This window comes from Saccharopolyspora elongata, from assembly GCF_004348985.1.
GTDB lineage: Bacteria > Actinomycetota > Actinomycetes > Mycobacteriales > Pseudonocardiaceae > Saccharopolyspora > Saccharopolyspora elongata.
Genome location: NZ_SMKW01000008.1, coordinates 1 through 56,844, shown reverse-complemented (window position 1 = coordinate 56,844; position 56,844 = coordinate 1). Strand labels below are relative to the sequence as shown.

Sequence of the window (56,844 nt, the reverse complement as noted above, 5' to 3'; positions counted from 1 at the left end):
CGCGGATTCGGCGACCGCCTCGGCCAGCGTCGGGACGGGGCTGAGCCGCAGGTCACCGCCGGCGTCGCGGAACCGGGCCACCAGGTGGTCGAGGTAGCGCGGCATGTCGATCAGCGGCACGGTCGCGCGGTAGCCGCTGACGAACCCGTCCGGCAGTTCCTCGGGTGTGCAGGGGCGCAGGTCGGGGATCAGCCTCGCCTCGGGCGGGACCGAGTCGCCGAGGTCGAACCGCGCCGCCATCCGCCCCGCGGCCAGGTGCACGCCGGAGTCCTCGTCGCGGGCGAGCGCGGTGAACTCGGCGTGGGACCTGGTCACCCAGTACAGCACCCGGTCGGCGGGCCGCAGCATCGCCGGGCCCCACATCGCGCCCGCGACCGCGGAAGTGGTGTCCTGCGGCCGGTCGGCGGTGCGGATGCGCACGCGCCGGCCCGCCTCGGCGAGGACGACCCCGGTGGTCAGGCCCTGCACGCCCGCGCCGATCACCAGCACCGGATCTGCGGTCATCTTCAACACGCTAGCAGTCCACCGGCGAACTCGACGGCCTCGAACGCGCCGCTCGGCTCAGGCGTCAGCGGCCGGAACTCGACCGAACTGCATTGCGAACCGGAAGTGGGGCTCGCCGATCGAACCGGCACGGCGCCGCCTCGCTCCACAGAGGACCACCTGGGACCGAGGGGAGCGTCGAGCCACCGGTTCGCGCTGGTCAACGGGGTTGTTCAGCGGCTGTCGTAGGCGGCGCGGGCCCTGTGGATCTCGTCGATGTGGGATTCGCCCAGGCCTTGGCCACCTGCACCACCGGCAGCGGGCTCTCCCCCAGCCCGGTGAGCGCGTAGTCGACGCGAACCGGGGCCGAGGGAGTCACGGCGCGGGTCACGAGTCCGTCCCGTTCGAGGTTCCGCAAGGTCTGGGTGAGCATCTTCTGGCTGAAGCCGGCGATATGGAGATCGCGGAGGTGGCCGGGCCCGAGGCCGGGCCGCGGCAGGTCCTGATCCGGGTGGCGGCGGCCACGGTCAACCCGGTCGACCTGGCCACCCGGACCGGTGCGCTCACCGATGCGGGCCTGCTCCCCGCGCGAGGTCATCGGGATCGGCGGGGATGCCGCCGGAGTCGTCGAGGCCACCGGCGACGAGGTCAGAGTGGTGCCAAGGTGACGACGTTCTGTGGCGCTTCTTCCGCGAAGGCGCAACCGCTCTGAGCATCCGAGAAACACACCTCATTGCGGAGTTCGAGTCCGAGGAGCTGCCCGGAGAAGTGGACGTCAGGGTCACCCGAGGATCGCGATCAAAGATTCCTTGCTCCGCAGTTGAAAGGGAGTCCCCTGGCCATCCGACTCTGCCCCTTCGTCTCTTGGTGGCTCCGGCGGCGCGCAAGAGAATACCTGGCGGTACCACGCACGAGGCCAGGAAACGAGGTCACATGCCAACGCCCGGATTTCCGCCGGACACGCTCGACGGAGAGGGAATACCCATCTGGATCACCCAGTTGGCCAGCGACGACCCGAACCACGCCGTGCACGTGGTCCGCGACCTCGAACCTGCGGACGCGCTGGAAGCGCTAGGCGCCAAACCCCGGTTGTTCCGGCCGTGCGAGCTGCCCGGAAGCAAGCCGGACGAGTGGACCTCCCTCCCGGCCGCGGCCCTCGGCGCCGAACCCGGCGCCGGTGCGACGCTGCTGGCAGGACGTATCGGTGCGTGGACATTCGTGTACGACGACGCGGGGTACACCGTCGGCGACGATGACACAACCGCCCTGTCCGCCAACGGTCGCGTAGCGGCCACGAGCATGTTCTCCATCAACGCCGACGCCAGCCTCACCTACGCCGTCGACGGGAAGGAGCTTGCCTGGATCAACGTCGACGACCTCGACCTGGAGAAGGATCTGCCCGGCATGCCGGCCGAACTGCGCGCAGCGTTCGAAGCGGCCGGCACCGTCGAACACGACTACCTCGATCCTGGTGAACCCGACTACGACATCTGCATGCGCGCTATCTGCGCTCTCGCCGGCCTGCGATGCACGGTCGAAGACCTGCGCCGAATCCCGCTACTGGCCACACCGTTCGGCTGACCCCGCGCGGGTGGCCGGGGCGCCGAACTGCGGTCAGCGCGAAGCTCAGCCCAGGAAGTCCTGGATCGCCGCGAGCCACGGCTTCGGGTTCTCCGCGCCGATGAGGTGCCCGGAGTCGACCTCGACCAGCCGCGCGCCGGGGATCTTCGCGGCGAGCTCGCCTGAGTTGTGCGGCGACACCAGGGTGTCCCGGGTGGTCGCGACGACCAGCGTCGGCACGGAGATCTTCGGCAGGTCGGCGCGGACGTCGACGGTGCGCAGCAGGTCGAGGTGATCGCCGGTGCCGACCGGCACGCCGTCGGCGGTGCCTCGGAACACCTCGTCCCAGTCGTCTATGGAGTTCAGCGCCGCCGGGCTGAAGCAGTTCAGCAGCACGAATCGCGCGAGCGCTTCCCGGTCCGGGCCGTCGAGCAGCTGCTGCCAGAGGTCCAGGTTGAGCCGGAAGTGCCGGTCGGCGGCGGCGAATCCGGCAGTGAGCACCAGCGACGTGACGCGCTCCGGGTATCGCACGGCGGCCCGGACGGCGACCGTCGTGCCCATCGAATAGCCCAGCACGCCAAAGGTTTCCACGCCCGCGTCGACCGCCGACGCGACGACCTCGTCGACGAGCCGGTCCAGTTCGAGCGGCTGCTCGGCCTTCGGCGTCCCACCCGAGCCCGGGTAGTCCGGCGCGACGACCGTGCGCTTCCCGGCGAGCTCGTCGATGAACGGGAAGTTCGCCGCAGCCGACCCACCAGCGCCGTGGGCCAGCAACAGCCCGGGCCCGGAACCACGCACCTCAACGGACAGAGACATCGATCTTTCCTTTCACATCAACCGTTCGCCGAACACCGGTGGCCGCCAACGCGGCCAGCGCGGCGAAAATTCCGATCCCGATGAGCCAGTACGGCCCAGCACCGCCGTCGAGCACCCGGCCACCGATCCACGCACCGCCGGCGTTGCCGAGGTTGAAAGCCGAGGTGTTCACGGCGACCGTCAGGGTCGGCGCGCCCGCTGCCGCAGCGAACGCCCGGGCCTGCAACGCCGGGATCAGCGCGCAGCTCACCGCCCCGAGCACGAAGACCCCCACCGCCGCAGCCACCGGATCCCGCACGACCAGGCCGAAAACCCCGAGCACGACGGCCATTCCGGCGAGGAGCCCGCGAACCGAACCCCACGGCCGCAGGTCTGCCAACCGGCCGCCCACCAGGTTCCCCAGCAGCCCGCCCACGCCGAACGCCATCAGCAACCAGGCCACCGCCCCGGCCCCGAAACCGGAGACGCCGGTGAGGATCGTGGCGATGTAGGTGTACGGCGTGAAGAGGGCGATCTGCGTGAGCACGGTGACCACGACGACCACGAGCACCTCGCGACTGCCCAGCGCCCTGATCTCCGCCCGCACCGAAGAGGTCCCGGCCGCCCGCGACGACGGCACGGCGACCGCGACGACCACCGTGGCCACCAGGCTCAACGCGGCGATCGCCCAGAACGTGGCGCGCCAACCGAGCTCGTGGCCGATGAACGTGCCCAGCGGCGCGCCGAGCACGGTCGCCAGGTTGAGCCCGGCGCTCACCACCGCAATCGCCCAACCGCGACGCTCCTCCCCCACCACCGACACGGCCTGCACCAGGCCGACGGCGAAGAAGGTCGAGTGCACGAGCGCCGCGAGCACCCGAGCGATCATCACCAGTCCGAAGGCGCCGGCGACCGCAGCCAGCACGTTGCCCGCGGTGAACACGACGATCAGGCCGACGAGCAGCGCTTTCCGCGGCAGCCGCGTGGTCGCGGCGGTGACCACCGGCCCGGCCAGCGCGACCGTCAGCGCGTAGCCGGTGACGAGCAGGCCAGTCGTACCGACCGACACGCGCAGGTCCGCCGCGATGTCCGGCAGGACGCCGATCACCGCGTACTCGGCGGATCCCACGGCGAACACGCAGGCCATCAGCGCCACCAGTGCCCAACCACTTCGCTGACTTCGCATGCCACCGACGCTAGAGTTTGACAGTGATGTCAGAGTCAACGACGCGTGAGCCGGATCTCATGAAGATCGGCGAGCTGTCCCGCCGGAGCGGCGTCAGCCAGCGCCGGCTGCGCTACTACGAACAACAGGGCCTGCTCACCTCGGAGCGAGCGCCGAGCGGCTACCGCTACTACCGCGAGGAAGCGGTGACGGTCGTCGCGCAGATCCGGAACCTGCTGGCGGCGGGCCTGAACACGGAGATGATCCGCACGGTCCTGCCCTGCGCGAGGGGCGAGCTACCGGTCCTCGAACCGTGCCCGAACCTCGTGGCCACCCTCCGAACCCAACTGGCGGCGATAGACGACCGCCTGGCGTGCCTCCAACAAACCAGAACGGCCCTCGCCACCTACCTCGTAGCCACCGACCGGTAGCCAAGCTCCTGCCGTAGCTCGGGGCCCGGACCGCGCCGACTCGCTACCGTTGACCCATGACCACGCTTCCCGACCGGATGCGCCCGCCGCGCGCTGAAGGCTGGTTCGCGGAGGATCTGGACCGCCTCCCCGAGGCACCTCGGCACACCGAGCTGATCGACGGAGCCCTCGTCTTCAGGACGATCCCGCAGCGGTCCTGGCACGGCCGTCTCGTCACCGGCCTGACCGTAGAGCTCTCCCGCCAGGCCCCCGTCGGCATCGAGGTCGAGCGGGAGATGACGATCCGGCTCGACGCGCGCAACAGGCCCGAGCCCGACCTGCTGGTCACCACGGCCCCGTTCGACCCGGACCGGACCTGGTACGAGCCGCAGGACGTGCTGCTCGTGGTGGAGGTCGTCTCGCCCGAGTCGGCACATCGCGACCGAACGGTCAAGCTGCGCAAGTACGCCGACGCGGGCATCCGGCACTACTGGTACGTCGAGGACGAGGACGCATCAGCGGCAGTGCACGTCTACGAACTCGACGGGCCGACCGGCATCTACGCCCCGGCAGGCATTTTCCGCAGCGCCCTCCAGCGGCCAGTACCGTTCGAGATCAGCATCGACTTGGACCGGCTCACCCCACGCCGCCCCCGCTAGCAGCCGGGTCGGCGTTGTGCGTCGGGCGTCAGGTCAGGCCGTCGGTCGGCGTTCGTTGCCGCGCTTGTAGTTGCCGGTCACCTTCGCGAGGAGCAGCTGGTCGGACTCCTCGCTGACGCCGAGCGACGCGATCAAGCGTTGCGCGCGGGCGCCGGAGACCGTCGCCACGACGCGGCCTCCCCGGCTCACCCGCACGCTTCCGGACTTCGTCACCGCGTACGCGAAGGGGTCGTCTTCCAGGCCCACTTCCCGCCCCCGAGGTCAGACGTTGAAGCGGAACTCCACGACGTCGCCGTCGGTCATGACGTAGTCCTTGCCCTCCATGCGGACCTTGCCCGCCGACTTGGCCTCCGCCATCGTGCCCGCCGCGATCAGGTCGGCGAAGGAGACGATCTCCGCCTTGATGAAGCCGCGCTCGAAGTCGGTGTGGATCACCCCGGCCGCCTGCGGCGCCGTCCAGCCCTGGCGGATCGTCCAGGCCCGCGCCTCCTTCGGCCCGGCCGTCAGGTAGGTCTGCAGGCCCAGCGTGTGGAAGCCCGCGCGGGCCAGCGCGTTCAGGCCCGGCTCCGCCTGGCCGATCGATTCCAGCAGCTCGCGCTGGGACTCCTCGTCCAGCTCCTTGAGCTCCGCCTCGACCTTGGCGTCCAGGAACACCGCGTCGCCGGGCGCGACCAGGTCGCGCAGTTCCTTCTGCTTCGCTTCGTCGGCCAGCACGCCCTCGTCCGCGTTGAACACGTAGAGGAACGGCTTGGTGGTCAGCAGGTTGAGCTCGCGCAGGTCCGGCGTGTCCTTGCCCAGGCCCACGGCGAACAGGGTCTGGCCGGAGTCGAGGATCTCCTTGGCCTGCTGGGCGATCTCCAGGGCCGGCCGCTTGTCCTTGTGGGTGCGGGCTTCCTTCTCCAGCCGCGGCAGCGCCTTGTCCAGGGTCTGCAGGTCGGCCAGGATCAGCTCGGTGTTGATCGTCTCGATGTCGCTGGACGGGTCGACCCGGCCGTCGACGTGCACCACGTCGGGGTCGTCGAAGACCCGGATGACCTGGCAGATCGCGTCGGCCTCGCGGATGTTGGCGAGGAACTTGTTGCCCAGCCCCTGCCCCTCGGAGGCCCCCTTGACCAGGCCTGCGATGTCGACGAACGACACCGTGGCGGGCACCGTCTTCGCCGAGCTGAAGACCTCGGCGAGCTTGTCCAGCCGCTCGTCCGGCAGCGGCACCACGCCGACGTTCGGCTCGATGGTGGCGAACGGGTAGTTCGCCGCGAGAGCGTCGTTGCTGGTCAACGCGTTGAACAGGGTGGACTTGCCGACGTTGGGCAGCCCGACGATTCCGAGGGTGAGACTCACACCCCGAAGTCTAGGTGCTCGCTCGCGGCGGCATCGGGGCCGGTCGCGCGGGGGTGCGCGGATGCACAGCCGGGGTGCACCCGCGCCCCGCGTCGTCAGTCGTCGTCCTGCTCGCCGCCCTGCTGGTCGCCGCCGTCCTGCTGGTCGCCCTGCTGCTGGTCGTCGCCGTCCTGCTGCTGCTCCTGCTGCTGTTCCGGGGCGGGCGCCGGGTCGTTGCACCCGGCCGTGACCACTAGGGCGAGCGCGGCGCCCGTAGCGGCACCGAGGACCTTGAAGCCACGCCTGGTGCTGATCTTCGTTTGAGCCATGCCGCGACGATAGGGATGAAACGCGCAAAATGCACCCTCCTCGATCGAAATCCCCCGCGCGAGGGAGGCCGCCCCAGCCCGGGCGGGAGGTTCACGGGCCGCGAGATCCCGAGCATTGCCGGTGAGTTCAACCGAGCCACCAGGAGCGCAGATGCTCAAGCCGAGCCGGGCGGCGCTGATCGCGTCGGCCCTGACCTTCCTCGACTTCGAATCACGGCACTTCCTGCCGCGCAGCCGCGTCCTCTTCGAGCTGCCGAGCTGGGCGACCCCGCTGGCCGCAGCTGCCGGCGTGCTCGGCGCAGCGCTGCTGATGTCGCCGCTGCGAGCCCGCCGCGCGATCGTCGCGATCAACGGCGGGGCCGTGATGCTGCTGCTCTGGGCATCCGGCGGCATCCTGTTCGACCTGTTGCGGCTGTTCGGGCTGATGGGCTTCGGGCCGGACTGGCCGATGTTCGCCACCCGCGCCTTCGCCTTGACGAGCGCGATCCTGCTGTTCCGCGCGACGGTCCTGCGGGTCCGGGCGCTCGCCGGGGCTTGCGGCCGCTGCGGCGGCCCGGCCGCACCACCGCCGCGCTGGCTCGGATACCTCGGGGTCCTGTTCGCACTGCCCTATCCGGTGATCAAGACCGCCTGGGCGCTGGGCGGCACGATCGGGCTGGACTACCCGGACCCGGCCAGGGACGGGTTCACCAGCGGGTGGCTGGTCGTGCCCGCCGCGCTGGTCGGCATCGTGCTCTCGCTGGCCCTCGTGCACCGGTGGGGGCGGATCTGGCCGGGCTGGGTCCCCGGCCTGGCGGGTCGCCCGACTCCGCGCGGCCTGCTGCTCTTCGGCGGCTGGTTCGGCGCCGGGCTGCTCTTCACGATGGGCCCGACCGGCTTCGCCGACGTGATCGCCGACCTGATCTCCGGCACGTCGTCGGCGAACCCGATCCCCGGGATGCACTACTGGCCCGGGGCGCTGTTCTACGTGAGCTGGATGTGCTGGGCGCTGGTGCTCGGGCCGTCCGTCTACCTGTACCAGCGGGCGACGCGCCGCAAGCCGTGCGGAACCTGCGCTCGCGTGCCGGTCGCGCAGGGATGATGTGGCCATGCCGTCCCGCCTGATCAGACCGTTCACCGGGCGAGCCACGTACCGCCGGTGGGTGCATCTGATCCTCGGCGCCGTCCTGGCCGTCCCGTACCTGGCGGTGGCCGGGTTGGTGCTCGGGCCGCTGCTGGGCCCCGAAATCGGACCTGGCCTGCCGCCTGTCGTGGTCGGCATCGCGCAGGGCGCGTTCGTCGTGCTCGCCGTGGTGGCCACCGGGTTGCTGCCGGCGACGAGGTCGCTGTCGGGGGCCGCCGCGAAGGCGCTGCTCGGGCTGCCGGAAACGAGCACCGCCGTCACCTGGCCGGACCGGTGGCGGACCGTCTGCTGGCTCGTCGTCCACCTGGTGCTCGGCTCCGGCGTCGGCCTGCTGACGCTGATCGTGCCGCCGTTCATCCTGGTCCTGCTCGCCGATCCCCTGGTGCACCTGCCGCCCGAGCTCACCGGCATCCCGCTGTACCGGGCGTTCGGCATCGGGCAGTGGTGGGCACCGCTGGGCGGCGCGGGCCTGATCGTCGCGGGCTTCTACCTGGTCGCGGCGGTCGCCGCAGCGCTGGCCCGGCTCGCCCCGGCATTGCTGGGCCCGTCCGAGCACGAGCGGTTGCGGCGGCAGGTCGAGGAGCTGTCCGATCGGAACCGGATCGCCTCCGAGCTGCACGACTCGGTCGGACACGTGCTGAACGTCGTTGCGCTGCAAGCGAGTGCGGCGAACCGGGTGCTGGACAGCGACCCCGCCTTCGCCCGGGAGGCGCTCGCGGTGATCGCGGATTCGACGCGAACCGCCCTCGCCGACCTGGATCGCGCGCTGGGCAGCCTGCGATCCTCCACTTCGGACGACCCGGGCCTGGCCGACCTCGACGGCCTGGTCCGCGCCACCGAGCTGGCCGGTCTGGCGGTGCGCCTCGAAGTCCGGGGCGACCCGAGCCAGGTCCCGCCGCAGGTGGGCCGCGAGACCTACCGCGCGGTGCGCGAGGGCCTCTCCAACGCCTTGCGCCACGCGGGCCGGGCGGAGGCCGCGGTGCGGATCACCATCGACTCCGGTGCACTGGAGCTGGAGATCACCAACCCCCTGGGCTCGACGTCGACGCCCGGCCACGGCTTGGGCCTGAGCGGCATCAAGTGCCGAGCGAAGGCGCTCGGCGGCCACGCCGAAGGCGCCGCGCACGGCGACGACTGGCGGCTCCACGTGCGTCTCCCCTGGTAAACCGCTGTCCGCACTGGTACGTGCCCGGGGCGGGGCGAGGCGCAATACGCTCGGCGGCGTGAGCGAAGCCACGACCGTGCTGGTCGTCGACGACGAGCCGCTGATCCGTTCCGGGCTGCGGGCCCTCATCGATGCCGAGCCCGACCTGACCGTCGTCGGGGAGGCCGCCGACGGCGCCGAGGTCGTCCCGCTGGTGCGGCGGCTGCGGCCGGACGTCGTGCTGATGGACGTCCGGATGCCCGGCATCGACGGGATCCAGGCCACCACCGCGATCCTGGATTCGGTGCCGGAACCGCCGAGCATCGTCGTGATCACCACCTTCGAGCACGACGACCACGTCTACGGCGCGCTACGCGCCGGCGCGACCGGGTTCCTGCTCAAGCGCTGCCAGCCCGAGGAGCTCGCGCAGGCAATCCGGATCGCCGCGCGCGGCGAATCGCTGCTGTTCCCGGCCGCGATCCGCCGGCTGGCCGCGCCGCACCGCGCGAGCCGCCCGCAGGTCGAGCTCACCGAGCGGGAAGCCGAGATCCTCCGCCTGGTGGCGCGCGGGATGTCCAACGGCGAGATCGCCGCCGAGCTGTTCATCGGCGTGCAGACCGTCAAGACCCACGTCGGCAACGTGCTGGCCAAACTCGGCGCCCGGGACCGCACGCAAGCGGTCGTGTTCGCCTACGAATCGGGCTTCATCAGCGTGTCCGATTCCCGCTAGTACCGGCTCCGGTCCGCTGGCACCATCGGAGACATGCTGGTGGGAACAGAGGAAGCACTCCGGGCCGTGGCCTCGCGCGATGCACGTTTCGACGGCTGCTTCATCCATGCCGTGCGCACCACGCGCATCTACTGCCGCCCGTCGTGCCCGGCACGCACGCCCAAGCCCGACAACAGCCTGTTCTTCCCGACGGCCGCCGCCGCGCAGGCCGCCGGCTTCCGGGCCTGCCGCCGATGCCTGCCGGACGCCGTGCCGGGGTCGCCGGAGTGGAACCTGCGCGCCGATCTCGCCGGCCGCGCCATGCGGCTGATCAGCGACGGCGTCGTGGACCGCTGCGGCGTGCGCGGGCTCGCCGACCAGCTCGGCTACTCGGAACGCCACCTGACCAGGGTGCTCACCGCCGAACTCGGCGCCGGGCCGCTCGGGCTGGCGCGGGCGCACCGCGCGCATTCGGCGCGGATCCTGATCGAGACCACCACGATCCCGTTCGGCGACGTGGCGTTCGCGGCCGGATTCTCGAGCCTGCGCCAGTTCAACGACACGCTGCGCGAGGTCTTCGGCGTGACCCCGACGGAGATGCGCGGCCGCGCGCAGCGGCGCAGCGCGGTCCGCGGCAGCGCCGGTGCCGTCCAGCTGCGCCTGCCGTTCCGGGCTCCCTGCGATGTGGCCGGCGTGCTGCGGTTCCTCGGCGAACGAGCGCTGTCCGGCCTGGAAGATGCCGGGCCGGACCACTACACGCGTGCGCTGCGCCTGCCGTACGGCACCGGGATCGCCACGCTCCGACCGCACGAGAAGTACGTCGCCTGCACGCTGAGACTCACGGACCTGCGCGATCTCGGCAGCGCGGTGTCCCGGCTGCGGCGCCTGCTCGACCTCGACGCCGATCCGGCCGCGATCGGCGAAGCGCTCGGCGCCGACCCGGCGCTGCGGCCGGCCGTCGCGCAGACGCCCGGGGTTCGGGTGCCGGGCAGCGTCGACGGGCTGGAGGTCCTGGTCCGCGCCGTGATCGGCCAGCAGATCTCGGTGGCGGCGGCGCGCAAGACGACGGAGCGCCTCGTCACCGCGCTGGGCGAGCCGCTGGCCCACCCGGAAGGTGCGGTGACGACGCTCTTCCCGACGCCGGAGGTCCTCGCGGAGCGAGCGCTGGAGGTCCTGCCCGGGCCGCGGCGGCGGGCGGAAACCGTCCGCGCTGTCGCGGCGGCCGTCGCCGACGGAAGCCTCGCGCTGCACACCGGACGAGACGAAGCCGAGCTGCGGGAAGATCTGGAGAGCATCTGCGGCATCGGCCCGTGGACGTCGAGCTACGTCGCCATGCGCGTGCTGGGTTCGCCGGATGTGCTGCTGACCGGTGATCTCGCGCTGCGACGGGGCGCGGGGGCCCTCGGGCTGTCCGAAGACCCGGCGGCGATCGAAGCGCATGCGCGGCACTGGAGCCCGTGGCGCTCCTACGCCGGAGTGCTCCTGTGGGAGGCGGCGGCCAGCGGCACGCCGCAGCTGCAGCTCGCTTCGTGACCCGGCCGCCGCAGGAACATTGGAGCGAAGCATGATCACATGGTCCACTGAGGACACTCCGGCTGGTCCGTTCACCGCCGTGGTCGACGCCGACGGTGCCGTCCTCGCCTCCGGCTGGACGGCCCGCCTGGACGAGCTCGTGCCGCTGGTGTCCCGCGAGCTCCTGCCCGAAGGACCGCGCGAAGCAACGGATCTCGGCGCGGTCACCCGCGCGATCCGCGACTACCACGCCGGCGACCTGCGCGCGGTCGACGCGATTCCGGTGCGGCAGCGCTCCGGGGAGTTCCTCGAACACGCCTGGCAGGTGCTGCGGAAGGTCCCGGCCGGTGAACCCGTGAGCTACGCGGAACTAGCCGCGCTGGCGGGCCGCCCCCAAGCGTTCCGAGCAGCGGCAGCAGCCTGCGCCCGCAACGCGGCGGCGCTGTTCGTGCCGTGCCACCGGGTGCTGCGCAGCGACGGCTCGCTGGGCGGCTTCCGCTGGGGTCTCCCGGCCAAGCGCTGGCTCCTCGACCACGAGACCACCGCCTGACCGGCCCGACTGGTGCTCGATCCTGCCTGAACTCGGGAACCCACTTCCGGAGGGCGCCGGGAGAAACGAGGCTCCAATTTCGCCTGAATCGAAGCCTCACCCGCGGAGCACGGCGGGCGCACGGTCCCAACCCTGCCCAAGGGCCGTTCCGGATGGTGCGCGGGCACGCGTAGGACGCAGGGCGCCGATTTCGCGCGAAATCGCCGCTCCACGTGGGTCGGGGTGGCGATTTCGCGCGAAATCGGCGCAGGTGCCAGGCACCTTCGGGATCAGCCGGGGGAGCCGTTCTGAAACGGCTTCTGAAACCGGGCGGGGGCGCGGTGCCCGGGACGGTCAGGTCTGGAGTTCCAGGGTGGAGCCGTCGCGGGACTTGCGGACGCGGAGGCGCACCGAGATCCGTTGGCGCATCTCCTCGACGTGGGACACGAGGCCGACGACCCGGCCGCCGGCCCGCAGGTCGTCGAGGGTGTCCATCACCAGGTCGAGGGTGTCGGCGTCGAGCGTTCCGAACCCCTCGTCGATGAACAACGTGTCCAGCAGCGCACCGCCGGTCTCGGCGGCGACGACATCGGCCAGCCCGAGCGCCAGCGAAAGCGAGGCGAGGAACGACTCGCCGCCGGAGAGCGTCTTCGCGGGCCGGACCTTCCCGGAGTAGTCGTCGAGCACGTCCAGTCCGAGCCCGCCACGGGTGCCCCGCGCCCCGGCCGCATCGGAATGCACGAACGAGTACCGGCCGCCGCTCATCCGCTGCAGCCGCCGGGTGGCCGCGATGGCCACCTCCTCCAACCGCGCGGCCAGCACGTACGCGCGCAAGGACATCTTCCGCGCGTTCTGCCCGCGTCCGTTGACCACGTCCGCCAACGCCTCCAGCTCGGCGTGCTCCGCCAACGCCGGCCCGAGCTCCGCCCACGCTCCGCGCAGCCGCTCCGCGAGCTGCGCGATGTCGCGCTGCCGCTGCTCGGCGCGATGCGCCAACGCAGCCGAGCGCTCCGCCGCTTCGCGGGCTACGACGGCGGCCTCGGTGGCCTCTTCGAGGCCGACCTCGGCGTCTGCGTCCACGCCGAACAGCTCCGCGCTGGACAGCGCTGCGCGGGCGCCTGCGGCGCGTTCTTCGACCTCGGCGAGCGCCTCGGCGAGCTGGGCGATCCGGTCGTCGCCGCGTTCGGCCGCCAGCGCGGCTGCGGCGTTGTCGAAGCCCGCCGCGGTGGCGGCTTCGGCCAGCGCGGTTTCCTGTTCGGCGAGGCGGTGTTCGGCGTCGTCCCTGCTCGTCCGGGCTGCTGCGAGTTGTTCGAGGCGGGCGGCGATGTCCAGCAGGTGCGTTCGCCGGTCGGCGATGCTCGGGAAGTCGCCGCGTCCTTCGCGCAGCCTGGCCTCGCGTTCGTCCACTGTGGTCGCAAGCGATGCTTGTTCGCTGCGGGCCGCCGCGGCTCGGGTTCGCACCTTCGACAGCTGCTCGTTCAGGCGCTCGGTGGATTCTTCGAGCTCAGCCAGGTTCTTGGTGCGTTGCGGTAGTTCCGCGGCGGTTTTCTGGAGCGCGTCGCGCTCGGTTCTGAGCTCGGCGAGTTCGGCGGCGAGGTCCGCCTCGGTGTGCTCGCCGAGGCGTTCTGCCAGGTTGTCGACGTGCTGTTGGGCTCGTTGCGCTTCTGCCGTGGCCTTTTCCCGCCGGGTGGCGGCGCGCTGCTCCTCGGTTTGGGCGTTGTCCTCGTCCTCGGCTCGCACCGGGGCGCCGACCGGTTCGCCGGGCGCGGGGTGTTCCGCCGAGCCGCAGACCGGGCACGGTTCGCCTGGCGAGAGCCGGGCCGCGAGTTCGGCGGCCATCCCGGCGAGCCGGCGGGCCCGGAGATCTTGCAGCAGGTCGCGAGCCTGCTGGTGGGCGTCGATGGCGTGCTGCGCGCGGGCCGTCGCCGACGCGAGTTCCTTTTGCGCGCCGGGCAGTTCCCGCGCCGTCCGCAGCAGCGCGGCGACCTCGGTGCCGCGCGCCTGCACCGTTTCCAGTCGCAGTTCCGCGTGCTTCGCGTCTTCGACCTGTTGCCGCGCGGTGCCGATGCGGTCGGGCAGGGTGGCCTGCTGCCCGACGAGCTCGGTTTCCAGGGTCTCGTCCGCTGCCAGCCGATCGGCTAGGGAGGCGAGCTTCTGCCGGTCGGTTTCCTGTTGCTGCGCCTCGGGGATCAGGTGCGCGAGACCACCCGCTTCTTCACGCCTGGTGCCCGCGAGCGAACGCAGTTCGGCCAGCGGTGTTTCGGCGTCCAGCTCGCAGCTCGCGGCTGCAGTGGCCACCGCAGCCCGTGCTTTGTCGCGCTCCTGCTCCGCCCGCAGCACGGCATTCCGGGCCGCGAGCACCGGGACGGCGCGTTGCGCCGCTTCCCGCTCCGCGCGCCAAGCGTCGTGCTGGTCCTGCTGTTCGCCGATCGCGGCGAGGGTCGCGTTGGCCTGCCGCACCCGGCGGACCTTCTCGGCCAGCTCGCGGCGCTCGGTCAGCTTCGCGTCGGCCACCTCCCGCTCGCGCCGCAGGCGGGAGTGCTCGGCCTGCGTGCCCTCCATCTCGCGAAGGGACCGCTTTTCGATGTCCTCCAACCAGTTCTGCTCGTCCGCGTCGGCATCCGGCTCCGCGCCCGAGACCTGCGAGACGCGCGCGAGCAGCTCGCGGACCCGCTGCGTCTGCTCCTCGACGCCGCGCCCGCGCTCCCGGCGGCGTTCGACGAACCAGCGCTCGACCTCGCCGAACCGCTCGGTGCCGAACAGCTTCTCCAGCAGCTTCTCGCGCTCGGTGGTGTCCGAGCGCAGGAACTTGGCGAACTCGCCCTGCGGCAGCATCACGACCTGGAAGAACTGGTCGACCGTCATGCCCAGCAGGCGTTGCACCGTGCGCCCGACCTCGTCGATGCGCGTCAGGCCCTCCGGCGGCTGCTCGGTGGGCGCGCCGTCGACCCAGGTCAGCGAGGCCTTCGCCTGCTGCGTGGTGTAGCCGTCGCCGCGCTTCTTCGGCCGCTGGTACTCCGGGCTGCGCTCCAGCCGCAGCCGCTGCCCCTGCACCGTCAGCTCCAGCACGACCTTGGTGATGGTGTCGGGTTTCGCGGTGTCGCAGCGCAGCCGCTTGACCTCGCCGCGCGCGCCCGGCACCGAACCGTAGAGCGCGAAGGCGACCGCATCCAGCAGCGTCGTCTTGCCCGCGCCGGTGTCGCCGTGCAGCAGGAACAGGCCGTCGCCGCCGAGCCGGTCGAAGTCCACCTCCTGGTGGTCGCGGTACGGGCCGAACGCGGTGACTTCCAGGCTGTGCAGCCTCATTTCGCCCCCTCCGCCGCGGCGACCGCGCGCAGTGCCTCGTTGAGCAGCGCGCGTTCGGAATCGTTGGGGTCGCTGCCCCGGCAGTCGGCCACGAACCTGGCGGCGAGCTCGTGGTCGTCGCGGCCGCGCACGATCTCGGCGTAGTGCAACGGCGCTGTCGCGCGGCCGGTCGCCGGCTTCCACTCCAGGTGCACGGCGTGCGGAAAGCGCTGCTGCAGCCGCCGCATCGCCTCCAGCGGGCGCACTTCGTCGGTGAGCGTCGCCGAGAGGTAGCACTCCTCCAACTCTGCGTGCTCCGGCTCGGCGAGCAGGTCCTCCAGCAGCCCCTGGACCGTCGCCAGCCGCCGGGGCACCGGCAGTTCGCGCCGCTCCACGCAGGCCAGGCCGTCCGCGTCCAGATCGACCAGCCACACCGACTTGCGGTGCGCCGCTTCGGAGAACGAGTAGGCCAGCGGGCTGCCCGAGTAGCGCAGGTGCTCGGCGAGCCGCTGCGGGCCGTGCAGGTGCCCCAGCGCGACGTAGTCGACGCCGTCGAACACCGAGCCCGGCACCTGCTCGACGCCGCCGACCGCGATGGTGCGCTCGGAATCGCTGCTGTCGCCGCCGGTGACGAAGGCGTGCGCCAGCACCACCGAACGAGTCCCCTGTGGACGTTCGGCCAGTTCGGCGCGCACCCGGTTCATCGCTTCGGTGAGCACCGCCGTGTGACCGCGCGACTCGATCTCGGCGCTGGCCCCGGGCACGTCGGCGCAGGCCTGCAGGGCATGGCGCGCCGGGTCCGGTTCGAGGTACGGGATGCCGTAGAAGGCGACCGGGCCGTGCCGGTCGTCGATCACCACCGGCTCGTGCAGCCGGGCGATCTGGGTGCGCAGGTGCAGGCCGCCGGCGGCGGCGAACTCGGCGAACGCGCCGACCCGGGCGGCGGAGTCGTGGTTGCCCGAGGTGACCACCAGCTGGGCGCCCGCTTCGCGGATCCTGCCGAGCACCCGGACGCAGGTCTGCACCGCCTCCCCCGACGGCACCGCGCGGTCGTAGAGATCGCCTGCGACCACCACGACGTCGACCTGCTCCTCGATGACCAGGTCGGCCAGCCCGCCCAGGACGGCCTCCTGATCTCCGAGCAGGTCTCGCCCGTGGAACGTCCGTCCCACGTGCCAGTCGGAGGTGTGCAGCACTCGCATGGACCCCAAGCTATCGACGCCCCCCGCCGGAGGTCGCAGACCCCCCACGCCGCTTCGGCGTGTCGTGCACCTCGTAACCGCTTTCCGCAGGTCAACGCCCGTGCACGTGTTGTGCTGCTATGGCGACACAACATGCTCACGGCAACTGACCAGCGAAAACGGCGCCGACGGACGGCAGCGCGTTCACAGCGTGGCTGTGCGTGATGTTGTCGGGCGGGTCCGCCATCATTTGAGCTGCCACTGCCACTACCGGACGGAGCTCATGTGGGTACCGGCGTCCTGATCACCATCGTCGTCGTGCTGACGCTGTTGGTCGCGGCAGCGCTGATGCTGATCTGGCGGCTGTACACGGACAGTGCACGCCGAGCCGACGAGGCGCTGCGCATGGTCGAGGCCGAGCGCGCTCGCACCGCCGAGCAGCAGGCCGCGCTGCGGCGCTACGAAGTCGCGTTCGCCTCCATCACCGGCCGCGGCGAGCTCGGCGAGCAGGTGCTCGTGGAGACCGCGCGGTCGCTGGGGCTGCGCGAAGGAATCCACTTCACGCTGCAGACCGACCTCGCCGGCGGCGGCTCCGCGCGCCCCGACATGGTGCTGTCCGTGGGCGGCGGGCGCCAGGTCCCGGTGGACGCCAAGGCGAGCCTCGCGGTGTGGGCCGAGGCGATGGAGACCGACGACCCCGAAGAACGCACCGACGCCCTGCGGGTGCACGTCCGCAACATCCGCTCCCGCGCCACCGAACTCGCCGGCAAGGGCTACCAGAAGTGGGCCGACGCGATCTACGGCTCGATCATGTTCGTGCCGTCCGACGCCGCCGTGATCGCCGCTCTCGACACCGACCCGCAGCTGCTCACCTGGCTGCTGGGCAAGCGGGTCTTCCTCTGCGGGCCAACGGGTTTCGCGGTGCTGGCGTCGGCGTCGATGTTCGCCGCGACGGAACGCACGATCGCCGAGGACATCGAGCAGGTGCGCGCCCACTCGGTCCGTGCCCAGCGTGCGGCGTCCAACGCGGTGGAGGCGGTGAACCTCTCCAGCACGCACCTTCAGCGCTTCGTCTCGGCCCGCCGCCGCGAGCTCGACGCGCTGGAATCGTTCCGCAGCACGGTCCAGCCGCTGGCCGAAGCCGCGGGCTCCGGCGACGTCGGAACCATCCGCCACGACGAGGACGGCCTGGTCAACGGCTCGCTCCCGGCGCGGGAAGGGCTCGATGCGGCCCAGCCGCTCGTCCGGGATCGGGAGACCGAACGCTTCTGACCGCGCACCCCGGCACATCTTCGGCCTGGAGCTGGATCGAACTCCCGAAGCACCCACCTCCGCAGGTGAGGGCACAAGCCACCGCTCCGCCGCGATGGGCGGATTCCGATTTTGCCTAAAATCAGGCGCCCCACGAGACCCGGGAGGAGCCGGCCGATCTCAGGGCTCGTTCCAGAAGGGCTCCGCCCTGCTGATCCCGTAGGTGCCCGGTGCCTGGCACCGGTGGCGATTTCGCGCGGACTAGGCCCAGGCGGCCACGCCCCACGCGTGCCCGCACATCAACCTGCCCGGGCTCGCCGGGAACAGGTGCACCGCTGTGCGGAAGGGCCGGTCAGACGTGGGTCTCGACGAAGGCCGCGACCGTGTCGACGATCAGCGTGTTGTGCGGGCCCCGGCCGAAGCCGTGGTCCAGGCCCTCGTACGGGTGCATCTCCGCCGTGACGCCCAGCTTGCGCAGGTCCCGCACGAAGTCGAGGCTCTGGTCGAGCGGGACCAGCGAATCCGCCGTGCCCTGCTGGATCAGGAACGGCGGCTCGTCCCCGGAGATGTTCTTGATCGGGCTCGCCGACTCGGCCCGCGCCGGGCACTCCAGCGGCATGCAGCCGAGCAGCTGCTTGATCACCCGCCGCGCGTACTCCTGCATCTGCGGATGCGCCGCCTCGGCCTCGGCGCTCATGTCGGTCGGCCCGAACCAGTCCACCACCGCCCGGACGCCGGTCAGCCCGCCGCCCGGCTTGTCCGGATCCCCGGTCAGCGCGCCCAGCTGCGACACCAGGTGGCCGCCGGCCGAGGCACCCCACAGGCCGACCCGGTCGGCGTCCAGCTGCCACTCCCCGGCCCGCCCCTGCAGCCAGCGCACGGCATCCGCCACGTCGACCACCTGCGCCGGGTACTGCGCCGCACCGGTCAACCGGTAGTCCACTGTGGCCACCGCGTAGCCGTGTTCCAGCAGGCGCTGCGCCGTTAGCGCCTCCGGCGCAGCGGGATCGGCGTCCAGCGTGCGAAACCCGGCGTCCCAGCCGCCGCCGTGCACGTACACGATCAGCGGGGTCGGTGTCTCGCGCTTCGCGGGCAGGAACAGATCCAGCTTCAACGCGCCGGTGTCGCGCTGCGCGTACACCTGGTCGCGCTGCACGCTGGCCGCGCCGAGGTCGCGGCCGGCGGTGTCGATCCGTGGCGCTTCGTCGGCGTCCGACTCCCGGGAGCAACCGGCCGCGACCAACGTCACCAAGGCGAAACAGGCCGCCAGGACACGCCGAGTCACCGCCATCCGCCCAGCGCCTCCCCGATCTCGCGACAGCTCACCCGAATGCCTGAGCTTAACAAGATCAGTGGCGCGTCATTCGGTGATCAGTCGCGCTCGTCCGCAGCGCGCTGTTCACCTGCCAGGAAGTGCGCGATCCGCACCGTGGAGTCGTAGAGGTCCCGGTAGTGCCCGAAGTACGCGTCGTAGCGCTCGGTGTGCTCCGGGTTCGGCCGGACGGTGCGCGTCACCGGGTTCCAGTCGTCCGGGGCGACGGCGGTGCCGGTGCCGACGCCCGCGAGCAGCGCGTCGCCGTACGCCGCGCCGACCGTCTCGGCCGGGATCTGCTGCTCCTGGCCGGTGATGTCGGAAACGATCTGCGTCCACAGCCCGCCCTGGGTGCCGCCGCCGACGGCGACCAGCCGCCGGGCCGTGCCGCCCGCCTCGCCCATCGCCGCCAGGTTGTGGCGGACCCCGAAACCGATGCCCTCCAGCGCGGCCCGGTACAGCTCGGCGTGGCCGTGGCTGGTGGTCAGCCCAGCCAGGATGCCGCGTGCGTCCGGGTCGAAGATCGGCGTCCGCTCGCCGGCGAAGTACGGCAGCAGCAACAACCCGCGGCTGCCCGCGGGCACCTTGCTCGCTTCCTCCACGAGCTGGGCGAAATCGCCGTCGACGAGGCCGCGCAGCCATTGCGTCACGGCGCCCGACGTCGCCATCCCGGCGGCCAGCGTGTACGTGTCGGGGAACGCCCCGCAGGTGCCCCAAAGCGCCTGGTGCGGCTGCAGATAGGTGAGGACCTGGACGAAGAACATCGTGGTGCCGTACATCAGCATCACGTCGCCCGGCTCCCGCACGCCGACGCTGGTGGCCTCGGCCCAGGCGTCGACGGTGCCAGCGGTGACCGGCAGCCCTTCCGGCAGCCCGGTCTCGGCCGCCGCCTGCGCGGTGACCCGCCCGACGACCTCGGTCGGCCACGCCAGCTCCGGCAGCGGCAGCCCCGGAGCGACCCGCTGCGCCCAGTCCGCCGACCAGTCGCGGGCCCGCAGGTCGTAGAGCGGATCGCACTGGCTGGCCGAGTGGTGGTCGAGCACGTACCGGCCGGTCAGCCGGTGCACCAGGTAGGAACTGCACATCAGCAGCATCTCGGTGCGTTCGTAGACCTCCGGCTCGTGCTTGGCCAGCCAGCGGATCTTCGGCCCGACGGCCTGGCTGGACAGTGCCGAGCCACCCCGGCGCAGGATCTCGTCCGCCCCGAACTCCTCGGTGAGCTCCGCGATCTCCTCGGTCGCGCGGGTGTCCACGCCGTAGAGGATGGCCGGCCGCAGGGGTTTCCCGTCGCCGTCGGCGGGCAGCAGGACGGGGCCGATGCCGCTGACGCCGAGACCGGCGATCTCCCGGCCTTCGGCGGCGGGCACCAGCTCCCGGGCCAGTTCCAGGAAGTCCGCCCACCACACCGATTCCGCGTCGTGCTCCACCCAGCCCGGATGCGGGTAGGAGGTCTCGTGCGGCCGGCTGGCGCGGGCGATGATGCGCCCGTCGGTGGCGACCAGCACCCCCTTGGAACTCGCCGTGCCGATGTCGATCCCGAGCAACACCTTCTCGGCCACCTGCGCGATCCTCCTCGTCAACTCGCACGCCTGGAACACCGGAGACCCCCGACCGCACCGCCCCGGGCCGTCCCCACCCCGGTGCGGTACGCAATTTCAATGGAAATCGAACCTCCGATTTCCATTGAAATTGCGGGAGTTGTCCACAACCTCCGGCGTGTCGTGGTCCGACACCCCGGAGGTCCGCGGTTTCAATTGAAACTGCACCAGAAGGGGATGTTGTCAGCCCCGGGTCCACTCGTCGAGGCGGACGTCCAGCTGATCCGCCACGGCGCGCAGGGCCGCCCGGTGGTCGCCGGGCACCGCGTGGATGTGGTTCGCGCCGAACTTCGACAGGAACACCTCGCCCGGCGCGTCCAGCCGCGCGAACGCGTGCGGCCACTCCGGCGTCGACTGGTTCACCAGCGTCTGGTTGGTCTCGTCGTCGTAGGACTCGAACTCGCCGAGCATCAGCTGCAGGCGGTACTCGCCGTCCTCGCGGGTCAACCGGCCCAGCGTCATCTGCCCCGGGGCCGCGATGTGCTGCACCGATGCGCCACCGGCCGGGAAGAAGAACACCTCCGGGTAGAAGTTGACCTTCGCCAGGTTCTCCGCCGGGTCGTCGCTGCGGGCGGCGTACCAGGTGGCGTGCTGGCCGGAGTTGCACAGGTCCCAGATGTCCCGGTCGGCGTGGTAGTGCCGCACGTCGGCGAACAGCACCGGGGTGCCCGCCAAGGCCTTGAACAGCTGCATGGTCAGCGCGCCGTCCATGTCCGCCTCGGTGGCGCACACGTGCGGCTCCTTCGGCCCGTTCCAGTCGTACGGGTCGTTCAGGAACGCCTCGGTGACGTCCATGGTCGCGAAGTTCTCGGTCAGCTCCGGCTGCGCCTTGATGCCGGAGAAGTCCAGGTTGCGCTCCGCGATGATGTCCCGGATCGCCTGGTAGGAGCGGATCTGCCGCTCCAGCAGCTCCGGCGTCAGCTTCTTGCCGTCGTAGTGCACGCCCGCCGCGTGCTGCTCGATCCACTCGCGCGCCTTCTTCGCCTCGGCGGCGTCCGCCTTGTCGGCGCGCAGGACCAGCTCGTACTGGTCGATCTCCTCCACGTCGATGCCGAACTTGCGCATCCACTGGTCGGTGTTGGCCACTGCGGTGTTCATGCCCATCGGACGCCCGCCGAACCGGCCGAACGTCGACCCGCGCAGCGACCGCACCGCCGCAGACGCCTTGGCGTGCACGCCGATCTTCTCGACCAGCTCGGCGTCGTCCGGCGCGCCCCAGGCGCGGGTGTGGCGGCGGCCGATCTGGTCCAGCGCGCCGCCCGCGGCGAGCATGCCGACGAGGCCCGGCTCGGTCGGGTCGGTGCTGGCCACGAGCACCAGCGGGCTGCGGGTGGCGTCCGCGGCGAGCATGGTGAAGTGCGGGAACGTCCACACCGAGTAGTAGAAGACGGTGACGTCGACGTCGGCCGCGGCCACCTTGCGGGCCACCGAGGTGGCGAGCGCGTTGGTGGCGACCAGGTCGTCGCCCACCACCACGTCGTGCCCGGCGGCTTGCAGCGACCGGACCAGGGAATCCTGTTTGGACCGAATGAAATCCGCGATGCGGGCGTGGACGTGGTCACGACCGTCGGAAATGCTGACGACGCCGATGCGAGCCACAGTTCCTCCCAAGTTCACTGACAGGCGGCGTTGACTGCTGGAGAACCGGCGGCGAGGAGCACGTCGGTGGGCGCCACCGGTGAACTCCCTGCGGATCGCCTGACCGGGAAAGCCCGCCGCTGGAATTGCCGAGAAGACCGGCGAGCAATCGTTTTCTCGGACGCTATTCTGGCATGACACGGGCTGTCAAGGCAGGTAGCCCGCCATCACTCGGCTAGCGGGCACACGAGGAGGAGCCGTGGCGACGATCAGTGATGTGGCAACCCGCGCCGGGGTGTCCACTGCGACCGTTTCACGTGCGCTCAACGGCAAGAGCACCGTCGATCCGGCGCTGGCCGCGCGGGTGCTCGCGGCCGCCGCGGAGCTGGGCTACCGGCCCAACGGCCCGGCCCGCAACCTGCGCAAGCAGGAGACCGCGGTGCTGGCCCTGATCATCTCCGACGTGGAGAACCCGTTCTTCACCGCGATCGCCCGCGGCGTCGAGGACGTGGCGCACGCCGCCGGCTACTCGGTGGTGCTGTGCAACTCCGACGACGAACCGGACAAGGAACGCGAGTACGTCGATGTCGCCCTGCAGGAGCGGGTGGCAGGGGTGCTGCTGTCGCCGACCGGGCGCGGCGACAGCGCCGAGCTGCTCAGCCGCAACAACACGCCGGTGGTGGCGGTGGACCGGCCGCTGCCGAACTCGGCAGCCGACACGGTGCTGGTCGACACCAGGCTCGCCGCCAAGGAGGCGACCCTGCACCTGGCGGAGCAGGGCTACCGGCGGATCGGCTGCCTCACCGGCCCCAGCGGCGTGCTGACCGCGGACGACCGCCTCGCCGGCTACCGGGACGGGCTGCGCGCAGCGAAGCTGCCGGCCCCCACGGCGCTGGTTCGACGCTCGGAGTTCAAGGCGCCCGGGGCGAAGCAGGCTGCGCGAACGCTGCTGACCCAGGACGATCCGCCGGACGCGGTCCTCGTGGCGAACAGCATGATGGCGGTCGGCGTCCTGGAGACGTGCACCGAATTGGGCCTGCGCCCCGGCCGGGACATCGGCGTGGTCGCCTTCGACGACGCGCCGTGGGCGACGCTGCTGGACCCGCCGCTGACGGTCGTCGCCCAGCCCGCCTACGACATGGGCGCGATCGCCGCCCAGCTGCTGCTGGACCGGATCAGCGGGGAACGCACCGACATGACCACCACGACCCTGTCCGCGCACCTGGTCACCCGGGGCAGCAGCACCCGCCCGTGACGCCGCGAGGCGAACGGACCGTTCACCTCGCTAGAAGACGCGAACGGACCGTTCACGCCAACACGACGAAAGAGCGAACGGACCGTTCACCTCGGTAGGAGGCGTGAATGGTCCGTTCGCTCGGTTCCGGGGTTCAGCCGTTGCGCTGGTGCTGGCGGATGGCCTCGTCCACCACCTGCTGGATGTCCGCAGGCCGTTCGCCGTCGTCCTGGCCGGTGGTCTCCGGGGTGCTCACCTCCGGAGTCCCGGGTTCCGGCGGGGCGGTCGACGACGGCGGGGTGCTGGTCTCCGGCGGCGACGACGGGGCAGCCGGCTGCGTCTCCGGCGGCCGGGCGGGCGCCGGGGGTGCGATCGGCAGCTGGCGACCCGGCACGCGGCCGCCGTACCAGTACGTCGTCGAGCTGTAGTCGCCCGGCTCGTCGTTGACCGGCCCGTGCTCGACTCCCGCCCGCAGGCCGGTGCGGAACGGCACCGCGTCGTTGACCATGATCCGGTAGGCGCCGGTGCAGTCGAACCGGCAGCCGTCGGCGCCGATCTCGTGTGACGGGTTGCCGACGTGCGGCATCGTGAACGTGGTGCCGTCCCGGAAGTACCAGCCGGACTCGTAGAAGTCCTCGGTACCGGTGCCGTGCCAGGCCGGCTCGGCGGAGCCGTCGACGTAGAACCGTTCGTCGCCCTCCAGGTAGTTGCGCTGGTTCGCGGCGGCGCGCGTGCCGAGGGAGTGCGGTTGGTTGCTGCGCGCCGCCGCGCCCGGCGGGATCAGCCCGCGCATGGTGTGCGTGACGCCGTAGAAGGTGCCCGGCCCGCTGGTGTTCAGGAACGTCCAGTCCCTGCCGGGCACGGTGTTCCCCCGCAGGTGGGTGGCGTGGAAGTACCCGGTGTTGCCGCCCACCTCCGCAGGCGCGCTGGTGACCTCGGCGGTCGCACCGGTGATCGGGATCCCGCCGCCGTTGACCACCTCGACCACCGCGTTCTGCGCGAACGGCATCGGCCACCAGGACGTGTACCAGCCGTCCAGCCCCGGGTCGACCGAGGTCATCAGGCTGCGCACGTCGTACTCGCCGAGCCCGGTGCCGAAGAACTCGCCGATCGGCGCGTCCACAGTGGTCCGCCCGTCGAAGGTGATGCGGATCCGGGCGGTGGACAGCACCTCGTCGGAGGCCGCGACCTGGCCGGGATCGTTGGGGTAGCGGGCGATGAGCTTGGACCGGGCGAAGACCTCGTTGTCGATGCGGTAGCCGTGCGCGCTCTGCTCGCCGGGGTGGTCCGGCCCGAGGTCGAGCACGTCGGTGCGCACCCACTCGCCGCCCACCTTGCTGTGCACGTCGTAGCGGAACTCGTTGACGTCCAGGGCGGACGACACGAAGCGGCTGGAGACCTGCACCTCGGATTTGCCCGCGGTCAGTTCGGCGGGCACCTCGAGGAATTCCAAGCCCCACTGGCCGGGCCGCGCCGGGCCGCCGCGCCACTGCCCGACCGGCCTGCCGTCCACGAACACGTCGGCGACCTGGTCGGCGATCTGCGCGTCGTACCGCCGGATCAGCCGGATGCCCTGGTTGTTCGGGTCCACGCGCATGGTGAACCGGCTGCCGCCGGCCTGCCCGAAGGCGTAGCCGTCGTCGACCGCCTGCGGGCTGCCCACCACCTGCGGCAGCCGCACGCGGAGCTGGGAGATCTGCTGCGGCCCGGCCAGCCGGGCGATGGTGGTCGAGGAACCCGGCGTCAGGTCGAAGTTCTTGCGGGTCGGGGTGGCGCCGGAGGCGGCGGGCTTCGGGTCGGCGACGCCGAAGCGGCGCAACCGGTCGAGCACGTCCCGGGCGGAATCGTGCGGGTTGAAGGTCTGCACGCCGTCCGCGTTGGGGAACGCCCGGTAGGAGACGTGGTAGAAGTACGGGTTGTGCTGGACGGTCACCCGCATCGAGTTGCGGTACGGCATCGGCACCTTGATGAAGACACCGCCGGCGGCGTCTCCGGCGCCGGCCACCAGCGGCCACGAGAACGGCGCGCCCACCCGCCCGTTGACCACGTCGACCAGCGGCGCGTTCAGGATCACCCGGCCGTCGAGTTCGATCACGATGTTGCCGGTCGCAGTGACGTCGCCCCAGGGTTCGCGGGTGGACCAGATCGAGGTGATCTCCCCCGCGCCGTCGTGTTCGGCGATCACGCACCCGCGGTCGGTGATCCGCAGGCAGGAGTAGGTCCCCCGGAATCCGTCGTTGTTCCCACCGGTGCGGTCGAAGCTGGAGGCCTGGAACGACTTCTCGTCGCCGCGCAGCTGGGCCGTCGCACCGAGGTTCCGGTACGTATCCCAGCCGACCGGCCCCCTGGCCGGCGCCGCCGGCTGCGCGTCCGCGCGGAATCCGGCGTCCGCGACCACGGCGGCCGCGGCCAGCGAAGCGATTCCGAGGTAGGCGCCAAGCCGGCGGGCGCGCCGACGACCATTTCCCGGCGGCGTTGCTGAGCGATCTCTCATCGTGCTCGCCCCTCCCCGCGCGCCACTATCCACTGCGGACGGTGGCGTACGCTGTTTCCGATGGTGGTGCGCGACTGAATGGATTTTCGTCCGGCTCCGGGGGTTGAAAGATCACTCGCGCATTGAGCGCAGCGTAAGAAGGAGATCTCCGCGAAGCCAACCAATACGGGCGGTGTCGAAGAATCCGCGAAGCGAATTCACTCAATAAGATGGTTGCCGGGCTCGCGGGATCCGACAACCACCATCCAGGTGTATTGGGATTTTCACGAGAAAAGTCTTACCGACAACGGAATTATTCGGAAATCGCGATCATTCGCAATAGCGCCGGGCATTGCGGCGAGCGCGCAGTCGTGAGTGGCCGTGGCCGCCCCGGCGACCACGGCCACTCACGACGCGGTGTCAGCTCTGGTTCAGCCGGGCGTAGACCTCGGCGGCGTTCTCCTTGGTGACCAGCTCGGTCTGCAGGGTCTGCGTCTTCTCCACCGGCTGGCAGTCGATCAGCAGCTTCTTGGCCGCTTCCACGGCTTCCGCGCCGCCGGTCGGGTACAGGTTGGTCGCCTGCAGCCGGCCGTCCTCGACCGCCTTGATGCCGCCGGACGGGATGGGCAGCCCGTCGATGCCGACGAACTTCAGGTCGTTGCGGCCCGCCGCCTGGGCCGCCAGGTACGCGCCCTCGGCCATCGGGTCGTTCTGCGCGTACACCGCCTTGATGTCGGGGTTCGCCTTGAGCAGCGCGTCCATCTTCTGCTGCCCGACCGACCGCTCCCACTCACCGTCGGCGGTGGCCACGACCTCGATCTGCGAGCCCTGGATGCCTTCCTGGAAGCCCTTTTCCCGCTCCGCGGCCGGGGTCGATCCGGACAGCCCCTTGATCTGCACGATCTTGCCGCCCTCCGGCAGCAGCGTGCTCTTGAAGTACTCGCCCGCCTGCCGGCCGATCTGGACGTTGTCCGCGCCGATGTAGGTGGTGTAGGCGTCGCCGTCGACCTTCCGGTCCAGCACCACGACCGGAATTCCCTTGTTGTAGGCCTTCTTCACCACGTCGGTCAGCGGCGCGGCCTCGTTCGGCGAGATCATCAGCAGGTCGACCTGCTTGGTGAGGAAGTTCTCCACGTCGCTGATCTGCTTGGAGTTGTCCTTGGCCGCGTCGGAGAACTGCACCTCGAACTGCGGGACCTTCTCGGCCGCCTTGCGGATGTCGTCGTCCATCCGGACCCGGTACGGCTCGGCGAGGTTGGCCTGGCTCATGCCGATGGTGTACTTCTCGTTCGGTCCCTTGCAGTGCTGGGTCGGGTCCTGCGCCTGCACCTTCCCGGTGTTCTCGCTGGTCGTCCCGCAACCGGCGGCGGCGAGCGCGGCCGCGGCGCACGTGACTGCGATCAAGGACTTCGTTGTCTTGCGCATCGTGCTTCCTCCCGGACGAGGGGTTTCAGGACGTCGGTCGCAGGCGCTGCAACGCCGCCGCCGCGACGATCACCAGGCCCTTGATCAGCAGTTGCAGGTCGGTGTTGACGCTGTTGAGGCTGAGGATGTTGTTCAGGATGCCGAGCAGCAGCGCACCGGCGATGGTGCCGATCACCGAGCCCCGGCCACCGGCCAGGCTGGTGCCGCCGACCACCACGGCGGCGATTCCGTCGAGTTCGTAAGCGATTCCGTCGTTCGGGCTGCCCGCGTTGAGCTGGCCGGCGTGCACGATCCCGGCCAGCGCGGCGCAGAACCCTGCGATGCCGAAGGCGATGATCTTGACCCGGTTCACCGGCACGCCGGAAAGCCGGGCCGCCTTCTCGTTGCCGCCGATGGCGTAGAGGTGGCGGGAATAGGCGCTGCCGCGCAGGAACAGGATCGCGACGATGGCGACCACCGCGAAGATCAGCGCCGGGATCGGCACCACGCCACCGAAGGTGCGCTCCCCGAGCAGGGAGAACAGCATCGGCGCCTGGCCCGGCCCGTCGCCGTAGGAGATCTGCACCGTCTCGCCGCCGGACCACATCCGCGCCAGGCCGCGCGCGATCTGCAGGCCCGCCAGGGTGACGATGAAGGCCTGGACGCCGAGCACCGCGACGGCGGTGCCCTGCAGCAGGCCGAAGACGATGCCCGCGAGCAGCACCAGCGCGACGGTGGCCCAGACGCCGTAGCCGTCCTCGACCATCAGCACGGCCGAACCCACCGCCGCCAGCCCGAGCACCGAGCCGACCGACAGGTCGATGCCGCCGATCAGGATCACGAAGGTCAGCCCGATCGCGATGATCCCGATCTCGGACACCGCACGCACGATGTTGAACAGGTTGTCGCTGGTCAGGAACAGGATCTGCCCGTCGTTGCGGGGCGAGAAGACCACCGCCGCCAGGAACACCGCGACCAGGCCGAAGAAGCTCTGGAACCGGAACAGCGTGGCCACGACGTTCGTCCGCCGCGGCGCGGCGGATTCCGCGGGCCGTTCCTCCGTCTGGTTGCTCACCGCGCTCCTCCCCCAGTGCTCTGCCGACCGGTGCCGACGACCGGCCCGGCCCCGCCGGCCGCCACGCCCTCGCCCATGGCGGCCGCCAGCAACTCCGCTTCGCCGACCTCGGCGGTGTCGAACTCGGCCACGCTGCGGCCGGCGCGCAGCACCACCACCCGGTGGCACACGCCGACCAGCTCCGGCAGCTCCGAGGACGCCAGCAGCACCCCGATGCCGCGTCCCGCGATCTCGCCGAGCAGCTGGTAGATCTCCGATTTCGCGCCGATGTCCACGCCGCGGGTCGGATCGTCCAGCAGCAGCAACCGCGGTTCGGTCAGCAGCATCCGGCCGAAGACGACCTTCTGCTGATTCCCACCGGAAAGGGTGCCGACCGGGTCGAGGATCCGGCCGAGCTTGGTCTTGAGCTGCTGCACGCTGCGCTCGGTGGCGGACACCTCGGCGCGGCGGCGCACCAGCCCGGCCACGCCGAGCCGGTCCAGCACCGAGAGGACCGTGTTGGCCAGCACCGAATGCTCCAGCACCAGCCCGGAACTCCTGCGGTCCTCCGGCACGAAGGCGATGCCTTCGCGCAACGCGCGGTGCGGACCCCTCGGCCGCACCGGGCGCCCGTCGAGGGACACCTCCCCCTCCCACGTGCCGGAGGACCCCGCCCCGAACAGCGATTCCAGCAGTTCGGTGCGACCTGAGCCGAGCAACCCGCACAGCCCGACGATCTCCCCGCGACGCACGGTCAGATCGATGCCGTCGGGTTCCCGGCGACCCACCCGCGGCCGGCGCGGGCGGACGGCGAACCCGGACACCGACAGCAGCTCTTCGCCGACGGCACCGCTCTCGGCGCGGAACATCGTCTGCACCGAACGGCCCACCATCGCCTCGGCGGCCTGCTCCGCGGTCAGCTTCCGGGCGTCGAACTCCGCGACCTTGCGGCCGTTGCGCAACACGGTGGCGCGGTCGGCGACCCGGCCGATCTCGTCCATCCGGTGCGAGATGTAGACGATGCCGGTGCCGCCGCGGCGCAGCTCGGCGATCACCGCGAACAGCCGCTCGACCTCCGTGCTGGACAGCGCCGACGTCGGCTCGTCCATGATCAGCACCTTCGCGTCCAGCGACAGGGCGCGAGCGATGGTCACCAGCTGCTGCTCGCCGACGCGCAGCTCGCCGACCGGCCGCAGCGGGTCCAGGTCGATGCCGGTGCGGCGCAGAAGCTCGCGGGTGCGCACGGCCATCTTCCGGCGGTCCACCACGCCGAAGCGGTTGCGCAGCTCGCGGCCGAGGTAGAGGTTCTCGGCGACGCTCAGCGCGGGCACCAGGTCGAGCTCCTGGTGGATCATCGCGACCCCGGCGTGCTGCGCGTCGGCCGGCTTGCCGAACTGCACCACCCGGCCTTCGATCGAGATCGACCCAGCGTGATCGACGACGTCGCCGGAGAGCACCTTCATCAGCGTGCTCTTGCCCGCGCCGTTCTCGCCCAGCAGCGCGTGCACCTCGCCGGCGCGGATTTCCAGGTCCACGCCATCACACGCGAGCACACCCCCATAGCGCTTGGTGATGCCGGTCATCTCGACCAGCGGTGGCGCCGTGCTCATAGCACCCCCGTCACGCCGCTCGCGAATCGTGAGAAAACGATTGCCCGGACGCTAAAATGGTCACGCTACCTGTGTCAAGGTTCACACACCCGCCCAAGTGACAGGGCATCCATTCGGCTGCACCGACATCACATGGCGGTCACGTCGGCGGGGGTCGCAGGTAACCCAACGTGCATCAACGCGCAAGTTCCGGAAGAGGGCTCTCGGCCCGGGGTACTGGACCGTTACCGTTGGGACTCGTGACCGCGATCCGCGATAGCCAGAGCGCCCCACCCCCCAGCAGCGGCGCCTCCCAGTGGTCGACGCGCTCCGCATTCGGGGCGAAGGGCGTGCCGCTCTGGGGAGCCGTGCTGCTGGCTGCCGTCCCGACCGCGGTCGGAACAATCCTCGACATCCTGCTCTGGTCGCAGCCCGACATCCTGTTCAAGGCGTGCTTCTTCGTCGGCTGCGTGCTGGCCGTGCTGCTGGTCAAACGCCGCAGCGTGTTCGGACCGATGGTCCAACCGCCGCTCGTGCTCACCATCGTCATGCCGCTGCTGGTGCTGCTCACCGGCAGCGGGGTCACCGCGGGCGCCGGCATCACCGCCAAGGCGCTCGCCATCGCGCGACCGCTGATCAGCAGCTTCCCGATCATGGCGGGCGCCACCATCGTCTCCCTTGGCATCGGCCTCGTCCGCATGTTCGTTACCCAGCGGTCCCGGCCTCGCCCCGAGATCGCGGACAGCGACGCGGCGACCAAGAAGCGCCGCCCCGTCGCGCCGCCGCGCAAGAAGCCGGCCGAAGACGTCAAGAAGCGGCGGCCCGAAGAGCGCGAACGCACCAGGAAACCGCGCGGCGACGACGCAGCGCGCCCGCAGCGAGCCCAAGCGGAGCGCGGGCGGGCCCAGGCCCCCGGGCGGCCGCGCAGCGGCGATGCGCCCAGCCGGGCACGAGGCGACGCGCCCGGCAGGGCGCGCGGAGCCGAGCCGCGACCAGAGCGCGACGGGCGCGCGGTGCCGCCGCGGCGGGGCGCAGCCCCGCGGCAGGCGCCCGGGCGGCCGCGAGCGGCGGAGCCGCCGCAGGGGGAGCCGCCCCGGCGACCCCGGCGGCCGCGACGGGACGAGCAGTTCGGGTGAGCTGGGACTGAAAAAGGGGCATCCGCGCAGCGCGGATGCCCCTTTTCGCTACTCGGTCAGCGGACGCCCTTGGGCTTGTCCGGGTTCTCGTCGAGGTCCTTGCGGAGCTCCCGCGGCAGCGCGAAGCTGATCTTCTCGTTGGCCGTGGTGACCTCGTCCACCTGGTTCCAGCCGCGCTCGGCCAGGTGGTCCAGCACCTGCAGCACCAGCACGTCCGGCACCGACGCACCGCTGGTCACGCCGACGGTGGTGACGCCGTCCAGCCAGGCCTCGTCGATCTGGTTCGCGAAGTCCACGAGGTGCGCGTCGGACGCGCCCGCCTGCAGCGCCACCTCGACCAGGCGCTTGGAGTTCGAGGAGTTCTGCGAGCCGACGACGATCACCAGGTCGCACTCCGGAGCCATCGCCTTCACCGCGTACTGCCGGTTGGAGGTCGCGTAGCAGATGTCGTCGCTCGGCGGCGCCTGCAGACCCGGGAACCGCTCCTTGAGCTGGTCGACCCGCTCCATCGTCTCGTCCACGCTGAGCGTGGTCTGCGACAGCCACACGACCTTGCTCGGGTCGCGGACCTCGACCTTGTCGACGTCCTCCGGCTTGTCGACCAGCTGCACGCGGTCCGGGGCCTCGCCTGCGGTGCCCTCGACCTCCTCGTGGCCCTCGTGGCCGATCAGCAGGATGTCGTAGTCCTCGCGGGCGAACCGGTTGACTTCCTTGTGCACCTTGGTGACCAGCGGGCACGTCGCGTCGATGGTGCGCAGGTTGCGCTGCGCGGCTTCCGCGTGGACCGCCGGGGACACGCCGTGCGCGGAGAACACCACGAGCGCGCCCTCCGGCACCTCGTCGGTCTCGTCCACGAAGATCACGCCGCGCTCGGACAGCGTGTCCACCACGTGCCGGTTGTGCACGATCTCCTTGCGCACGTAGATCGGCGCGCCGTAGGTCTCCAGTGCCTTCTCGACGGTGATCACCGCGCGGTCGACACCTGCGCAGTACCCGCGCGGCTTGGCCAGCAGGACCCGCTTGGCCGGCCGGGTGTCCTGGTCAACGAGGTCAGTGGCCTCGGGCGAGGTCGTCATACCGCCAAGGGTACGGACCTAGCTAGCCGAGCTCAGCCCCGCAGTCGCCTGCCTGCTCCAGATCACAGTCGTGCGCCGGTCCCTGGCGGGACTTCCATCCGCCGCCTCGCCACGGGTGTCCGCAACTTCAATGGAAATCAGAGGTTCGATTTCAATGGAAATTGCGGCGAGACCCGGTGCCGGGCCGAGTCCGCAGTCGAGCGGAACGGTCCTGCGGCCCACTCCAGATCACAGTCGTGCGACGAGGCGATGGCTTCGCGGGCCCGAGTGCGGCAGGCTGGGCGCATGTCATCGTTCCCCCTGCCGGTGCGGATCGCCGCCGGGCTCGCCGCCACCGCCGTCGAGCAGGCCCGCCAGCTGCCGGCCACCCTGATCGGCCTGCCGGTCACCGTGGCCAGCCAGGCGCTGCAGGCATCGATGCGGATCCAGCAGCAGATCACCGAGCTGGCGATCAAGGGCGACGAGGCCCTCGCCGGTCTGCGCACCCCGGAGGAGCAGCCCGCCTGGGCGACCTTCGACGAGGACGAACCGGCCGAGCCGGCGGTGCTGTCCGAGGACCTGTCGGTGCTGCCCGACTACGATCACCTGACGCTGCCGCAGCTGCGGGGCCGGCTCCGCTCGTTCTCCGAGGCGGAGCTGGCCGAACTGCTGGCCTACGAGCAGCGGCACGGTCAGCGGCCGGAGTTCGTCCGCATGCTCCACAACCGCCTCGACCGCCTGCGCAACCAGTGACCCGAGAAGACCCCGGCAGTCTCGCCTGAGACTGCGGCCCCGGCCCCGCGGCCGGGAAGCACCGAGGAGTGACGCTGAGTTCCCCGACCAGTCCCGAGGAGCCCTGGCCGGTACGGACCGTGGCGCGCAAGATCGCCGACTGGATCAACCGGCTCGGCACGATCTGGGTGGAAGGGCAGATCACCCAGATCTCGCTGCGCCCCGGCGCGGCCACCGCGTTCCTGACGCTGCGCGACCCGTCCGCCGACGTCTCGCTGACGCTCACCTGCGCCGCCGCGATGCTGCGCAAGATGGAGCCGCCGCTGACCGACGGCAGCCGGGTCGTGGTGCACGGCAAGCCGACGTTCTTCGTTGGCCGGGGCACGCTGAGCCTGCGGGTCGACGAGATCCGCGCGGTCGGCATCGGCGAACTGCTGGCGCGCATCGAACGGCTCCGCCAGCTGCTGAAGGCCGAGGGCCTGTTCGACCCGGCGCGCAAGCGGCCGCTGCCGTTCCTGCCGAACCGGGTGGGGCTGATCACCGGCCGCGCCTCGGCGGCCGAGCACGACGTGCTGACCAACGCGCAGCTGCGCTGGCCCGCGGTGCAGTTCGAGGTCCGCAACGTCGCCGTGCAGGGTTCGACCGCGGTGCCGCAGATCCTGACGGCGCTGCAGGAGCTGGACCGGATGCCGGAGGTCGACGTGATCGTGCTGGCGCGCGGCGGCGGCAGCGTCGAAGACCTGCTGCCGTTCTCCGACGAGGCGCTGTGCCGCGCGGTGTCCGCCTGCCGCACGCCGGTGGTCAGCGCCATCGGGCACGAGCCGGACTCGCCGCTGGTGGACCACGTCGCCGACGTGCGCTGCTCGACGCCGACCGGCGCGGGCAAGCGGGTCGTGCCGGACGTCGCCGAGGAGACGCAGCGGATCCACCAGCTGCGCGACCGCGCCCGCCGCGCGCTGCACGGCTGGGTCGACCGGGAGCGCCGGCTGCTCGACGCGCTGCGCAGCCGCCCGGTGCTGGCCGACCCGATCGGGCCGCTGGAACGGCGCGCCGAACAGGTCGAGCTGATGCGCGACCGCACCCGCCGCGCGATGACCACCGCGCTGAACACCGAGCGACACGCGCTGACCGCGACTCGATCTCGCTTGACGACCTTGGGTCCGGCGGCCACGCTGGCTCGTGGATACGCAATCGTGCAGCGCGTCGAGGACGGCGTGGACGGCGTACTCCGGTCGGTCGAGGAGGCGCCGCCGGGAACTCGACTGCGGGTGCGGGTCGTTGACGGAGCGATCCAGGCAGTCGTACCGGACCGAGCAGGCTGAACAGGACTGAGAACGTGCACCCGAAGCAGGAACCATCGTTCCTCCCCCTGACCGTCGGCGTCGCGAGGTCGGCGACCGACGGCTCAGCGCTGCTGCGGAACGGGGCCGGCGAGGTGCGCCGCTGCGCCGAGGCGGCGGACGCCGCGGCGGTCGGCTGCTGGGCCGCGCTGCTGGGCGGCTGCCAGTCCGCCGAGCGCAAGGACCTGCCGTCGCGCCTGCGCGCGCTCGCCGAGGCCACGTCCGGGTACGTGGGGGCCGGGTGGTGGGCCGCTTCGGCGCACCGACGTAGGGTCGCGGAGGCGCAGTTGCGCATCAACGACGCGGTGCGCGAGGGCGACGGCGCCGAGTTCGCGGAGGCGTTCGTCGGCTACGACCAGGCGATCGCCACCGCGGTGGTGTCCGTGCAGAAGAACGTGGAGAGTCCGACCCCGTGACGGCGAACGATCAGCAGGACGAGCACTTCGACCCGGTGGCCGAGCACCCCGAGGTCGCCGAGCTCGGCTACGAGCAGGCCCGCGACCAGCTGGCCGAGGTGGTCAAGCAGCTGGAGGCCGGCGGCCTCTCGCTGGAGGACTCGCTGGCGCTGTGGGAGCGGGGCGAAGCCCTGGCGGCGGTCTGCGAACGCCACCTGGCGGGAGCCCGCGAGCGCGTGGAGCGAGCCCTGGCGGCCGTCGAACAGGACTGACCAAGGCCTTCGCGGCACCCTCCCAGCACGCAGTTTCAATTGAAACTGCGCACTTCAGAGCACTTTCCGCCAGTGGATACCACCACAGGGTGCAACAGTTTCAATTGAAACTGCGCTCGGGACTGGGCACGTGTCCGACTGCAGTTTCAATTGAAACTTCGGCCGGTCAGGCTCCGGGCGGGGCGTTGATGGCCGCTTCGACGAGGGCTCGGAACTCCGCCTCGTCGGCGTTGCCGGTGATCAGCAGCCGGACTCCGCCCCGCTCCGCCACCCAGGCCTGCTCGCCGCGCACGCTGTCGTAGACCACCCACTGCCGCCCAGCAGCGTCGACCGTGCCCCGGGCGTGCGGCGCCTGCCGCGTCTCGCTCTCGACCAGCTCGCCCTCGGCGGCCGTCGACTGCGCCAAGCGCAGGTACCGGCCGCCGCCGGTCAGCCACCCGACCCGCACGACCTGCACGTGGGAGGCGAGCGTGGTCACGTTCGCCGCGTTGGCCCGCCAGTTCGCGGGCAGGTTCGGTTCGAGGACCGGGAAGTCCACCCGCCCCGCCGCGCGCCGCAGTTCGGCGGGCACATCGACCGTCGGCACCGGGCCGCCCTGGATCGAGGGGCCACCCGGGTTGAACGAGCACTGCCCCGCCATCCCGGCGATCCCGAAGGCCACCAGCACCATCGGCAGCAGGGCGAACACCATCGCCGACACGGTCCGGGGCGGACGGGATGCGGGCGGTTGCTGGTTGCGGGGTTCGGCCACGACTCCCATGCTCTCACCGGCCGACCAGCGGCCCGCCAGGCGGCCGAGCAGGAGTGTGCTGCCCCACGAGAGAGCTCCGACGGGCCTGCCGATCTGCGAAGATCGGGGCAACGAGCCTGAGCGCGGGCCTGGATCCCGCCGTCCTCGGGCAGTGGAACCTGAAAACCGCTCACCACCGGGAGGCGCGATGAGCACCGAACGACACCGCGAAGCACCGGACCGCAACCTGGCGATGGAACTGGTCCGCGTGACCGAGGCCGCGGCGATGGCCGCGGGGCGCTGGGTCGGCCGCGGCGACAAGAACGCCGGCGACGGCGCCGCGGTGGACGCGATGCGCAAGCTCATCGGGACCGTGTCCATGAGGGGCGTCGTGGTCATCGGCGAGGGCGAGAAGGACGAAGCCCCGATGCTCTACAACGGCGAGGAGGTCGGCAACGGCGAAGGCCCGGACTGCGACGTCGCGGTCGACCCGATCGACGGGACGACGCTGCTCAGCAAGGGCATGCCGAACGCGCTGGCGGTGCTCGCGGTGTCCGAGCGCGGCACCATGTTCGACCCGTCCGCCGTGTTCTACATGGAGAAGATGGCGGTCGGGCCGGAGGCCGCCGGGGTCGTGGACCTGACCGCCCCGATCGCGGAGAACATCCGCCGGGTCGCCAAGGCCAAGCACATCGACGTCTCCGACGTCACGGTGTGCATCCTGGACCGCCCGCGGCACGAGCAGATCGTCAAGGACGTCCGCGAGGCCGGCGCACGCATCCAGTTCATCTCCGACGGCGACGTGGCGGGCGCGATCGCGGCCGCGCGGCCGGGCAGCGGCGTCGACATGCTGCTGGGCATCGGCGGCACCCCGGAGGGCATCATCGCCGCCTGCGCGCTGAAGTGCCTCGGCGGCGAGATCCAGACGCGGCTGTGGCCGCGGGACGACGCCGAGCGGGCGAAGCTCCGCGACGCCGGGCACGACGTGAACCAGGTGCTGACCACTTCGGACCTGGTGCGCGGCGACAACATGTTCTTCTGCGCCACCGGCATCACCGACGGCGCGCTGCTCAAGGGCGTGCACTACCGCGCCAACCGGTGCACGACGCAGTCGATCGTGATGCGCTCCAAGTCCGGCACGGTCCGGGTGATCGAGGGCCAGCACAAGCTGTCCAAGCTGCGCGAATACGCCGACGTCGACCTCGGCGAGAGCGACACCCCGCTGCACGGGCTGCTGCCCTGAGCGGGTGACACCACCGGGAAATTGGCAAAAACTCGCCGATTGCCTGGAATGACGTCGTTTTCCGAGCGGTGACCTGCGGTTTCGACTGCGGGTCACCGCTTTCGACGTTGTCGATCTCATCCCTTAGTGGGTACGCCGATGGGATGGCTCCGCTTACCGTCTGTGCCCAGCCCGGCCAGTGGTGCCGGACACACGGGAGGATTCGACGGACATGCGGAAGCGTTCGGTTCTGATCGGAGCCATCGCCGCGGTCGGCGCGATCGGTGCACTCGGTCTGCCCGCGGTCGCGGCACCCAGCGACGTCAACCCGTACATCGTCGGCGGCCACGACGCCACCGAGGAGTACTCGTTCATGGTGTCGCTGCAGCAGCAGGGCCAGCACGGCTGTGGCGGCTCGCTGATCAAGCCCGACTGGGTGGTCACCGCCGCACACTGCGTGCAGGGCGGCGGCCAGTTCAGCGTCCGGGTCGGCAGCAACGACCACACCAGCGGTGGCGAGGAGGCCAACGTCACCAACGTGCAGACGCACCCCTCCGGCGACATCGCGGTGCTGCAACTCGACCGCCAGCTGCAGGCCACCCCGATCAAGATCGCCGCCGACTCGGGCGCGGCTGGCACCGCGACCCGGATCATCGGCTGGGGCCAGACCTGCGCCCAGCCCGGCTGCGGCCCGGCCCCGCAGGTGCTGCAGGAGCTGGACACCCAGGTCGTCGAAGACTCCGGCTGCCAGGGCATCGATGGGCAGGGCGAGATCTGCACCGACAACCCGAACGGCAACTCGGGCGCCTGCTACGGCGACTCGGGCGGCCCGCAGATCAAGGGCACGCCGGGCAACTGGGAACTGACCGGCGCGACCAGCCGGTCCGGCAACGGCGACTCGACCTGCGCCACCGGCCCGTCGATCTACACCGACGTCGTCGCCTACGCGGACTGGGTCAACCAGAACACCGGCGGCTGATCCCGCTTCGGGTGGAGCGGCTACGCCCACCCGAGAACTCACCCGGGCACGGCGCGATTCCGCGCCGTGCCCGGGCGCTCGTCAGCCCATGTTCGACGAGTGACCGGGGAACAGGTGGGCCCCCGGGTTGAGCTCCACGGCGATGTTGTTGACCGCCGTGGCCGCCTCGCCGAAGCCGGTGGCGATCAGCTTGACCTTGCCCGGGTACGCCGCGACGTCGCCCGCCGCGTACACCCGCGACCGGCTGGTCCGCATCGTGCTGTCGACGAGGATCGCGCGCTTCTCCAGCGCCAGGCCCCACTCCTCGATCGGCCCCAGGTCGGCGGTGAAGCCCAGCGCGGCCACCACCGTCTGCGCCGGCAGCACCCGGCGCTGCCCGTCGCCGAGCTCGACCTCCACCTCGCGCACGCCGGTGTCGTCGCCGCGGATCTCCGCGACCTCCGCCGGGGTGATCAGCGGGACGCCCAGGTCCTCGACCTTTCCGACCAGGCCCGAATGCGCGCGGAACCGGGTGCGGCGGTGCACCAGGGTCACGCTGCGGGCCACCGGGTGCAGGGCCAGCGCCCAGTCGAACGCGGAATCGCCGCCGCCGACCACCACCACGTCGTGTCCACTGTGCACGGACAGCTCCGGGATGAAGTGCACGACGCCGCGACCGACCCAGTCGCCGCCGACGGGCAGCGGGCGCGGGGTGAACTCGCCGATCCCGGCGGTGACCAGCACCGCGCCGGCGCGCACCGCCTCTCCCCCGCCGACCCCGACGAGCAGCCCACCATCCACATCGGACATCTCGGTCGCGGGCCTGCCGAGCAGGTAGTCCGGGTCGTACTGGCCGGCCTGCTTCACCAGCGCGGCAACCAGATCGCGGCCGCGCACCTCGGGGAACCCGGCTACGTCGAAGATCATCTTCTCCGGGTACATCGCGGTCACCTGGCCGCCTGGCTCGGGCAGCGCGTCGACCACCGCCACCGACAACCCGCGGAATCCCGCGTAGTAGGCGGCGAACAAACCGGTCGGACCCGCGCCCACGATCAGCAGATCGACCTCATGCGACACCGCGGTCATGCCCACCACCTCGTCGTCGACCGTGTGGACACACCCAGGCTAGCCGGATCTCCGCCGTGATGTCCGCATCACGGCGAGCGCTGCACCAGAACGCCGAACTCGCTTCCGCAGTTGGCGGTACCCGTTCGTCGGACCCGCCCTTACGTTCACCGAAAAAGGGGATCACGTCGGGGAGGACTGCCCGTGAAGAGGAAATCCATGCTGCTCGCCGGTCTCTCGGCCGTCGCGCTGAGCACCGGGCTGCTGCCCGCCACCGCGAGCGCCGCGGACGACCCGGGCGCGCTGATCGTCGGTGGCCACGACGCAACCGAGCAGTACGACTGGATGGCGTCGCTGCAGCGCGCCGGGAACCACAGCTGCGGGGCTTCCCTGATCGACCACCAGTGGGTGCTCACCGCCGCGCACTGCGTGCAGGACGTCACCCCCGCCGACCTCGGCCTGCGGATCGGCAGCCCGGACCACACGACCGGCGGCACCGAGGCCGGCGTCGCCGAGATCGTGGTGCACCCGGACTACGCCACCAAGAACCCCAATGGCGACATCGCGCTGCTGAAGCTGGACCGCGCGGTGTCGCAGACGCCGGTCGAGATCGCCGACGCCTCCGGCCCGGACGGCACCGCGTCGCGCATCATCGGCTGGGGCGTGACCTGCCCGGTCCGCGGCTGCGGCCAGCCGCCCGCGCAGCTGCAGGAGCTGGAGACCAAGGTCGTCCCCGACGGCCAGTGCTCGCTGAGCGGCGTCGACGGCGCGACCGAGATCTGCACCGGCAGCAACCAGCTGCTGGCCAACGCCTGCTTCGGCGACTCCGGCGGCCCGCAGCTCGAAGGCCAGCCCGGCGACTGGAAGCTGACCGGCGTCACCAGCCGCCTCGGCAGCCTGATCCCGGTCTGCGGCACGGCCCCGTCGATCTACACCGACGCGACGGCCTACAAGGACTGGATCGCCGCCACCATCGGCTGATCTCCTCCGACGCGAAGGGCACCTTCCTCGAAGGTGCCCTTCGTGCTTTCCCGGCTGCGAGATGCGGCACCTTCATCGGTCCAGTGAGGACGTTCGGGTGCTCCGGGCCACAGATCGGCCGCCGAGTGGGGCGGGCCACGCTGACCGGGAGGCCCTTCCAGCGGGACACTTTCGGCATGGCTGAACAGGATTACCGGATCGAGCACGACACGATGGGCGAGGTGCGAGTCCCCGTCGACGCCCTGTACCGCGCGCAGACGCAGCGAGCCGTCGAGAACTTCCCGATCTCCGGCCGGGGCCTGGAACGGTCCCAGATCCGCGCGCTCGGCCTGCTGAAGGCCGCCGCGGCCCGCGTCAACGGCCAGCTCGGGGTGCTGGACGCCGACGTGGCCGAGGCGATCGCCGCCGCGGCCGACGAGGTCGCCGAGGGCGCCCACGACGCGCACTTCCCGATCGACGTGTTCCAGACCGGCTCCGGCACGTCGTCGAACATGAACGCCAATGAGGTCATCGCCACCCTGGCGTCCCGGCGGCTCGGCCGCGACGTGCACCCCAACGACCACGTCAACGCCTCGCAGTCGTCCAACGACACCTTCCCGACGACCATCCACGTCGCGGCCACCGAGGCGGTGCTCACCGACGTCATCCCGGCGCTGGACCACCTCGCGACGACCATCGAGGGCCGCGCCGCGGAGTGGACCGAGGTCGTCAAGTCCGGCCGCACCCACCTGATGGACGCGGTGCCGATCACGCTGGCCCAGGAGGCCGGCGCGTGGGCCTCGCAGGTGCGCTACGGGATCGAGCGGCTGCGGGGCGGCCTGCCGCGGCTCGGCGAGCTGGCGATCGGCGGCACCGCCGTCGGATCGGGCCTCAACGCCCCGGCCGGGTTCGGCGCCGCGGTCGCCGCGGAGCTGGCGGAGGTCACCGGGCTGCCGCTGACCGAGGCCCGCGACCACTTCGAGGCGCAGGCCGCGCAGGACTCGGTGGTGGAGATCTCCGGCGACCTGCGCACCGTCGCGGTCAGCCTCACCAAGATCGCCAACGACCTGCGCTGGCTGGGCTCCGGCCCGCGCACCGGGCTGGCCGAGCTGGCGCTGCCGGACCTGCAGCCGGGCTCGTCGATCATGCCGGGCAAGGTCAACCCGGTGATCCCGGAGGCCACCCTGCAGGTGGTGGCGCAGGTGATCGGCAACGACGCCGCGGTGGCGTTCGCCGGCTCGCAAGGCAACTTCCAGCTCAACGTGATGCTGCCGGTGATCGCGCGCAACGTGCTGGAGTCGGCGCGGCTGCTGGCCGCGGTGTCGCGGCTGCTGGCCGACAAGGTGTTCGCGGGCGTGCAGGTCAACGCCGAGCAGGCCCGTGCCTACGCCGAGGGTTCGCCGTCGATCGTCACGCCGCTGAACCGCTACATCGGTTACGAGGAGGCGGCCGCGGTCGCCAAGCAGGCGCTCAAGGAGCGCAAGACGATCCGCGAGGTGGTCCTGGAACGCGGCCACGTCGACGCGGGCAAGCTCACCCTGGAGCAGCTGGACGAGGCCCTCGACGTCCTCCGCATGGCCAACGGCGGCTGACGCGGTCGAGCGAAGCGTGACGGGCGCCTTCGACCGAGTAAGCCGGTCGAAGGCGTCCTTCACTCATCACCAGACCAGGTAGCCACCCGCCGAGCCGTAGACATCATGTTCTGGCTTCAGGTGAGCACTCTGGTGCTGATCAACGTGCTGATCGCGAGCATGCTGCTGGTCCGCGCTCCGCGCGCGCAGCACAGCGGCGCAGCCGATGGCGCGTTGAACGTGTAGCAGCTGATCAAAGAGGTCGAGGCCGAGCGACAACGGCAAGCCGCGATCACCTGCCGACACCACCTGCGGCCACGCCCCGGGCTGCGAAAACGTCGGAAAGCCTCGATACCGCTGTGTCAGACGTCAGGTGCACCATGGGCGCATGGTGCTGCTCGCGGATGTGGTGACGACCTCGCGCGAGGTCTCGGCGACGCGTTCCCGCAAGGCGAAGACCGCCGCGATCGCCGGGCTGCTCGCGCGGCTCGACGCCGATGAGGTCCGCCCGGCGACGGCGCTGCTGGCCGGTGAGCTGCCCGGCGGACGGGCCGGCGTCGGCTGGTCCACGCTGGCCGCGCTCGACGTCGAACCGGCGCCCGAGCCCACCCTGACGATCACCGATGTCGACTCGGTGATCAGCGCGGTGCGGCTGATCAGTGGCGCCGGCTCCGGTCAGCGCCGGACCGAGGCGCTGTCCGGGCTGCTCGGCAAGGCGCCCACCGACGAGCAGGAGTTCCTGGTGCGGCTCCTCGGCGGCGAGCTCCGGCAGGGCGCGCTGGAGGGCGTGATGATCGAGGCCATCGCCGCCGCGGCCGGGGTGCCGACCGAGGCGGTGCGGCGGGCGTTCATGCTCTCCGGCCGGCTGCCCGCGACCGCCGAGGCCGCGCTGCGCGGCGGCGAACCGGCGCTCGCCGAGTTCCGCCTGGAGATGGGGCGGCCCGTCCGGCCGATGCTGGCCTCGCCCGCGGAAACCCTGGACGCCGCGCTCGACGAACTCGGCGAGGTCAGCGTCGAGTACAAATTGGACGGTGCGCGCATCCAGGTGCACCGGGACGGCGACGACGTGCACGTCTACACCCGGACGCTGCGCGAGATCACCGGCAACGTGCCCGAACTCGTCGAGCTGGTGCGCGGCCTGAACTGCCGGGCTGTGGTGCTGGACGGCGAGACGCTCGCGCTCGACGACGCCGGGCGCCCCAGGCCGTTCCAGGAAACGATGGGCCGGTTCGGCGCCCAGAACTCGCGCGATCTCCTGCTGCACCCGTACTTCTTCGACTGCCTGCACCTCGACGGCGAAGACCTGCTCGACCTGCCGCTGCGGCAGCGCCTCGACGCGCTGGAACGGGTCGCGCCGCAGCACCGGATCCCCGCGACCCTGTCGCCGTCGGCGGATCGTGCGGCCGCGCTGTTCGACGAGGCACTGGACGCCGGACACGAAGGCGTCATGGTCAAGGCGCTGGACTCGGCGTACGCGGCGGGGCGGCGCGGCCGCTCGTGGCGGAAGGTCAAGCCCGAGCACACCCTGGACCTGATCGTGCTCGCCGCCGAATGGGGGCACGGCCGGCGACGCGGCTTCCTGTCGAACCTGCACCTGGGCGCGCGGGACCCCGACGGCGGCCCGCCGATCATGGTCGGCAAGACGTTCAAGGGCCTCACCGACGAGCTGCTGGCCTGGCAGACCGCGGAGTTCCAGCGCCGCGAATCCCACCGCGACGACTGGACGGTCCACATCGCGCCGGAACTCGTCGTGGAGATCGAACTCGACGGCGTGCAGACCAGCACCCGCTACCCCGGCGGCGTCGCGCTGCGCTTCGCCCGCGTGCTGCGCTACCGGCCCGACAAGGACGCGGCGTCGGCCGACAGCATCGAGGCGGTTCGCGCCATGCTGCCGGGCGGGTGAGATCCTGACGGCATGAGCGGCAACGACTTCGACGAGATCGGCTCGATCAACATCGGACCGGGCACCATCAGCCCGCGCGACTTCCAGGCGGACGCGGTCGAGCTGGACTACTACGTCGCGGTCCTGGTCCTGGAGGCCACCTCGGACGCGGCCGACCACGAGCCGCTGTACGAGGAATCCTTCGTGCTGCTCAAGGCGGAATCCGAAGAAGAGGCGAAGGAAAAGGCCGTCGAGCACGGCAAGCAGCAGGAAACCAGCTACCAGAACGAGAACCACGAACTGATCACCTGGAAGCTGAAGCAGATCATCGAGGTGAAACCCCTCGAAGACGCCACCTTCGACGACGGCACGGAACTCTACGGCCGCTTCTTCCGCAATTACCAGGCCTACAGCTCCTTCGAACCCCTAACGGAAGAAGAAGCCTGAAAACGCAGAGGCCGGGGTCCCACAATACAGCGGGAGGTCCCGGCGTACTTCCACGTACCTCGGTACGCAGCCGAGCGGAATTTAGCAGGGTCGAGTCGGCGATCACCACCGGGTGTATCGATTTGATCTCGAACTGCAGTTCTCGCTTCACTACGGCACGTGTTCGTCCACGCCTACGTCGATGAGTCCTACGACCTGACCATCGGCGTCTACATCCTCACGGCCAGCATCGTCGACCTCGCCGATTCCGAAGACATCCGATGCATGCTCCGCGAGCTTCGACGGGGCGGGGGAAAACTCCACTGGAGCAAGGAACCCCCGCATAGACGCTCGGAGATCATCAAGGCCATAAGCACGCAGACCGTGCACAACGTGGCCGTCGTAGCTACCTCGAAACCGATCTTCCCTGAACGTGGGCGCCGGAAGTGCCTTGAAGCATTACTTCCCGAACTGGAGCACGCCGGGGCAACCATGGTGACATTCGAGACTCGGCAGGAGCGGAACAACAAGCTCGACACAGACATGGTTGACGCGTGCAGGCAGAAGCGACTGATCACGCGGCGCACCGGTGTCACATTTGCGCCTGGTGGGAGCGAACCCCTGCTTTGGATTCCCGATGTCGCGTGCGGCGCCGTGCTAGCCGCAGAACGTGGGGACCACGGCTACCTGGAGCAACTCGGGAACAATGCTCGGATAATCAAGGTTACTGCCGGATGAGGGTGAAAAGCCCCAGAAAACGCAGAGGCCGGGGTCCCGCCTCCGGCGGGGGGTCCCGGCTTACTTCCACACCCCAACAGAGCGTGGCTGCAAGCAGTATAACAACAGACTGGTCTCTTACATCAACTCCAGATGGGTCAGCTCATCCGGTGATCTTGCGGCTGCCTGCCGGAAACGTCGTGACCGGGTTAGGCCGTCCGGCTTCGGGAGGCGACTGGGGGCGTCCGACCCCGTATGGTGGTGAAACGTGCAGTTCTTGAACGGGCAGCAGCCCTCCACCGACCTGACCTACGACGACGTCTTCCTGGCGCCCCGGCGCTCCGGCGTCGAGTCCCGCTTCGACGTGGACCTCGCCACCAGCGACGGGACCGGCGCCACCCTGCCGATCGTGGTCGCCAACATGACCGCCGTGGCCGGCCGCCGGATGGCGGAGACCGTCGCCCGGCGCGGCGGCCTGGTCGTTCTGCCGCAGGACGTCGACCCCGGCGCGGTCGCCGAGATCACCGCCTGGGTCAAGGCGCGGCACCCCGTGTGGGACACCCCGCTGGTGTTGCACGTCGATGACGCCGTCGCCGACGCCCTCAACCTCCTGCCCAAGCGCGCCCACGGTGCTGTCGTGGTCGTCGACGACGACAACCGGCCGCTCGGGGTCGTCGACGAGGCGGCCTGCACCGGCGTCGACCGGTTCGCGCGGGTCGGCGAGGTCGCCGACCGGCACCCGGTCGTCCTGCCGCTGGAGACCAAGCCCCGCGAGGTGTTCGAGCAGCTGGACCAGCACGCGCGCAACGTCGCGATCGCGGTCGACGCCGACGGTCGGCTGGCCGGGATCATGACCAGCCGCGGCGCGCTGCGCGCCGAGATCTACACCCCGGCGCTGGACGACGCCGGCCGGCTGCGGGTGGCGGCGGCGGTCGGGGTCAACGGCGACGTCGCGGCGAAGACGTCCGCATTGCTGGAGGCCGGGGTCGACACGCTGGTCGTGGACACCGCGCACGGCCACCAGGAGAAGATGATCTCCGCGCTGCAGGCGGTCCGCTCGGCCGGCCCGCGGGTCCCGGTGGTGGCCGGGAACGTGGTGACCGCCGAGGGCGTGCGTGACCTCATCGAGGCGGGCGCCGACGTGATCAAGGTCGGTGTCGGGCCGGGCGCGATGTGCACGACGCGCATGATGACCGGCGTCGGCCGCCCGCAGTTCTCCGCCGTCGCCGAATGCGCCGCCGAGGCGCGGCGGCTCGGCAAGCACGTCTGGGCCGACGGCGGCGTCCGGCACCCGCGCGACGTGGCGTTGGCGCTGGCCGCCGGCGCGGCGTCGGTGATGGTCGGCTCGTGGTTCGCGGGCACCTACGAATCGCCCGGTGACCTGCAGCGCGACGAGCACGGCCGGGCGTACAAGGAGTCCTTCGGCATGGCGTCGAAGCGCGCCGTGTCCGCCCGGACCCGCAGCGACAACGCGTTCGACCAGGCCCGCAAGGCGCTGTTCGAGGAGGGCATCTCCAGCTCGCGGATGCGGCTGGACCCGCAACGGCCGAGCGTCGAGGACCTGCTGGACCAGATCACCTCGGGCCTGCGCTCGTCCTGCACCTACGCGGGCGCACGCAGCCTGGAGGACTTCTACGACCGCGCGCTGGTCGGCATCCAGTCCGCCGCCGGTTTCGCCGAGGGCAGGCCGCTGCCCTCCGGCTGGTGATCGAGCGGGGGCGCCGCTCGTCGAGCGGCGCCCCCGCCTCTTGATCAGGGCGTGAAGTCCCCTTCCAGGAGTTCGGTGACCAGGGCCGCGATCGGCGAACGCTCCGAGCGGGTCAGGGTCACGTGGGCGAACAAGGGGTGGCCCTTGAGCTTCTCGATCACCGCCGCGATGCCGTCGTGGCGACCCACCCGGAGGTTGTCGCGCTGGGCGATGTCGTGGGTCAGGACCACCCGGGAGTTCGCGCCCAGCCTGGACAGCACCGTGAGCAGCACGTTGCGCTCCAGGGACTGCGCCTCGTCGACGATGACGAACGCGTCGTGCAGCGACCGGCCGCGGATGTGGGTCAGCGGCAGGACCTCCAGCATGCCGCGATCGATCACCTCGTCCAGCACGTTCTCGCTGGCCAGCGCGCCGAGGGTGTCGAACACCGCCTGCGCCCACGGCGCCATCTTCTCGTTCTCGGTTCCCGGCAGGTAGCCGAGTTCCTGACCGCCGACCGCGTACACCGGCCGGAACACCACGACCTTGCGGTGCTGCTGCCGCTCCAGCACCGACTCCAGACCCGCGCACAGCGCGAGCGCGGACTTGCCGGTCCCGGCCCGGCCGCCCAGCGACACGATCCCGACCTCCGGGTCGAGCAGCAGCTCGAGGGCGATCCGCTGCTCCGCGGAGCGGCCGTGCAGGCCGAACGCCTCCCGATCGCCGCGCACCAACCGGACCTGCTTGTCCGCGGTCACCCGGCCCAGCGCGCTCTGCGAGCCGCAGAGCAGTCGCACCCCGGTGTTCGGCGGCAGGTCCCGGGCCTCGTCGAGATCGGCGACGCCTTCCTTGAACAGGACGTCCACCGAATCCGACGGAGCCTCGACGTCGGCCATCCCGGTCCAACCCGAGGACACCACGTCCTGCGCGCGGTACTCCTCGGCGTCCAGGGCGACCGCCGCCGCCTTGACCCGCAGCGGCATGTCCTTGGTCACCAGCGTGACCCGGTGTCCCTCGGCGGCCAGGTTCAGCGAACAGGCCAGGATCCGGGCGTCGTTGGAGTCCGTGCGGAACCCCGGCGGCAGCACCTGCGGGTCGGAGTGGTTCAACTCGACGTGCAGGCTGCCCCCGGACACGCCGACCGGAACCGGCTCGTCGAGCCGACCGTGCTGAATTCGCAGGTCATCGAGGACACGGAGGGCTTCTCTGGCGAACCAGCCGAGTTCGGGGTGGTGGCGTTTGCCCTCCAGTTCACCGATCACCACCACCGGGAGCACGACGTTGTGCTCGGCGAAGCGGGACAACGCCCACGGATCGGACAGCAGCACCGAGGTGTCCAGCACGTAGGTGCGGATTTCGGTGTCACCGGGTTGCGCGCTGCTCGCGGACTCGCCGCTACGGGCTGGGATCTCCGCTTGGGGCTGGGAACGTCGTGCGGTCACGGCTACTCCCTCGCGGGCGTGGCATGCACGCCCGCTCGTCGGCGGGCCGGGCCTGCCCCCGTCGCGCCCCGGCCGGACCGGTAGTCCGCCGTGGCCGCAGGGACCGGGCACCGGCCCTTCGCGACCAAGGTGGACGTGGTAACCGTCCGCTCCAGCCATCAGGCACGATCAGGGCCTCCCGGACGGGCCGCGTTCGGACTTGCACTGGGAACGGCCCGTCATCAGCGACGCTACCGGCGGGATTGCATCTCGGCAGGCAGCCACACAGGTGATTCGCCGATTGGTCAACTTTTCTTCATATGGCACGGGATTCGCCCAGGTCACGGATCCACCGGCGGATCAGGGACAAGGTCGATCCGGGTCCGGCAGCAGGTCAGGACCCCTCCGCGGCCCGGCGCGGATCCGGCACGCCACGTGATCATGACTACGCCATTCGGGTGATCTTCACCGGGTGAACGGCTCAGACGCGGGCCGCCAGCTCGGCCCGGACAGCCTCGGGCACCAGCGGTTCGTCAAGCAACCGGCGATAACGATCGGCGCTCGATGTGCCCGCCGGGCGGTTCTCCAGCCAGCGCCGCAACAGCCGGTAGCCCTCGACGTAGGTGGTGGTGTAGGCGCGCCACAGCGGATCGCGCATGAACCGGACGAGGTGCCGCGCCCGCTGGTCCGGCATCAGCAGCCAGCGCTGCAGGTACGCCGAAACCTCCGCCTCGTCCACGCCGTCGGCGTGCAGCATCAGCAGGGCATCCTGGCGGACCGTCAGCAGGCGGCTCATCGCGAGCTCCAGCCGCTCCGACAGCTCACCTTCCATCCGGATGCCCAGGTCCGCGAAGATCTCCGCCGCCCACGGGCCCCAGCCCGGCCCCACGACCGCCTGCAGGCCCAGATCGGCGAGGCCTTCGGCCATCAGGCACTGCGGGGTGTTGACCAGGAAGATCGTGTGCTCGGCCTGGGCATCCCGGATCGCCAGGCCGGCCTCCTTGCGGCAGTGCTCGGTGTGGTGACCCGGGTAGGACTCGTGCGCGACGAGGTGCGGCAGGTTCGCGGCCCGGTGCCCGACGTCGGCGTTCACGGCCACCCGCGACCGGTAGTCGCCGACGTAGTGGTTGAAACCGCTCCAGGGCTTGTCGGTCACGATCTGGTACTCGACGACCTCCTGGACCGGCAGGCCGAAGCGGCGGCGCACGCGATCGCGCAGCGCGCTCGAAAGCGCCTGGACGCAGACCTTGAGCCGGTCGGCGGGCACCGCCTCCCGGCCGCGGACGGCGGCCAGGCGCGCGGGCATCGAGCCCCGGCCGGGCAGCAGCTCGGCCAGCAGGCGGTGCGCCTCGCGGTACTCGTCCTGATCGCCGAGCGCCGGCGTGACCTGGAAGTACGCCTCCACCTCCGCCGGGAACGGCACCTGCTCGCCGGCCAGCTTGCGCCCGGAGCACTCCAGCGCGGTGAGCTGCGCGGCGAGGAACCGGCGGCGCGGTTCGGCCAGGCCGGATTCCGGCAGCGCGGCGAGCAGCCGGCGCGCGTCGGCGGTCAGCCGCGCCGGGTCGGGACTCGTCTCGTTCTGCACCCGCCGCCGCAGCGTCGGGTCGCCGGTGTAGGAATCCACGAATCCCTGGACGAGCCGGTCGAATCTGAGCCCGAGGAGCACGTATTCGGCCACGAGCGCTTCGGAGTCCACATCCGGACACTACGCCGCGCGCTCGCGGGCGCGAAACGGTGGTCCCCGTTTCCACGGCCGCCGAAACCGCGCGCTTTTGCCGACGCAACGAAAAGGACGGTCGCGACACCTGAAGATCACACAATGGTGTTAACAAGGTGTCGTTTTTCCACTTTGGCTGGATATCTTTCACGCCGAGCGGATCACCCCGGCTGAACATTGGGGTGCGCAGCCGGGAATTCGATCGCGCTCTTCATCCCATCCAACAAGGAGTACCCAAGTGCTTAAGAAGGCAGCGATCGTCGCCGGTGCCGCCGCCGGCCTGCTGGCCCTGGCCCCCGTCGCCTACGCCGACAGCGCGGACAACGACGGCATCAACATCCTGAACGACAACAACGTCAGCGTCCTGCCGATCCAGGCCTGCGGGAACAACGTCGCCGTGGCAGGCGCCGTCGTGCCGATCCTGTCGCCGCAGCTGAACAACTGCGTCAACGCCCCGATCATCGACCACCCCAAGGGCTACTGACCCAGCGGGGCGGATCACCTGGATCTGGTACGCGGAATTAGGTGACGAAAAGGGCGCCGGGCCTGCCCCGGCGCTCCTTTTTGCGTGCCGGAAAACGGGCCGGGAGTCCGCTCGCCGCCGGAATTCCGGGCCGCGACGAGCGGAAACGAGATTCGCGTTCACACAATAGTGTTACTGAGTTTGGGAATCCGACCCGCGCCGGGTTAGCTTCTCTGCCGGAACGCGCCAGACTCGATGGCCACCTCGCGGGCTTTCCGAAGTCCCCGGTGTGAACTCCGAATACCGCGGTAATCAAAGGAGAGTGAACCCAAGTGCTGAAGAAGGCTGCGATCGTCGCCGGTGCTGCCGCCGGCCTGCTGGCCCTCGCCCCTGTCGCCTACGCCGACAGCGCGGACAACGACGGCATCAACATCCTGAACGACAACAACGTCAGCGTCCTGCCGATCCAGGCCTGCGGGAACAACGTCGCCGTGGCAGGCGCCGTCGTGCCGATCCTGTCGCCGCAGCTGAACAACTGCGTCAACGCCCCGATCATCGACCACCCCAAGGGCCACTGACCCAGGGCGAATCGCGTCGGGAGGGCCAGGTCCTGCGGGACCTGGCCCTTTCGCCGTCCCAGGGTCAGCGGCCCAAGCGGCGGTGCCGGACCGCGTAGTCGCGGAGCGCGCGGGTGAAGTCGACACGGCGGAAGGCGGGCCAGTACGCCTCCGTGAACCAGAACTCGGAGTGCGCGGACTGCCACAGCATGAAGCCGGACAACCGCTGCTCCCCCGAGGTGCGGATCAGCAGATCGGGGTCGGGTTGTCCGGACGTGTAGAGGTGCTCGGCGATGTGGTCGACGGTGAGCACCTCGGCGAGCTCTTCGATCGTGGTGCCCGCTTCGGCGTGCTGCTGCAGCAGCTTGCGCACCGCGTCGGCGATCTCCCGGCGCCCGCCGTAGCCGACCGCCACGTTGACCTGCATGCCCGTGCGGCCCTTGGTCCGCAGGGCGGCCGCGGACAGCCGGGCGGCGGTCTCGGTGGGCAGCACGTCGAGGGCGCCGACGATCCGCACCCGCCACGGGGTGGCCGGGTCGGTGAGCTCGTCCACCACGCCGGCGATGATCTCCATCAGCGCGTTCAGCTCTTCGGACGTGCGGTTGAGGTTGTCGGTGGACAGCAGCCACAGCGTGACGACCTCGACCTCGGCCTCGTCGCACCAGCCGAGCAGTTCGGCGATCTTGCGGGCGCCGGCGCGGTGTCCGTGAGCGGCGTCCAGGCCGGCTTCCTTGGCCCATCTGCGGTTGCCGTCCAGGATGACGCCGACGTGCCTGGGGTGTTCCACCCCGTCGAGCTTGCGGCGCAGCCGCCGCTCGTAGACGTCGTAGATGAGTTCTTTCAACCGAACCTTGAGCGCCACGCCCGATGAGCCTACGCGGATGCCGGCGGGCCGTGGCCCCCACCTCAGCTCAGCGTGCCGCGCAGGTCACGGACGGGATGCGCGACACCGCGCCTTCGAGTGCCGTTGGACACTTCCGATCACAGGGGCGGGTGCGAGGTCTCCGCACCGAACCTACGGTCCCGTAACCTCGAGGTGTGACTAGCGCCCTCACCGCTCGCCGCCCGACGGCATTCGTCAAGCCGCGGATGCGCGGCTGGATCCACTTCTGGTCGCTGGTGGTGTCCGTCGCCGCCGGTGCCACGCTGATCGCCCTCGCCGCGTCGACCGTGTCGGCCGCCGCCGCGGTGGGCACCTCCATCTACGTCGCGACCGTGCTGGGGCTGTTCGGCGTCAGCGCCCTCTACCACCGCAAGACCTGGAAGACGATCGGCGCGCGCACCTGGATGCGGCGGCTCGACCACTCCATGATCTTCCTGTTCATCGCAGGCACCTACACCCCGTTCGCGATGGTGGCCATGCAGCCCACGACGGGCGCGGTGGTGCTCGCCGTCGTCTGGGGCGGAGCGCTGGGCGGCGTGATCTTGAAGCTCGCCTGGCCCAACGCGCCGCGCTGGGTCGGCGTGCCGGTCTACATCGCGCTCGGCTGGGTCGCCGTGTTCGTGTTCCCCGACCTGCTGCAGAACGCCGGGGTGGCGGCGCTGGTGCTGCTGATCGCCGGCGGGCTGATGTACACGGCGGGCGCGATCTTCTACGCGACCCGGTGGCCCGACCCGTGGCCGAAGACCTTCGGCTACCACGAGTTCTTCCACTCGGCGGTGTCGCTGGCGGCGATCTGCCACCACATCGCGATCTGGCTCGCGCTCTACGCCTGACGCGCGTTCCACCAGGCCAGGGCCCGTGCGCACTTCGTGCCGCTATGACAGCACGAAGTGCGCACGGGCCCTTTCGCTTGCTCAGCCGCCCTCGGGGCCGCGGTTGCGCAGCTCGTCGACCTTGGACAGGGCCTCGCGCAATTCGCCCAGCCAGTCCTCGGTGTGCCTGCCGACCAGCCGCACCGCCCAGGCCAGCGCCTCGGACCGGGACCGGGCGACCCCGGCGTCCACCAGCGTGTCCAGCACCATGCGCTCGGGCTGGTGCAGCCTCGTCATCACCGGCACGGACAGCGTGGTGAACAGTTCCTCGGTGCCGCCGAGGCTGGCGCCCCAAGCGACCTTGCGCCCGTAGCGGTGCTCCGCCTGGCGGGCGATCTCGATCCGCTCTTCGCGGGTCTCCTCGCGGAAACGGGAGATCCGCCCGCTCTCCGCTGCGGCGCGCTCGGCGTCGTCGGCGAACTCGCCGTCCACCGGCGGCAGTTCGCCGACCACCAGGATCTCCTCGCGGTCGACGGTGACCGCCGGGCCGCCGACGAACCAGCCCTCGGGCAGCCGGCCGGTGAACCAGGCCGTGGCGTCGGCGGCGGTCGGCGGCTCGCTGCGCCGGCCACCGCCCGCCCACGGCGGCCCGCCCCGGCCTCGGCCGCGAGCCGTTCGTCCGAATCTCGAATGCATGACTCCCACCTCCCGATTACAGGATTACACGCTTACACCGCAGGTGGGTAGGGCTGTCGTTCGGCTCGCGGCGAAACCGGGGCACCTTTCCGCAGGATGGAGTGAACGGCCCGTTCACCTCATCCATCGGAGCAAACGGGCCGTTCACCCCCAACCAACAACACGCAGCAGCTACGAGTGGATGAAGCGAACGGCCCGTTCACCTCATCCATCGGAGCAAACGGGCCGTTCACTCCCAACCAACAACACGCGGCGGCTTCGGTGGCTGAAGCGAACGGCCCGTTCACCTCATCCATCGAGGTGAACGGGCCGTTCGCGGCCTTTCGGCCAGGCTCGGTGGCTCAGCGGGTGAGGGAATCGACGAGGTCTTCGGTCGTCGTCACCGGGCGGTCGCACACGTAGCCCCGGCACACGTACGCCGCCGCGGCTCCGCCGACCAGCGGCCGCTCCGCCAGCAGCGGAACCCGGGTCGCCTCCGGCTCCCCCGCCAGCGCCACGGCTCCGCCTGGGGCGTGCCGCCGCGCCGCGGCGATCAGCGCCGCGCGGTCGGCGTCGCCGGCTTCGCCGACCACCGCGACCTGCAGCGGGCCGTGTGCGCGGGCCTCGGCGGCGCTGAGCCAGTGACCCGCGAAGCGGGGAGCGCGCTGGGCCAGGAGCCCGGCGCGGCCGAGCGCCTGCTCCGTCGCCGCGCGGTAGCGGCCGGCGGCGTCCGGGCCTGCGAGCGCGGCAGCGGCGAGCAGGGCCGAGGCGAGCGCCGAGGCCCCGGAGGGGCTGGCGTTGTCGGTGGGATCGGAGGGGCGCCGGACGAGGGGCTCGGCGTCGGCCGCCGTGTCGTGGAACATGCCCGGGTGGTCGGCGTCGGCGAACTGCTGCAGGGCCGTGTCCAGCAGTCCGCACGCCGCATCGAGCCATCGCGGCTCGGCGGTCGCCTGGTGCAGCGCGAGGAGCCCGTCGGCGAAGCAGCCGTAGTCCTCCAGCACCCCCGCGGCCGTTCCGACCACTCCGTCGCGGGACGTGCGCCGCAACCTGTCGTCGACGAGGTGCCGCTCCAGCAGCAGATCCGCCGCCTGCGCCGCCGCCTCGATCCAGCTCGGCTCGTCGAGCACCGCCGCGGCCTCGGCGAGCGCCGTGATCGCCATGCCGTTCCAGGCGGTGACGACCTTGTCGTCCTTGCCCGGTTGCGGGCGCCGGTCGCGGGCTTCGCGGAGGCTGTCGCGCACCCGGCGCCAGCGGGCGTGGTCGTCCGGGTCCCGCTTGAGCTGCAGCGTCGATGCGCCGTTCTCGAAGGTGCCCGTCTCGGTCACCTCGAACAGCTCCGCCGCCCAGTCCCCGTCCACCGGCCCGAGCACCTCGCGCAGCTGGTCCGGCGTCCACACGTAGGTGAGCCCTTCGACGCCTTCGGTGTCGGCGTCCAGCGATGCCGCGAAGCCGCCTTCCGGCGTTCGCAGGTCGTGCAGCAGGAACTCGGCCGTCTCGCGGGCCACCCGTTCGCCGAGCGGGCTGCCGATCCTGGCGAGGTGCGCGTACACGCGGAGCAGCAAGGCGTTGTCGTACAACATCTTCTCGAAGTGCGGCACCACCCACGCGGCGTCGACGCTGTAGCGCGCGAAGCCGCCCGCCAGCTGGTCGTAGATGCCGCCGCGGGCCATCGCCGAGCAGGTCGCTTCGGCCAGTTCCAGCGCGGCGTTCTCGCCGTCCGGCACGCCGACCCGTTCGTGGTGGCGCAGCAGGAACTCCAGCACCATCGACGGCGGGAACTTCGGCGCGCCTCCGAACCCGCCGTGGGCCGCGTCGAACTCCGCGTGCAGCCGGGAGACCGAACCGGCCAGCACCTCCTCGTCCAAAATGGACTCCGGCAGCGGGGCGCGCTGCGCGGCCAGCTGCTCCACCACCCGGGCGGCGGCCTTCCGGACCTCTTCGCCGCGGCCTTCCCAGGCCCGCGCCACGGCGTGCAGCAGCTGGCCGAACGACGGCATGCCGCCCATGGGCGCCGTCGGGTAGTAGGTGCCGCAGTGGAAGGGCTCGCCTTCCGAGGTGAGGAAGCAGGTCATCGGCCAGCCGCCCTGCCCGGTCATCGCCTGGGTCGCCTCCATGTAGACCGCGTCGATGTCCGGCCGTTCCTCGCGGTCCACCTTGATGTTCACGAAGTGCTCGTTCATCACCCGCGCGATCTCCGGGTCCTCGAACGACTCGTGCGCCATCACGTGGCACCAGTGGCAGGCGGCGTAGCCGACGGACAGCAGCACCGGCACGTCCCGCCGCCGCGCCTCGGCGAACGCCTCGGGCGACCAAGGCCACCAGTCGACCGGGTTGTCGGCGTGCTGGAGCAAGTAGGGGCTGGTCGCGTTCGCAAGCCGGTTCGCCATGCGCCCAGCCTCCCACTTCGCCGAACCGGGCGCACCCAGCCCCGCCCCTCCGGACACCCCGGCTGCGCGCACCGATTTCTCACAAAAGGTGTTACAACCGACGGCATCTCTGCTAATACTTACGGCCACTCGCGGATCTTGAGGAGCGGCGGATGACGACCATGCGCCTCGGCGCTGTGCGACCACGCGACGAGACCGCGGTGGATGCCGTCGCCAGCCCGCAGGGGTAGCGATGGGAAACGTGCGGCCGTCGGACGCCGGGCCGTGTTGTGCTCGATGACGTGCCGCAGCACGTCCTGCCTGCGCTGCTCGACCACTGCACACCGCGACACCTCGTCGTCACCGACGACGCCACACCCGAGCACGAACTCGCCGCGATCCGCGCCTCCGGAACCGAGGTGCGGGTCGTGCCGACGCCCCCGCCGTGACGGCAGAACCATCCGAGGGAACGATGCGAGCAAGGATATCCACTGTGGACAACCTGGGAGCGGCGCGATGAACCTGGTCGCCGGAATCGACTCCTCCACCCAGTCCACCAAGGTCGTGGTCTGCGACGCCGACACCGGAGCCGCGCTGCGGGAGGGCCGCGCACCGCACCCGGACGGCACGGTCGCCGACCCGGAGGACTGGTGGCGAGCGCTGACCACCGCTTCCGACGGCCTCCTCGACGACGTCGCGGCCATCGGCATCGCGGCCCAGCAGCACGGCATGGTGGCGCTGGACGAGCAGGGCGTGCCCGTGCGGCCCGCGCTGCTGTGGAACGACAACCGCTCCGCGCAGGCCGCGATCGACCTGACCGAGGAGCTCGGCGGGCCGCAGGCGTGCGCGGAGGCGATCGGCTCGGTGCTGGTCGCCAGCTTCACCGCCAGCAAGCTGCGGTGGCTGGCCGAGCACGAACCGCACCTGGCCGACCGGGTGACCGACGTGCTGCTGCCGCACGACTGGCTGACCTGGCGGCTGACCGGCGAGTTCGTCACCGACCGCGGTGACGCGTCCGGCACCGGCTACTGGTCGCCCCGCCAAGGCCGTTACCGGGAGGACGTGCTGGCCACCGCGTTCGGCGGCCGGACGCCCCGAACGCCGCGGGTCCTCGGCCCGGCGGAAGCAGCCGGGCACACCCGGGACGGCAAGCTGGTGTCGGCCGGAACGGGCGACAACATGGGCGCCGCGCTGGGCCTGGACGTCCGGCCCGGCGACGTCGTGGTGTCGCTGGGCACGAGCGGCACGGTGTTCGCCCGGGCGGATCGGCCGAGCGCGGACCCGAGCGGCCAGATCGCCGGATTCGCCGACGCGACGGGCGGTTTCCTGCCGCTGGTGTGCACCCTCAACGCGGCCCGGGTGCTCACCGCGACGGCGGCGATGCTCGGTGTCGAGATGGCCGAGTTCGACGAGCTGGCGCGCCGAGCCGAGCCCGGTGCGGGCGGCCTGGCGCTGCTGCCGTACCTGGACGGCGAGCGCACGCCGTTCCTCCCGGACGCCGCCGGAACCCTCACCGGCCTCCGGCGGGACAACATGACGCCGGAGAACCTCGCGCGGGCCGCGGTGGAGGGAATGCTGTGCGGGCTCGCGGCCGGCGTCGACGCGCTGCGCGCGGAGGGCGTCGAGGTGGGCAGGGTGCTGCTCATCGGCGGCGCGGCCCAGTCGCGGGCGGTGCAGGTGGCGGCGCCGCTGATCTTCGGCGTGCCGGTGACGGTGCCCGCACCGGCGGAGTACGTCGCCCGAGGCGCGGCCCGCCAGGCGGCATGGGCGCTGGCGGGAACGCCGGAGCCGCCCGAGTGGCTGCTGCCAGGAGCGGCGGAACTGGACGTCACCGACCCGGAAGCAGGAGCCCGCATCCGAGACCAGCACACCGGCGCATTCACCCAGGTCCACGGCGCCTGACCGGGAACGCCCGTGAGTGGCGAAGCCGGTCTCACCGGAATCGCCACTCACGACGTCATGTCGAAGCCGCTCGTCCGGCCGAGGGCGGCCGCCCAGTCGGATACGGTGCCTTTGCGCAGGTGATCGATCAGGGGGAGTTTCCTTTGCAGCCAGGGCATCCGCCGTTCCAGCCGCCCCACCGCCCCATGGCGCCGCCGCCGCAC

At 71.1% G+C, this 56,844-nt stretch carries 52 protein-coding genes (1 of these 52 only partly in view); 28 read left to right on the top strand and 24 right to left on the bottom strand.

Annotated elements, in window-relative coordinates; translation table 11 throughout:
• Nucleotides 1-504, bottom strand: partial view of an FAD-dependent oxidoreductase gene (locus E1288_RS08790; RefSeq protein WP_235883429.1) — the 5' portion only. 456 nt of this gene lie to the left of the window's left edge; 504 of the gene's 960 nt are visible here — the first part of the coding sequence; the start codon lies at nt 502-504; the stop codon falls past the left edge of the window.
• A 199-nt stretch (nt 505-703) separates the two neighbouring features.
• Nucleotides 704-1,120 (bottom strand): winged helix-turn-helix transcriptional regulator, encoded by a 417-nt coding sequence (locus E1288_RS50325; RefSeq protein WP_235883428.1) that lies wholly within the window; start codon nt 1,118-1,120, stop codon nt 704-706.
• 296 nt (nt 1,121-1,416) lie between these two features.
• On the opposite strand from E1288_RS50325, the gene E1288_RS08780 reads away from it, so the two are divergent.
• Nucleotides 1,417-2,064: a DUF6461 domain-containing protein gene (locus E1288_RS08780; protein WP_132483132.1), complete on the top strand. Its 648-nt coding sequence runs from the start codon at nt 1,417-1,419 to the stop codon at nt 2,062-2,064.
• Nucleotides 2,065-2,109: 45 nt separating this feature from the next.
• On the opposite strand, the gene E1288_RS08775 is transcribed toward E1288_RS08780, so the two are convergent.
• Both E1288_RS08775 and E1288_RS08770 read right to left on the bottom strand, forming a co-directional pair.
• Nucleotides 2,110-2,859 carry an alpha/beta fold hydrolase gene (locus tag E1288_RS08775; protein WP_132483130.1) on the bottom strand — a complete coding sequence of 250 codons (750 nt, stop codon included), beginning with the start codon at nt 2,857-2,859 and terminating at the stop codon, nt 2,110-2,112.
• The gene (locus tag E1288_RS08770) at nt 2,843-4,024 is read right to left on the bottom strand and encodes an MFS transporter (protein ID WP_132483128.1); all 1,182 of its coding nucleotides are present in this window, start codon (nt 4,022-4,024) and stop codon (nt 2,843-2,845) included. Before E1288_RS08770 ends, E1288_RS08775 begins: the two co-directional genes overlap by 17 nt.
• 59 nt (nt 4,025-4,083) lie before the next feature.
• On the opposite strand from E1288_RS08770, the gene E1288_RS08765 reads away from it, so the two are divergent.
• Together E1288_RS08765 and E1288_RS08760 are read left to right on the top strand one after the other, a co-directional pair.
• Nucleotides 4,084-4,434 (top strand): MerR family transcriptional regulator, encoded by a 351-nt coding sequence (locus E1288_RS08765; RefSeq protein ID WP_132483310.1) that lies wholly within the window; start codon nt 4,084-4,086, stop codon nt 4,432-4,434.
• A gap of 56 nt (nt 4,435-4,490) precedes the next feature.
• Nucleotides 4,491-5,072, top strand: a complete 582-nt coding sequence (locus E1288_RS08760; RefSeq protein ID WP_132483126.1) for a Uma2 family endonuclease — start codon at nt 4,491-4,493, stop codon at nt 5,070-5,072.
• Nucleotides 5,073-5,105: 33 nt separating this feature from the next.
• Here E1288_RS08760 and E1288_RS08755 read toward each other — a convergent pair whose 3' ends face one another.
• From E1288_RS08755 to E1288_RS08745, 3 genes are all read right to left on the bottom strand, one after another.
• A complete protein-coding gene (locus E1288_RS08755; RefSeq protein WP_132483124.1) occupies nt 5,106-5,318 on the bottom strand; it encodes a hypothetical protein in 213 nt (70 codons plus the stop codon).
• Nucleotides 5,319-5,333: 15 nt separating this feature from the next.
• Nucleotides 5,334-6,413, bottom strand: a complete 1,080-nt coding sequence (gene ychF, locus E1288_RS08750; RefSeq protein ID WP_132483122.1) for a redox-regulated ATPase YchF — start codon at nt 6,411-6,413, stop codon at nt 5,334-5,336.
• Nucleotides 6,414-6,508: 95 nt separating this feature from the next.
• Complete coding sequence (locus E1288_RS08745) at nt 6,509-6,721, bottom strand: hypothetical protein (protein WP_132483120.1); 213 nt, start codon at nt 6,719-6,721, stop codon at nt 6,509-6,511.
• Between the two features lie 151 nt (nt 6,722-6,872).
• Here E1288_RS08745 and E1288_RS08740 point away from each other — a divergent pair, with 151 nt between their 5' ends.
• The 5 genes from E1288_RS08740 to E1288_RS08720 are packed head-to-tail and all read left to right on the top strand — an operon-like array spanning nt 6,873 to nt 11,759.
• Entirely contained in the window at nt 6,873-7,802 is a 930-nt protein-coding gene (locus tag E1288_RS08740) for a hypothetical protein (RefSeq protein WP_132483118.1), read from the top strand.
• Nucleotides 7,803-7,809: 7 nt separating this feature from the next.
• Entirely contained in the window at nt 7,810-9,009 is a 1,200-nt protein-coding gene (locus E1288_RS08735; protein ID WP_132483116.1) for a sensor histidine kinase, read from the top strand.
• 58 nt (nt 9,010-9,067) lie between these two features.
• Nucleotides 9,068-9,718: a response regulator gene (locus E1288_RS08730; RefSeq protein ID WP_235883427.1), complete on the top strand. Its 651-nt coding sequence runs from the start codon at nt 9,068-9,070 to the stop codon at nt 9,716-9,718.
• Between the two features lie 33 nt (nt 9,719-9,751).
• Nucleotides 9,752-11,230, top strand: a complete 1,479-nt coding sequence (locus tag E1288_RS08725; protein WP_132483114.1) for an AlkA N-terminal domain-containing protein — start codon at nt 9,752-9,754, stop codon at nt 11,228-11,230.
• Nucleotides 11,231-11,261: 31 nt separating this feature from the next.
• Complete coding sequence (locus E1288_RS08720) at nt 11,262-11,759, top strand: methylated-DNA--[protein]-cysteine S-methyltransferase (protein ID WP_132483112.1); 498 nt, start codon at nt 11,262-11,264, stop codon at nt 11,757-11,759.
• A gap of 333 nt (nt 11,760-12,092) precedes the next feature.
• Here E1288_RS08720 and E1288_RS08715 read toward each other — a convergent pair whose 3' ends face one another.
• Nucleotides 12,093-15,044: an AAA family ATPase gene (locus E1288_RS08715; RefSeq protein ID WP_132483110.1), complete on the bottom strand. Its 2,952-nt coding sequence runs from the start codon at nt 15,042-15,044 to the stop codon at nt 12,093-12,095.
• Nucleotides 15,041-16,225, bottom strand: coding sequence for an exonuclease SbcCD subunit D (locus E1288_RS08710; RefSeq protein WP_132483108.1), 1,185 nt, complete (start codon nt 16,223-16,225; stop codon nt 15,041-15,043). Before E1288_RS08710 ends, E1288_RS08715 begins: the two co-directional genes overlap by 4 nt.
• Before the next feature lie 264 nt (nt 16,226-16,489).
• Here E1288_RS08710 and E1288_RS08705 point away from each other — a divergent pair, with 264 nt between their 5' ends.
• Entirely contained in the window at nt 16,490-17,476 is a 987-nt protein-coding gene (locus E1288_RS08705; protein WP_132483106.1) for a DNA recombination protein RmuC, read from the top strand.
• Nucleotides 17,477-17,807: 331 nt separating this feature from the next.
• On the opposite strand, the gene E1288_RS08700 is transcribed toward E1288_RS08705, so the two are convergent.
• From E1288_RS08700 to E1288_RS08690, 3 genes are all read right to left on the bottom strand, one after another.
• Nucleotides 17,808-18,746: an alpha/beta hydrolase gene (locus E1288_RS08700; protein ID WP_132483104.1), complete on the bottom strand. Its 939-nt coding sequence runs from the start codon at nt 18,744-18,746 to the stop codon at nt 17,808-17,810.
• 80 nt (nt 18,747-18,826) lie between these two features.
• The gene (locus tag E1288_RS08695; protein WP_132483102.1) at nt 18,827-20,326 is read right to left on the bottom strand and encodes an FGGY-family carbohydrate kinase; all 1,500 of its coding nucleotides are present in this window, start codon (nt 20,324-20,326) and stop codon (nt 18,827-18,829) included.
• Nucleotides 20,327-20,548: 222 nt separating this feature from the next.
• The gene (locus tag E1288_RS08690) at nt 20,549-21,964 is read right to left on the bottom strand and encodes an L-fucose/L-arabinose isomerase family protein (protein WP_132483100.1); all 1,416 of its coding nucleotides are present in this window, start codon (nt 21,962-21,964) and stop codon (nt 20,549-20,551) included.
• A gap of 238 nt (nt 21,965-22,202) precedes the next feature.
• On the opposite strand from E1288_RS08690, the gene E1288_RS08685 reads away from it, so the two are divergent.
• Nucleotides 22,203-23,198 carry a LacI family DNA-binding transcriptional regulator gene (locus E1288_RS08685; RefSeq protein ID WP_132483098.1) on the top strand — a complete coding sequence of 332 codons (996 nt, stop codon included), beginning with the start codon at nt 22,203-22,205 and terminating at the stop codon, nt 23,196-23,198.
• Between the two features lie 133 nt (nt 23,199-23,331).
• Here the strand turns inward: E1288_RS08685 and E1288_RS08680 are convergent, their stop codons facing one another.
• The 4 genes from E1288_RS08680 to E1288_RS08665 all read right to left on the bottom strand — a co-directional run bounded on the left by E1288_RS08680 (nt 23,332) and on the right by E1288_RS08665 (nt 29,718).
• On the bottom strand, nt 23,332-25,671 hold the full coding sequence (locus tag E1288_RS08680) for a glycoside hydrolase family 172 protein (RefSeq protein WP_132483096.1): 2,340 nt from the start codon (nt 25,669-25,671) through the stop codon (nt 23,332-23,334).
• Between the two features lie 399 nt (nt 25,672-26,070).
• On the bottom strand, nt 26,071-27,075 hold the full coding sequence (locus tag E1288_RS08675; protein WP_132483094.1) for a substrate-binding domain-containing protein: 1,005 nt from the start codon (nt 27,073-27,075) through the stop codon (nt 26,071-26,073).
• 25 nt (nt 27,076-27,100) lie between these two features.
• Complete coding sequence (locus tag E1288_RS08670; protein ID WP_132483092.1) at nt 27,101-28,129, bottom strand: ABC transporter permease; 1,029 nt, start codon at nt 28,127-28,129, stop codon at nt 27,101-27,103.
• Nucleotides 28,126-29,718 carry a sugar ABC transporter ATP-binding protein gene (locus E1288_RS08665; RefSeq protein WP_132483090.1) on the bottom strand — a complete coding sequence of 531 codons (1,593 nt, stop codon included), beginning with the start codon at nt 29,716-29,718 and terminating at the stop codon, nt 28,126-28,128. The genes E1288_RS08670 and E1288_RS08665 overlap by 4 nt, the downstream gene beginning before the upstream one ends.
• 239 nt (nt 29,719-29,957) lie before the next feature.
• Here E1288_RS08665 and E1288_RS08660 point away from each other — a divergent pair, with 239 nt between their 5' ends.
• Entirely contained in the window at nt 29,958-30,833 is an 876-nt protein-coding gene (locus E1288_RS08660) for a DUF6542 domain-containing protein (RefSeq protein WP_132483088.1), read from the top strand.
• Nucleotides 30,834-30,889: 56 nt separating this feature from the next.
• On the opposite strand, the gene E1288_RS08655 is transcribed toward E1288_RS08660, so the two are convergent.
• A complete protein-coding gene (locus E1288_RS08655; RefSeq protein ID WP_132483086.1) occupies nt 30,890-31,909 on the bottom strand; it encodes a 4-hydroxy-3-methylbut-2-enyl diphosphate reductase in 1,020 nt (339 codons plus the stop codon).
• Between the two features lie 285 nt (nt 31,910-32,194).
• On the opposite strand from E1288_RS08655, the gene E1288_RS08650 reads away from it, so the two are divergent.
• From E1288_RS08650 to E1288_RS08635, 4 genes are all read left to right on the top strand, one after another.
• Complete coding sequence (locus E1288_RS08650; RefSeq protein WP_132483085.1) at nt 32,195-32,641, top strand: lipid droplet-associated protein; 447 nt, start codon at nt 32,195-32,197, stop codon at nt 32,639-32,641.
• Nucleotides 32,642-32,715: 74 nt separating this feature from the next.
• Nucleotides 32,716-33,942: an exodeoxyribonuclease VII large subunit gene (xseA, locus tag E1288_RS08645; protein ID WP_132483306.1), complete on the top strand. Its 1,227-nt coding sequence runs from the start codon at nt 32,716-32,718 to the stop codon at nt 33,940-33,942.
• Between the two features lie 14 nt (nt 33,943-33,956).
• Nucleotides 33,957-34,376: a hypothetical protein gene (locus E1288_RS08640; protein WP_132483083.1), complete on the top strand. Its 420-nt coding sequence runs from the start codon at nt 33,957-33,959 to the stop codon at nt 34,374-34,376.
• Between the two features lie 35 nt (nt 34,377-34,411).
• Nucleotides 34,412-34,627, top strand: a complete 216-nt coding sequence (locus E1288_RS08635) for an exodeoxyribonuclease VII small subunit (protein ID WP_029535186.1) — start codon at nt 34,412-34,414, stop codon at nt 34,625-34,627.
• Nucleotides 34,628-34,793: 166 nt separating this feature from the next.
• Here E1288_RS08635 and E1288_RS08630 read toward each other — a convergent pair whose 3' ends face one another.
• The gene (locus E1288_RS08630) at nt 34,794-35,489 is read right to left on the bottom strand and encodes a DUF4245 domain-containing protein (protein WP_235883426.1); all 696 of its coding nucleotides are present in this window, start codon (nt 35,487-35,489) and stop codon (nt 34,794-34,796) included.
• A gap of 76 nt (nt 35,490-35,565) precedes the next feature.
• Here E1288_RS08630 and glpX point away from each other — a divergent pair, with 76 nt between their 5' ends.
• Both glpX and E1288_RS08620 read left to right on the top strand, forming a co-directional pair.
• A complete protein-coding gene (gene glpX, locus E1288_RS08625; protein ID WP_132483081.1) occupies nt 35,566-36,600 on the top strand; it encodes a class II fructose-bisphosphatase in 1,035 nt (344 codons plus the stop codon).
• 211 nt (nt 36,601-36,811) lie between these two features.
• Nucleotides 36,812-37,558, top strand: coding sequence for a S1 family peptidase (locus E1288_RS08620; RefSeq protein ID WP_132483079.1), 747 nt, complete (start codon nt 36,812-36,814; stop codon nt 37,556-37,558).
• A gap of 81 nt (nt 37,559-37,639) precedes the next feature.
• Here the strand turns inward: E1288_RS08620 and E1288_RS08615 are convergent, their stop codons facing one another.
• A complete protein-coding gene (locus tag E1288_RS08615) occupies nt 37,640-38,623 on the bottom strand; it encodes an NAD(P)/FAD-dependent oxidoreductase (RefSeq protein WP_132483077.1) in 984 nt (327 codons plus the stop codon).
• 198 nt (nt 38,624-38,821) lie between these two features.
• Between E1288_RS08615 and E1288_RS08610 the strand changes: the two genes are divergently transcribed.
• The 6 genes from E1288_RS08610 to E1288_RS08580 all read left to right on the top strand — a co-directional run bounded on the left by E1288_RS08610 (nt 38,822) and on the right by E1288_RS08580 (nt 45,866).
• Entirely contained in the window at nt 38,822-39,583 is a 762-nt protein-coding gene (locus tag E1288_RS08610) for a S1 family peptidase (RefSeq protein WP_207954264.1), read from the top strand.
• Nucleotides 39,584-39,759: 176 nt separating this feature from the next.
• On the top strand, nt 39,760-41,154 hold the full coding sequence (locus E1288_RS08605) for a class II fumarate hydratase (protein ID WP_132483075.1): 1,395 nt from the start codon (nt 39,760-39,762) through the stop codon (nt 41,152-41,154).
• Between the two features lie 367 nt (nt 41,155-41,521).
• A complete protein-coding gene (locus E1288_RS08595; RefSeq protein ID WP_132483073.1) occupies nt 41,522-43,036 on the top strand; it encodes an ATP-dependent DNA ligase in 1,515 nt (504 codons plus the stop codon).
• Between the two features lie 12 nt (nt 43,037-43,048).
• Nucleotides 43,049-43,462: a DUF4288 domain-containing protein gene (locus E1288_RS08590; RefSeq protein WP_132483071.1), complete on the top strand. Its 414-nt coding sequence runs from the start codon at nt 43,049-43,051 to the stop codon at nt 43,460-43,462.
• Nucleotides 43,463-43,621: 159 nt separating this feature from the next.
• Nucleotides 43,622-44,179 (top strand): hypothetical protein, encoded by a 558-nt coding sequence (locus tag E1288_RS08585; RefSeq protein ID WP_132483069.1) that lies wholly within the window; start codon nt 43,622-43,624, stop codon nt 44,177-44,179.
• A 247-nt stretch (nt 44,180-44,426) separates the two neighbouring features.
• Nucleotides 44,427-45,866: a GuaB1 family IMP dehydrogenase-related protein gene (locus E1288_RS08580; protein WP_132483067.1), complete on the top strand. Its 1,440-nt coding sequence runs from the start codon at nt 44,427-44,429 to the stop codon at nt 45,864-45,866.
• A gap of 44 nt (nt 45,867-45,910) precedes the next feature.
• Here E1288_RS08580 and E1288_RS08575 read toward each other — a convergent pair whose 3' ends face one another.
• Nucleotides 45,911-47,254 (bottom strand): PhoH family protein, encoded by a 1,344-nt coding sequence (locus E1288_RS08575; protein ID WP_408013171.1) that lies wholly within the window; start codon nt 47,252-47,254, stop codon nt 45,911-45,913.
• Nucleotides 47,255-47,747: 493 nt separating this feature from the next.
• Nucleotides 47,748-48,962, bottom strand: coding sequence for a DUF885 domain-containing protein (locus tag E1288_RS08570; protein WP_132483062.1), 1,215 nt, complete (start codon nt 48,960-48,962; stop codon nt 47,748-47,750).
• A 259-nt stretch (nt 48,963-49,221) separates the two neighbouring features.
• Here E1288_RS08570 and E1288_RS08565 point away from each other — a divergent pair, with 259 nt between their 5' ends.
• Nucleotides 49,222-49,467 (top strand): hypothetical protein, encoded by a 246-nt coding sequence (locus E1288_RS08565; RefSeq protein ID WP_132483060.1) that lies wholly within the window; start codon nt 49,222-49,224, stop codon nt 49,465-49,467.
• A 311-nt stretch (nt 49,468-49,778) separates the two neighbouring features.
• Complete coding sequence (locus E1288_RS08560; RefSeq protein WP_132483058.1) at nt 49,779-50,024, top strand: hypothetical protein; 246 nt, start codon at nt 49,779-49,781, stop codon at nt 50,022-50,024.
• 64 nt (nt 50,025-50,088) lie between these two features.
• On the opposite strand, the gene E1288_RS08555 is transcribed toward E1288_RS08560, so the two are convergent.
• Complete coding sequence (locus E1288_RS08555; protein WP_132483056.1) at nt 50,089-50,865, bottom strand: isoprenyl transferase; 777 nt, start codon at nt 50,863-50,865, stop codon at nt 50,089-50,091.
• A gap of 176 nt (nt 50,866-51,041) precedes the next feature.
• Between E1288_RS08555 and trhA the strand changes: the two genes are divergently transcribed.
• Nucleotides 51,042-51,719, top strand: a complete 678-nt coding sequence (trhA, locus tag E1288_RS08550; RefSeq protein WP_328592445.1) for a PAQR family membrane homeostasis protein TrhA — start codon at nt 51,042-51,044, stop codon at nt 51,717-51,719.
• A gap of 81 nt (nt 51,720-51,800) precedes the next feature.
• Here trhA and E1288_RS08545 read toward each other — a convergent pair whose 3' ends face one another.
• On the bottom strand, nt 51,801-52,394 hold the full coding sequence (locus E1288_RS08545; RefSeq protein ID WP_132483053.1) for a hypothetical protein: 594 nt from the start codon (nt 52,392-52,394) through the stop codon (nt 51,801-51,803).
• 341 nt (nt 52,395-52,735) lie between these two features.
• Entirely contained in the window at nt 52,736-54,760 is a 2,025-nt protein-coding gene (locus E1288_RS08540) for a thioredoxin domain-containing protein (RefSeq protein ID WP_132483051.1), read from the bottom strand.
• A 281-nt stretch (nt 54,761-55,041) separates the two neighbouring features.
• Here E1288_RS08540 and E1288_RS08535 point away from each other — a divergent pair, with 281 nt between their 5' ends.
• Nucleotides 55,042-55,188 (top strand): hypothetical protein, encoded by a 147-nt coding sequence (locus tag E1288_RS08535; protein ID WP_207954255.1) that lies wholly within the window; start codon nt 55,042-55,044, stop codon nt 55,186-55,188.
• Between the two features lie 67 nt (nt 55,189-55,255).
• Nucleotides 55,256-56,641 carry a xylulokinase gene (xylB, locus tag E1288_RS08530; RefSeq protein ID WP_132483049.1) on the top strand — a complete coding sequence of 462 codons (1,386 nt, stop codon included), beginning with the start codon at nt 55,256-55,258 and terminating at the stop codon, nt 56,639-56,641.
• Nucleotides 56,642-56,844 lie beyond the last annotated feature (203 nt).

What these genes read in the sequence shown, in the direction of transcription:
- E1288_RS08675 (WP_132483094.1), bottom strand. Translation starts at nt 27,075, where the DNA reads ATGCGCAAGACAACGAAGTCCTTGATCGCAGTCACGTGCGCCGCGGCC.
- E1288_RS08735 (WP_132483116.1), top strand. Translation starts at nt 7,810, where the DNA reads ATGCCGTCCCGCCTGATCAGACCGTTCACCGGGCGAGCCACGTACCGC.
- E1288_RS08540 (WP_132483051.1), bottom strand. Translation starts at nt 54,760, where the DNA reads ATGGCGAACCGGCTTGCGAACGCGACCAGCCCCTACTTGCTCCAGCAC.
- E1288_RS08605 (WP_132483075.1), top strand. Translation starts at nt 39,760, where the DNA reads ATGGCTGAACAGGATTACCGGATCGAGCACGACACGATGGGCGAGGTG.
- E1288_RS08545 (WP_132483053.1), bottom strand. Translation starts at nt 52,394, where the DNA reads ATGCATTCGAGATTCGGACGAACGGCTCGCGGCCGAGGCCGGGGCGGG.
- E1288_RS08615 (WP_132483077.1), bottom strand. Translation starts at nt 38,623, where the DNA reads ATGACCGCGGTGTCGCATGAGGTCGATCTGCTGATCGTGGGCGCGGGT.
- E1288_RS08760 (WP_132483126.1), top strand. Translation starts at nt 4,491, where the DNA reads ATGACCACGCTTCCCGACCGGATGCGCCCGCCGCGCGCTGAAGGCTGG.
- E1288_RS08700 (WP_132483104.1), bottom strand. Translation starts at nt 18,746, where the DNA reads ATGGCGGTGACTCGGCGTGTCCTGGCGGCCTGTTTCGCCTTGGTGACG.
- E1288_RS08710 (WP_132483108.1), bottom strand. Translation starts at nt 16,225, where the DNA reads ATGCGAGTGCTGCACACCTCCGACTGGCACGTGGGACGGACGTTCCAC.
- glpX (WP_132483081.1), top strand. Translation starts at nt 35,566, where the DNA reads ATGAGCACCGAACGACACCGCGAAGCACCGGACCGCAACCTGGCGATG.
- E1288_RS08620 (WP_132483079.1), top strand. Translation starts at nt 36,812, where the DNA reads ATGCGGAAGCGTTCGGTTCTGATCGGAGCCATCGCCGCGGTCGGCGCG.
- E1288_RS08665 (WP_132483090.1), bottom strand. Translation starts at nt 29,718, where the DNA reads ATGAGCACGGCGCCACCGCTGGTCGAGATGACCGGCATCACCAAGCGC.
- E1288_RS08715 (WP_132483110.1), bottom strand. Translation starts at nt 15,044, where the DNA reads ATGAGGCTGCACAGCCTGGAAGTCACCGCGTTCGGCCCGTACCGCGAC.
- E1288_RS08720 (WP_132483112.1), top strand. Translation starts at nt 11,262, where the DNA reads ATGATCACATGGTCCACTGAGGACACTCCGGCTGGTCCGTTCACCGCC.
- E1288_RS08770 (WP_132483128.1), bottom strand. Translation starts at nt 4,024, where the DNA reads ATGCGAAGTCAGCGAAGTGGTTGGGCACTGGTGGCGCTGATGGCCTGC.
- xylB (WP_132483049.1), top strand. Translation starts at nt 55,256, where the DNA reads ATGAACCTGGTCGCCGGAATCGACTCCTCCACCCAGTCCACCAAGGTC.
- E1288_RS08775 (WP_132483130.1), bottom strand. Translation starts at nt 2,859, where the DNA reads ATGTCTCTGTCCGTTGAGGTGCGTGGTTCCGGGCCCGGGCTGTTGCTG.
- E1288_RS08595 (WP_132483073.1), top strand. Translation starts at nt 41,522, where the DNA reads ATGGTGCTGCTCGCGGATGTGGTGACGACCTCGCGCGAGGTCTCGGCG.
- E1288_RS08740 (WP_132483118.1), top strand. Translation starts at nt 6,873, where the DNA reads ATGCTCAAGCCGAGCCGGGCGGCGCTGATCGCGTCGGCCCTGACCTTC.
- E1288_RS08650 (WP_132483085.1), top strand. Translation starts at nt 32,195, where the DNA reads ATGTCATCGTTCCCCCTGCCGGTGCGGATCGCCGCCGGGCTCGCCGCC.
- E1288_RS08780 (WP_132483132.1), top strand. Translation starts at nt 1,417, where the DNA reads ATGCCAACGCCCGGATTTCCGCCGGACACGCTCGACGGAGAGGGAATA.
- E1288_RS08655 (WP_132483086.1), bottom strand. Translation starts at nt 31,909, where the DNA reads ATGACGACCTCGCCCGAGGCCACTGACCTCGTTGACCAGGACACCCGG.
- E1288_RS08745 (WP_132483120.1), bottom strand. Translation starts at nt 6,721, where the DNA reads ATGGCTCAAACGAAGATCAGCACCAGGCGTGGCTTCAAGGTCCTCGGT.
- E1288_RS08725 (WP_132483114.1), top strand. Translation starts at nt 9,752, where the DNA reads ATGCTGGTGGGAACAGAGGAAGCACTCCGGGCCGTGGCCTCGCGCGAT.
- E1288_RS08610 (WP_207954264.1), top strand. Translation starts at nt 38,822, where the DNA reads ATGCTGCTCGCCGGTCTCTCGGCCGTCGCGCTGAGCACCGGGCTGCTG.
- E1288_RS08680 (WP_132483096.1), bottom strand. Translation starts at nt 25,671, where the DNA reads ATGAGAGATCGCTCAGCAACGCCGCCGGGAAATGGTCGTCGGCGCGCC.
- E1288_RS08590 (WP_132483071.1), top strand. Translation starts at nt 43,049, where the DNA reads ATGAGCGGCAACGACTTCGACGAGATCGGCTCGATCAACATCGGACCG.
- E1288_RS08765 (WP_132483310.1), top strand. Translation starts at nt 4,084, where the DNA reads ATGAAGATCGGCGAGCTGTCCCGCCGGAGCGGCGTCAGCCAGCGCCGG.